This window comes from Litoreibacter roseus, assembly GCF_009811795.1.
Taxonomy (GTDB): domain Bacteria; phylum Pseudomonadota; class Alphaproteobacteria; order Rhodobacterales; family Rhodobacteraceae; genus Litoreibacter; species Litoreibacter roseus.
The window spans coordinates 169,051-225,869 of sequence record NZ_BLJE01000002.1; the positions used below are offsets into that span (position 1 = coordinate 169,051).

Below are 56,819 nucleotides of genomic sequence, written 5' to 3' on the forward strand. Positions count from 1 at the left end.
GTGTTCTGACCGCACTCTATCGCAACACGGCCTTCGACAAGGCCATGAACATCTCGACCCTGTCCGCGATTTCCAGCCCCGAGTTCTTTCTGGCCTATATCCTGATCCTGTTTCTTGCTGTGCTGAACCCGATCTTCCCGTCGCTCAGCAATATCTTTCCGGGGATGGAGTTCAGCGAACGCCTGAACAAGACCATGCTGCCAGCGCTGACGCTGACCCTCGCCGTAACCGCTCAGATGATGCGCATGACGCGCGCCGCGCTGATCAACCTTCTGGCCGCGCCTTACATCGAAATGGCCCGCCTGAAAGGTCTCAGCCCCATGCGGGTGATCGTGAAACACGCGCTTCCCAACGCCATGGCCCCCATCATCACCGTCGTCGCCCTGAACCTCGCCTATCTTGTGACAGGCGTTGTGGTTGTCGAGGTGGTGTTCGTCTATCCCGGCATCGGACAACTGTTCGTGGACAGCGTGAAGACCCGTGACATTCCCGTTGTCCAAGCCTGCTGCCTGATCTTTGCGGCGGTCTATATTCTTTTGAACCTCACCGCTGATATTCTGTCTATCCTGTCCAACCCCCGGTTGAGGCATCCGAAATGAGCACGGTGTTCGGGGCGATAAACGCAGCACTTGATGCGGTGGTCACGGCGATTTTTTCGGGTCTTGGCCTTCTGGTGCCCGCCGTCTATGCAGCGCAGCCGTTCTGGATCCGCGCCTTGATCGCTTTGGCCGCCATCGGCGTCGCCGGGTGGATGTTCCGGAAGATTGGACAGGTTTTGAGCAAGAATAGACCCTATTTTCGCGACATGACCTTCGGTGTCGCCTATGGGTTCGCCTTCGCCGTGTGGGCCTTGGGCGCAACGGCACACCTCTTCTTCATTGTGGAAAACCCGTTCTTCCGCTGGGCCATACAATTGCTGATCGTCTTCGCTATCGCGGCCTTTCTATTCCGGCTTCTGGGCCGGGGCGTAGGCACCACCGGCAGCCGCAAGCTGTTCCGCGGGATGCCCCTGACTGCAGCCTTCGGCATCCTGATCATCCTGATCTATGCCTTTGTTGCAATCTTCGCCGCAGCCATCGCGCCCTACGGACAAGAACAGGTGCTGGCCAATGCAAACATTGTCCCCGGCGGCAATCCCGCAACGGGGGGCGACCCAGCCTATCCTCTTGGAACCGATCAGATCGGGCGGGATATCCTCAGCCGATTGATCTTCGGCGCGCAAAACACCGTGGGCATCGCGTTTGTGACGACCTGTCTGGCGTTCTTCCTCGGCGGCTCGCTCGGGTTTCTGGCCGCGACCTTGGGCGGATGGCTTGACCAATTGCTCAGCCGCATTGTCGATGCGCTCATGGCCATTCCCGCGCTGATCTTCGCGCTGTTGCTGATGACCATCGCGACGGCCTACGCCCAAGGCGAACGGACGCAAGTCACACTCTATATGATCCTGATCATCGCCGTGATCGACTCCACCCGTGTGTTCCGCCTGTCTCGCGCGGTTGGGCAAAGCATCGTCGTCATGGACTACATCGAGGCCGCCCGCCTGCGCGGCGAAGGTCTGGGATACCTCGTGTTTCGCGAGATGTTGCCCAACGCCTACGCGCCACTGTTGGCCGAGTTCGGCCTGCGCTTCTGCTTTGTCTTCCTGACCATCGCGTCGCTCAGCTTTCTGGGCGTGGGCATTCAACCCCCTTTCGCCGACTGGGGCACCATGGTGCGGGACCTGTCGCAATTCATCAACTTTGCCGCCTTCGCCCCAAACGTCGCCGTCACACCACTTTTGGCGGCGGGCGCAATCGCTCTTCTGACCGTGGCCGTCAATTTTGTGGTCGACTGGATGCTGCACAGATCATCGGGCCTGAAGGAATGAGCCAGCTGCTCAGGATACGCGATCTCAAGATCGAAGGCCGATCCGACGAGACATGGGTGCCCATCATCAACGGCGTCGATCTGGATCTCGACCGGGGGCAGGTGCTGGGCCTCATCGGGGAATCCGGCGCAGGCAAGTCAACGATTGGACTGGCCGCAATGGGCTTTGTGCGCGACGGCATCCGCATCTCGAACGGTACCGTGGAATTTGACGGCACCGATCTGGTCAAAGCGTCCGCCAGTCAAAAGCGCGCGCTTCTGGGAAAGCGAATTGCCTATGTCGCCCAGTCTGCCGCTGCCAGCTTTAACCCGGCCCACAAGCTGATCGATCAACATATCGAAGCACCCACCCAGCACAACGTCCAAAACCGTAAGGACAGCATAGAGGACGGGATCGACCTGTACCGCCGTCTGCGTCTACCCGATCCGGACCAAATCGGCTTTCGCTACCCCCATCAGGTCTCGGGCGGGCAGCTTCAGCGCGCCATGACGGCGATGGCTATGTCCTGCCGCCCCGATCTCATTATCTTCGACGAGCCGACAACTGCCCTTGATGTGACCACCCAGATCGAGGTTCTCGCCGCCATCCGCAAGATCGTGGACGATTTCGGCACGGCGGCAATCTACATCACCCATGACCTGGCCGTCGTCGCCCAGATGGCCGACAAGATTAAAGTGCTGCTCAAGGGCAACGAGGTGGAAGAGGCCGAGACCCACCAAATGCTGTCCCACCCGAAGGAAGAGTATACGAAATCCCTCTGGGCCGTGCGCGGGTTTGAACGCCCCGCAAAGCCAGCCGTTCAGACAAGCGCCACGCCAGTCATTCGCGTCGATCACGTCACCGCGGCCTATGGCGACGTCAAAGTCTTGCACGATGTCAGCTTCGATATGCACGAAGGGCGTACCGTCGCAGTGGTGGGCGAGTCCGGCTCCGGCAAATCTACGGCGGCCCGCTGCATCACGGGGCTATTGCCACCACTGTCCGGTCAAATCCTTCTGGACGGTGCGCGTTTGGCCCCCAGCTACAAGACCCGCGACAAGATGCAATTGCGCCAGGTTCAGATGATCTACCAGATGGCCGACACCGCTCTGAACCCGCGCAAGACCATCGGCGAAATCATCGGACGCCCGGTGCAATTCTACATGGGGCTGTCCGGCACGGAATTACGCCGCCGGATCGAGGATCTTCTGGCCGAGATCGAACTGGAGCCCTCACAATTCATCGACCGCCTGCCATCTGAACTGTCCGGTGGTCAGAAGCAGCGCATCGGCATCGCCCGCGCCTTGGCCGCAGAGCCAAAATTCATCATCTGTGACGAGGTCACATCGGCCCTCGACCAGCTGGTGGCCGAGGGTATTTTGAAACTTCTGGCGAAGCTGCAGGATGAGTTGAAACTGACCTACATGTTCATCACCCACGATCTGGCGACGGTGAAGGCCATCGCCGACGAGGTGGTCGTGATGAAGGACGGCGAGGTGGTCGAACACGGTCCCAAAGCCGATATGTTCACGCCACCACACCACCCCTACACGGATTTACTGCTCAGTTCGGTGCCGGAAATGGACCCGGACTGGCTGACCAACCTCTTGGCCGAACGGGGAGTTGATAACATCGGGGATGCCGCAGTTGATAAGATGTAAAGCGAATCGCCCCGCCTACCGCGTAACACGAATTCAGAAATAATCAGGGAGACTATCCAAATGTCGCAATTTTCCAGACGTAATCTGCTGAAAACCGGTGTCGCCGCCGGTGTTCTGGCAGCCACCGGCCTGCCCGTTCGGGCACAAGCAAAACGGGGCGGTCGGCTCAGATTGGGTCTGGCAGGGGCCAACACGTCTGACAGTTGGGATGGACGCACCCACTCCGATACGTTCATGATCGCTGGCGCCCATGGCTGCGTTTTCGACTGCCTAACCGAGGTCGCCGCCGATGGCACCCTGAAAGGCGAATTGGCCGAAAGCTGGGAAGCCACCGCAGACGCCAAGACCTGGACCTTCAAGCTGCGTCAGGGCGTGACCTTCCACAACGGCAAGGCCTTCGGCGCTGATGACGTCATGGAATCGCTCAACATGCACACCGAAGAGGGCGCGAAATCCGCAGCCCAGCCCATTGTGTCCGCGATCACCGAGATGAAGAAGTTGGGCGAGCACGAGGTTCAGTTTACACTGGCCGCAGGTAATGCGGACTTCCCGTTCCTGCTGTCGGACTACCATATTCTGATGTATCCCGCTGGTCAGATAGAAGAGGCCATCGCCAAGGGCATCGGCACGGGTCTCTACAGCGTCGAGTCCTTTGACCCGGGCGTCCGATTCGTCGGAAAGCGCGTCGACAGCCACTACAAGGATGGCAGCGCCGGTTGGTTTGACGAGGTCGAATTCATCGCGATCAACGATGCATCCGCCCGGATGAATGCCCTGATGACCAACCAGGTCGATGTCGTGAATCGCGTTGATTTCAAGACGGAAGCGCTGATGAAGGCCAACCCGATGGTCAACATCTTCGAGGTCACCGGCAACCAACACTACACCTTCCCGATGCAGGTAGCGGTAGAGCCCTTCAACGACATGAATGTCCGCCGCGCCCTGAAACACGCGATCAACCGCGACGAGCTGGTTCAGAAGATCCTGCAAGGTCACGGCCGCGTCGCCAATGACCATCCGATCGGCCCGGCCAACCAGTACTTTGCTGGCGATCTGGAGCAGAACAGCTACGATCTCGACAAGGTAAAATTCTATTTGAAAGAAGCCGGTCTCACGAGCCTTGATGTGAACCTCTCGGCCGCCAACGCAGCCTTTGCGGGCGCCATCGATGCGGCACAGCTCTATCAGGCCTCCGCCGCCGGAGCCGGCATCAACATCAATGTGGTGCAGGAACCCGACGACGGCTACTGGTCCAATGTCTGGCTGAAAAAGCCATGGTGCGCCTGCTACTGGTCGGGTCGCGCGACCGAAGACTGGATGTTCTCAACCGCCTATGAAACCGGCGTACCATGGAACGACACCGGTTGGGAGCAGGCCCGCTTCCAGGAGTTGCTGCTGTCCGCCCGCGCGGAACTCGACAGCGCGAAACGGCGCGAGATGTACACCGAAATGCAGATGATCATGTCGACCGAGGGCGGCACGGTGATCCCGATGTACGCCAACTATGTCGACGCGCATTCGACGAAGCTGACCAACACAGGCGAGATCGGAAATGTCTTCCAGTTGGACAGCTCCCGCCTCGCCGAACGCTGGTGGTTCGCGTAAACGCCACCGCCATAAAACGAAAAGCCCCGCGTTATGCGGGGGTTTTTTTTGATCAAGTCTGTCTGCGGTGAAAACGCACAGAGGTCGCCAACCTCAATCGAAGTCGATCAGGAGATGTTTGCTCGGTGTTCGTGCAACGAATTCTTCTTCAATCCATCGAAGTAAACGTCTCTGTCCGCCAAATGCGACAAGGTCAGCAGCTTCTTTGAAGCTCACCCACCGAAACGCGCTGTGCTCATGATTGAGTGTGACTTCGGCGGCGTTTTCGATGAACGCGACGAAGACGGGTGCAACGGTCACCGCATCGCGTTCCGCTTCGTAGAATTGCTCACAAATATCAGCCGAATAAAACACATCCGGCTTCAGTCCGGTCTCTTCATACAGTTCACGCAACGCTGTTTGCCAGGCGGTCTCACCTTCTTCAATAGATCCAACGACCTGACACCATTCGCCGATTAAAGTCTGCGTTCGCTTGAGAAGCAGAACTTCGTGCTGGGTCTCAGTTTTTCGAACAGCGACCAGCGATGCAAGGAAAGACCTGATCGGAATTTCAGCCACGGACATATCCAAAATGATTTTTCGGCTCTGTCTACGGGCTCAGGATTGATAGGGAAAGTGCCGCTTCTGGCGGTAATCAATCTGTCAGTTACCGGTTGCGGAACACCGCTGAGCCTATTCCGCTGGTGAAACCGAGGGCTGTTCAGCCTTGGAGGCTTGAACAACCTCCTTCGGGTTCGCCGGTCGACCTCTCAAGGCACCAACAAGCTTCGACCCATCCTCACGGATCAGTCGCGCCCATTCCTGGAACGGGTAGATGTAGATCAGGAAGGGGTTTTTGTCGGGAACACCGGTCTTCAACGCGCCCATGGGCACATCCTTGCAGGGACCGGGATGGTAGTAAGTCCCGAAAATTACATCGTAGATCGGCAGAACGTTCGCCAGGTTCTTACCGTAAGCCTCCGGTACATCCGCATGGTGCCAGCGGTGAAATACGGGCGAGGCCAGCACGTATCTGAACGGCCCATGGTCGAAATCCAGATCCATATGAGTGTAAAAGCCCATAAACGTATAGAATATGATGACGACCGGCAGCGTCCCCGGCATCTGCAGCCACGTCAGAAGAATGATGTAGGACAGCGCCATGACGATTATTTCAAGGAAGTGGATCCGGTAAACGCTGAAAGCATTCACATGGGTGTCGGAATGGTGTGCCGCGTGGGTCGGCCAACCCCAGCGCGTGTGCATGATCCTATGGCTCCAGTAGTCCGCAAAGTCCTTCGCCGCGATCCCGATCAGGCAAGTCAGCAAAAATGGAACCCCCTCCCACGTATCGCTTGGAAGTGTCGGGATGCCCAGCGCAGCATAGATCTCTTGCATGAATGCGTTGATGTCGCGGACAAAATACAACGCGGCAAGCATGTTTCCGAAAGCGACGGTCAGCGTGGCCGCCGTGTTCTGGGCGGAATGCTTGCCCAGCTCGTCCCGCTTCTTGAAGAACAGATAGAGGGCCCAGGTCGCGATCAGCGCCATGAGAAATTCGACCTGCCAGGTGAGCCCTTGAATCCAGTTCATGTCACGCCGACCGATCAAAAAAACTAGGGCGGTCGGCCCATGCCTGTCGCCAATGTTCACACTTTGTTAACTAAATCCGGCGGTTCTGCGTCTGCTTTCTGTCAGGAATGTGCCGACATGGCGGCATCAATGGCTGCCAGCTGTGCCCTTGTCTTTGCGAAACATGCCCCAGACCGGCAGGATCACCTTTCCAACAAACGGGATCAAAGCCAACCCAAGCAAGAGCCCGAAGATACCGTCAAGCGTGGCTGTCACGGCCCATTTAAAGAACCCTTCCGCTTGACCGATCCCGTGGGCCACTGCGTAAGCCGCGTCGTGGATCGTGTCATAGAGCCAGGTCGCGCCCAAAACCTCCATCCCGTGGATCACGATAGATCCGCCAACCCACAGCATTGCCGCCGTTCCGACGGTCATGAGCACCTTCAGGAAACCGGGCATGGCCTTGACGATACCGCGCCCGAACGCGCGGGTTGCTTCCAGCCGGCCTTTTGCGGACAAAAACAGCCCGAAGTCGTCCGCCTTCACGATCAGCGCGACAGAGCCATAGACCATCACAGTGATCCCGATGGCGACGGCAGCAAGGGTGGCCGCTTCCATCCAGATGTTGCTTTCTGGAATTTCCGAAAGGGCAATGGTCATGATCTCGGCGGACAGGATGAAATCGGTCTTGATCGCGCCCGCGACCTTCTGCTCCTCCAGATGGGCCGGGTCCCTCTCCAGCCCTTCCGGCTCGTCCGCATCGTGATGGTGCGGCGCGAAAAGGTGATAGACCTTCTCGGCCCCCTCGAAACACAAATACGCCCCGCCCAGCATCAAAAGCGGCGTGATCACCCACGGCGCAAAATTCGCCAGCAGCAGTCCGATGGGCAACAGAAAGAGCAGTTTGTTCTTGAGCGAGCCACGCGCGATCCGCCAGACAATCGGAAGCTCACGGGCGGGTTTGAAGCCCGTGACGTATTTTGGCGTGACCGCTGCATCATCAATAACGGCCCCGGCGGCCTTGGCCCCGGCCTTCGCGGCCTGACCGACCACATCATCAACCGACGCAGCTGCGATTTTCGCGATGCCTGCGACATCGTCCAGAAGGGCCAGTAATCCGCTCATGGGTGCTCCGATACAAAAAGCCGCGCGTCACATGTGAACACATGGTCCCTATCATGGTTCCTCTGCGACGGTTAAGCCCGAGTTTGCGAGGCAAGGCAAATCCCGGCGGATCACGGGGGTGCCGTGTGGCACACCGCTTCGATATTGTGCCCGTCCGGATCAAGCACGAAGGCCGCGTAGTACCCGGGATGATAATGTGGACGAAGCCCTGGCGCGCCATTGTCCGTCCCGCCCGCACGAAGGGCTGCTGCATGAAATGCATCCACCGCCGCGTTGGTTTTTGCCTGCAGCGCAATGTGCATCAGTCCAGTGGTGGCGTTCTCTTCCGCCAGCCAGAACCAGGGACGATCATCGCCGTAACCGGTCACCTTCACGCCGTCAGACTGCTCTTCGGGGACATCAAATAGGCGCCGCACACCCAGAGGCGCAAAGGCCTGATCGTAGAAGGCCGTGGACCGGGCAAAATCTGTAACGCCAAAGCTGATGTGATCAATCATTCTGGACCCCTCCCTCCGGAAGACTGCTTTCTGGGATAACGCAATGCAAGCAGCGGCGCCTTATCCCCGTCGACTTTCAATGTTTTACTGAGCCAAACGTCGATCTTTGATCGAGCGTCGAACCTATTCAAAGTATCACACCACTTTGACGAGGTTCAGGGATACGCTGGGCTGCAACTTCACGGGACGAGACCGCCATTCATTCGTCGCCTCTGTGTGCTTGCTCTCCCCGATGGGCGTCGCCTGTCAAAAAGGTTCGGCTGAATGCCGTGATGTATTCAGCGATCGAACTCCCGCGCAATTGACGACATCTTGTTTGCGGATCGCTTGGACAAGTTGTTTACCCTTCGCCGTAAGGGACAGCGCGACAGCACGGCCAAAGTCAGCATGTTTGCCGCATTTGACCAAGTCGCGCCGAACCAGGCGATCAAGCAATGACTGGACGGTCGTGGGGGTGAGACCGAAAAACGCCGCGATATCGCGGCTCATCAAGCCGGGATGATCAAGACGGTGGCCGAGCCTGGCCAGTTCAGTTCCCGAGAAGGCGATGCGGCCATCGCCTTGCGTATCTTGGGAGCGTATCGTCAACGCATGGAGCAGAATACGGATCGCCGCCGCAAGGCACTCAGCATCCGACCGTTGGTCGACCGTGTTATCACGCGCTTCGCCTGCGTCTGTCCCATGTGTCACGCTCCATTCCTTCGCGCAAGGTACAGGCCGGCCACCATCGCCAACGCACCCGCGACCGCAACATTTTTGAAGAACAGTGACAGTTCAAGCCGCGCCTGCGCGCCCTCCATCGTCCAGAAATCGTGGAACAGTACGTTCACTGCAGCGGTGTGTGCGATGAGCGCGAGTGCTGCGATGGCGACGAACCGCCCCCCTGCGAGCCAACCACCTGCGGCGACAAGGAGCCCCAGACCCAGTTCGACCGCGATGGTGGGCCAAATGAGAATTTCTGCCATAGGCAGGCCAACGTCCCGCATCTGGGCCAGGGCCGGATTTGGATCAAGCAGCTTGTCCACACCGCCGAGGACAAAGAGCGACACAAGCACGATGCGCCCGATTTGAAACATCAGATTGACTTGAGACGGGGCGTTCTGTGGCGCGAAACCTGAGACGAGTGGCATAAAGGCTCCTTTATTAATACGATGCTCGGTCTAATTAGAACGAAGATCGTATAAAGAAACCTCGAATGGAAACCTTTCCGCACTGTTCTGATCACCGGGATTACGTCCTGCTTGCGGCTTGAAGCCGCCAGAGATTTGACGAGGACTGGGATAGCCGTCATTGCTTCAACGGTCGCGGCATTCGTGAGTTGGACCATCCTGCTTCGTGTTTAGCGTCGTCGGGTTCTTGAAATAGTCAGGCCTCCAAGAGAGCCGCCCGAAACAGATCCAGAACCTGTCCTGCCAAGTCCGGCAGCGGGTCATGTCGCAAGCGATATTACGATATTCATTGAAGTTGATTGTGACCGGATTGTTGCTTTCGATATTCTCTGTCAGACCGTAGATGACCGCGTTTTCTTCGCGCTGAAACGTACCAAACAGCTTGTCCCAAAGCATAAGGACACCGCCAAAGTTCTTGTCGAGGTATTTGCCGTTCGATCCGTGATGGACGCGATGCACCGAGGGTGTGTTGAACACTTCATCGAGCCAACCCAGCTTGGAGACGTGTTCCGTGTGGATCCAGTGCTGGTACTGCGCGATAAGCACGATGCTGATGATGGCCTGAAAAGGGTTGAACCCGATCAGTATCATCGGGATGAGGAACATCCATTCGAAAAATCCTTCAACCCAACTCAGCCTGAAACCGACGGTAAGGTTATAGTCCTGAGATGAGTGGTGGACACTGTGGCTGGCCCAAAGGACGCGCCGCTCGTGCTCGATCCGGTGCATCCAATAATATGTGAAGTCAGCGGCCAAGAAGGCGAGCGCCCAAGACCACCATGTCATGGGCATTTCCCATGGCGTAAGCCAGTAGAACGGAAGCAATCCAAAAAACCCGATTGTGGCGATTGCGGTCGCTTCCAGAATCTGCGCCACCACGAAGATGGCGCAGTTGGCCGCCGTATCTTTCCAGCGGCGTTCTTTGCGGGTCGTCAGGTCGAGGATCACCTCAGCCAGTGTCAGCCCCATATTGATGACAAATATCAGGCCGACGACGGTCATGAACTGAGACATCTCGAACAACCCACTCAAGGTTTCAATGGTCATACAGGCTTTCCTCTCCTATCGGGCTATGTTACGAATCAATGAACGAACGTTCGTTCATTATTTGTTGATTTGATGGGAGGTCAACATGGATGACGCCGATGCGAAGAAAGGCAGGCGGGAGCTGGCATCGGAAGCTCGCCAGAAATTGCTGATGGATGCCGCTATCAAATGCTTCGCCGAAAAAGGGATCGCGCGGACCAGCATGCGTGACATCGCGGCCCAGGCCGGGGTCAGCATCGGCAATCTCTACAATCACTTTCCCGGTCGCGACGATCTTATCGCGGAAATCGCGAAGATGGAAAAGGAAGGAGTGACCGAAATAATCGAGGCGGTCGCCGCCTGCACGCACCGCCGGCGCGCGGTCGAAACCTTCGTGACGGCGTATTTCACCTATTGCGCGGAGCCTATCTCGGCCGTCCTGACCATCGAAATCACATCAGAGGCGCTGCGCAATCCTGCCATCGGCGGGCTGTTCAGCGGCACCCGCGACATGCTCGTAAGTTGTCTGACGGATGCGATAGCTTTGGGCGAGCCCAAACCGAGCCATGCGGACGCAAAACGGCATCATGAGATGGCCGGAATGGTCATCGATACCATTGAGGCATTCGCCGTAAGACTGGGCCTTGGTGGCAAACGGCCCGGCAAGCGGGAAAGGGACATGCTGCTCTCCTTCATCAATCGTGCCCTCTCCGATGATCTTGCGCGATGATGCGGCGTATTTTCCGGATGCTTGGCGCAGTCGCTTTGGTCTTCGTGTTCGTTGTCGGCGCGACGCTCATTATATCGGGTGTTGGCGACTTTGACGTGCCATCTGCCCCGAAGCGCGACATCTCTTTCAAGAACGGCGACACCGATCTGCACGGGACGTTTGTTGCTGGCTCCGAAAGCGGTCCCATTGTGCTGATCGTGCATGGTGACGGCGCGCAGGACCGTTGGTCGGACGGGTACGCCCTGCCGTTGGTCAACGCGCTCGTTGAGGCAGGACTTTCGGTGTTTAGCTGGGACAAACCCGGTACCGGCACCTCTACAGGAAACTGGCTGCACCAGACGATGCAGGACCGTGCAGCAGAAGTCAGCGCAGCACTTGCCGCGATCCGCAATCTACCCGGTGCACAGGATAGATCAGTTGGGCTTCTTGGTTTTTCGCAGGCCGGTTGGGTACTGCGACGCGTGCCGTCCATGACCGACGGCGCGGACTTCATGATCCTTATTGGGGCAGCTATAAACTGGCAGGATCAGGAGCGCTATTTCACATCCGTGCGACTATCATTGGAAGGGAAGCCCGCTGAGAGCATCGCGGCAGAGCTGGATCGACAGGCCGTCGACAACCAGCACTGGTTCGGTGGCGGCGGATCATATCAGGATTTTGTACGCGCAGAGCGGGCTGCAGGACGCCGTGCGGCGGATATCCCTTCGAAAGACCGGTTCCATTTCATCCGCCAAAACCGCGCCGAAGACGCGCGCGCGGACATTGACCTGCTGACGCTGCCGCTCCTTGTTCTTATGGGTGCAGAGGACCTGAACGTGGATCCGCAAGAGACGGTTTCTGTATATCGTGACCTTATTGGTGGGGACCATCCGCGCAATGCAATTCAATTGATCCCCCAGGCAACCCATTCGCTGCTGGATGCCCAACACTACAACTACCAACTTCCGGACCAATGGTCTTTGATGGCACAGATCAGGTTCGCCTTGGCCGGGCGTAAAGCATACCAAGACGGAGTGATCCAAACGATTGCCGAGTGGATCAACACTGCAACGAGCAAAACGCCATGATTTCAGGCGCGCGCGTCCATTTGACAAATGGGTGTCGCGATATGGATCGCCTTGCAACCGCATCGCGAAGAGACCCTAAAATGTGCCATCTGCAACCCGTTAGGCTTGGTTCGTTGAGCCTTGGAAACCTAAGGATGCGCTAAGTCCCATGTCCCGGTTATCCCAAGTTAGAGTGTATATTTTTGGAGCATCAGGCACCGGGACAACGACCCTCGGTGCGAGCGTTGCGTCTGAATTGTCATTGCCGCATATCGACAGCGATGACCATTATTGGGCACCGGTGGAGCCGCCTTTTTCTGCAAAAAGGGCGCTTCAGGATCGGATCGCCTCAATGTCAAAGGCCCTAGGGGATGAAGGTTGGGTCCTTTCCGGTGCTTGCCATGGATGGGGCAAAAACCTGATCGACCAAGCTTCCTTGATTGTGTTTATGACTCAGCCGACCCCCATACGGATAGAGCGCCTGCGCGCGCGTGAAAAAGCCCGTTTCGGCAATCGGATCGATGAAGGGGGGGACATGTTTGAAATCCACAAAGACTTCATCGCATGGGCAAAGGGATACAATGCCCCCGGTTTTCACGGACGCAATCTCGCCGCACATGAGAAATGGCTGGATGACCAGTCAACACCTGTTTGTCGCATCGCGGGCCCTCAGGGTCTTGAGGAGGCCAGAGACATCGTCTTGGCAGCACTTGACGGAGTCTGAGGAACGGCGGCTTGGCTTGGGCTGATCGATTACGCGACGTCTTGCGCTCTGTGCAGACTTCAGCTGCATCTTGCGCAAGGCGAAATTTTTCAGTCAGGCTTCAGCGCGTCTTTAACCTGTTGCTTCAACCAATCCAGTCCCATGTCTCCTTTTCGGCGTGGATGATGGCTCATCATAACAGCGAAGCCGGGTTGATCGAAGGGTGGCGCAGTTCTGTCCAGCAGATGGTCAAACAGCATTGCGACAGTCTCGGGGATGACGGCAATGTGGTTCGAGCGCGCGATAACCTCGGGTGCCATCAAAAAGCCAGCCGCTGAAACCACAACCTGCCGAGATCGACCCATTTTCGCAAGTTGCTCATCTACAGGTCCGCGAAAGGCCGCCTCATTCAGCGCGATCAAAACATGCGTTAGACTGCAAAACGTATCGAGGTCGAGCGGCCCTGTCCCTCTCGGATGATCCTTACGCTGAACGGCAACAAAGCGTTCATCGAACAGCTTCTGGGCGATTGCCTCAGGTGGGGTCGTTCCCACCGAAGTGATCAGCAGATCAATCCGGTCGTTTTCCATTCCTGTCCACACGTCCGCGCCGGGGATCATCGCGATGCGCACGTTAGGTGCGGTCGTCGCGACCCGGTCCATGATTTTGGTTGTAATCGCAGCGTGCAGGAAGTCCGGGGCCGCAATCCGAAAGTCACGATCAGACGTTGCAGCGTCAAAGCCAATTCCATCACGGATCAAAGCGCCAAGGTCAGACAGCAGCTGATGTAAAGGGTTTTGCAGCGCCTCCGCGCGCGGTGTCGGGACCATACGCCGCCCCGATTGCACGAGCAGCGGATCATCAAACAGATCGCGCAACCGCGCGAGCTGAGTTGAAAGCGCAGGCTGGCTGATGCCGAGTTTTTCCGCTGCGCGGCTCACATTACGTGTTGCGAGCAACGTATCCAAAGACACCAGCAAGGGAAGGTCAGAGCGAGATATATTCATTTAGACTATAGTTATTATACAAATCATCAATTTCAAATACACATTGGGAGATATCATCTTTGTCTCAATCGAGACGCAGACCACATCAAAACAGGAGGCCAACAAATGAAAACGCGTCTTGCCTCCACAGCATCCGGGATGGCGCGATCATGGAAAGCGGGCACGCCGAAAAATTCTAAACGCTATCTACAAAAGGAACATCACATGTTGCGCAATCTCCTTCTCGCGACCTCATTCGCCGCACTCACATCCACAACAGCAGCACAGGCAGAGGATATCATGCAGACACAGATCCAGATCGAGGACAGCGTCGAGCCTGCGACCGTTCACGGTTGGGTTTCGACCTATTTTGAAGGCACCCGTAGCATGGATGCTGGTCAATGGGCCTCAGCCTTTGCACCCGATGCGGTGCTGGACGATCCGGTCGGCTTTCCGGTCAAGGACACATCCGAAGCCATTCTTGCCACGGGCGAAGGCTTTGTCGGCGCGTTCGAGAGCATCGGGCTTTACGAGAGTTTCGTGCATGTCGTTGGTCTCGAGGCTGTCGCGAAATGGCAAGGCAGGGGCGTGACACCTGATGGCACGGAAGTCACGTTTGATGGGATCAACCATTTCACCTTTAACGAAGATGGCCAGATCGTCCTCCTCCGTGGTTTTTTTCAGCCTCCCGGTCAGTAATTTGACCATGAACGAAAAGAACAAGGCCCCTACAAGAAGGCTACTTTGTTTTCAGCTGGGACAACGATTTCGTCCAGGTTACAGATCCTTTCTCTTTGTTGCAGGCCCGCACTAAGCGCGCCTGCCCTTCTTTTTCTTGTTTAGCCAGAACGGCGGCACATCGCCTGCCATCATGCAACCGTAGGGATCGATGTAGTCAACCACCTCGGCCAGGCCAAAGCTGTCGATCTGACGCACAACCGATCCGGCATTCTTGTAAGACGACGGCAATTCGGAGGCATCAATCCCGCCAGCCGGAAACCGGATATCAAGCCCTTCTGTCTCTGCCGCCAAAGCCTGCTCTGCTGTCATTTTACCCATCCGACGCTTATGCTCAGAGCGCGAGAAGTTCCGCCCGGCCCCGTGAGGTGAGAATCCCAATGCGTGATCAGCATCCTTGCCGCGCACAACCAAAACAGGCTCTGACATGTTCAGTGGGATCAACGTCAACCCGGTGGCGTCAGCAGCATAGTCGCTCCATGCGGGTGTCGCCCCTTTGCCGTGATAGTAAAGGTCGCCCCTTTTGAAGACGAAGTTATGTTCGTTCCAGAACCGATCACCCGGCTCCGCCTTGGACCCTTCGACCGTCGCTTGATGGATGGCGTTGTGGTTAGCCTTGGTCCATTTGCGGATAAGTTGCAAAGCCGCCCAGTAGTCCTGACCGTCTTCGGTATCCGCCGGGATCCATGCATTTTGCTTGAGCGTCTTAGGTGACAACTTGCGGCGATATCTCTCCGCCACTTCCATCCCAAGCTTGTAAAGAATCGCCCCTGGTCCGCGGGAACCATGATGGGTGACAATGGCCGTCCGTCCGGTATTTCGGGATTTACCCACAAACAGGAAATGGTTGCCGTCGCCTTGGGTACCCAGATGTTCGACCGCCATACGCAATATCTTGGGATTGTTCAGGAAACGGTTTTCCCGAAACGCGTCCATCAGGTTTTGCGACAAGGTAAAGCGCCTGCCGTTCTGTCGCCCACCGGGGCCGAAATGCGTAACCTTTTCGGCAGCATCCAACACCGTCTTTGGGTCAGCCTCGCCCAAGTCCGTCATCATGACAGAGCAACAGATATCAGCCGAGTGCATACCCGGATGGATCGCATTTTTAGCCGCGACAACACCGCCCACAGGGATCGTGCCAAGGGGGCCAGCAGGGCATGCATCTGGCATCACAGCAGCCGAAACAACCGTTGGCGTCCGGATGACGGCAGTCATCGTCTCGCGCACTTTGGCAAGGTTTTTGACTTCATCTTCGTCTTCAGAGGCTTCGATATTGAAGTGAAACGGGACATCGCCTGCGTTTTGCAGTGGTACGTGGGGCGGTGGTTTCATACCCTCCAGCTTGGCGCGGATCTGATCCTCGCCATAGCCAGCGGCCTGACCCGCCTGAGCGATTTCCAGGAGGCGGCCGAACTCCTTGCCAGGGATATGTCCCCAAGCCTTGAGCGTTTCGCCAGTGATCTCTGTCTGCGCCATTGTTTTTTCTCCAGCAGCTTTCTCTTCAATTTTCAAATATTCAGTCGGCACACGGTCAGTCAGCCAAACGCCGTTGTCCGACTGATAAAATGCATGCCCTGCTTTGTGCATCTTGCCCGCATCAATCATCAGAATGACCGGTGCGCCATGATCGCTGGCAAGGTCGCCTCTGCCGTACCGTGATAGAGTTCGACAGGAGGTGTTACCGCATCGCCCCCCAGATCAACGGCTATCGAATGACCCTGGGCTGTGAACAAACCACCTTCCAATATTGGCTCGACTGGCTGGGGTCGAACCAGCGACATCCTGATTAACAGTCAGGCGCTCTACCACTGAGCTACAGCCGAATGGGGGAGGACAAGATGATGTGAGACGTTTCCCCCAGATGAGTTAGCATCTGGTTCGGCGTGGCTCGAACACGCTTTCAACCGATGTAGTCCCACAGGCATTCCTCCTGTTTCGTTGGTCAGGGATGGAGGATTTGAACCTCCGACCTCCGCAGTCCAAGTGCGGCGCTCTGCCGGTCTGAGCTAATCCCTGTACATTTGGTCCCCGGCGACAAGGGAAGGGTGAAACGTTACGCGCTCTGCCAACTGAGCTATCCTGCCACATGGTTGCAGGAGTGGGACTCGAACCCACGACCTCGACATTATGAATGTAGTTCCAACCAGCATTCGCCGGGTTTCATTCCCTTCTAATTGAATCGGCGTCCTACGATCATTTGGACGACAAGGCGTGACGTGACCCACGCATCTCCGAGAGTTTCTATTCCTTTGGTTGGGTCAGGCGATCACCGCCTGACCCACATGTTTAGACCTCGACTGCCGCGATCTGGCCGACCCAGTGATCTGGTCCCATCTCACCGCTTGCAAAGGCGGCGATCTGGTCGAAAACCATGTCCGAGAACCCGCCGATGTTCAGAACATCATCGCGTTCCTTGGCTTGCGTCGTCCCATATGGGGCGATGTCGATGCAGACCAGTTTGGCCTTTGGGTTCCGCTTTTTCAGCTTCTCCCACACTTGCATCATCGCCGTCCCGGCGTTGCCGTATCGGTTATGCGCCCAGGACTCGTTGTCCGAAACGATGATTACCAGATCAGCGGCACGCCCCTTCTTAAGCAGCCATTCCAGCGGTGCCGCACAGTTGGTCCCGCCGCCCCACTGATCCGCCAAACGCGCTGCGTTCGTCAGGATCGTGTCACGCGGTTCCAGTCGCATATCGCGGACCTTCACCTCGAACGGCAGCACCGTTGCAGACGGGTTTCGCCGCAGCACAGCCGCCGAGACAAGGCCCGCGACATCCACAAACCGCGTCGCCGTTGTGGCCCCTTTTCGGTAGCCGGTCACAGCGCCGGACATGGACCCGGACACATCAGGGGCGACAACAACCTGCCCGCGGAGCTTTGGTACGTTTTGTACCGCAAGCTCCATAGCGTCATGCAGCGCATCCCGGATGTCGGATGGCATATCCGCTGACATCGCTTGGTAAGCCGTCATCAGCTGATACGGGAAGACCCGTGCCTTTGCGATCAAATCTGGGTTCCGCAAACGATCCGCAATCAATTTGCGCATCGTCGGCAGAGCCAGAACCCCGTGCCGCAGGAATGTGTTCAGATTCATGCGGGTCATCTGCCATGATGCGTTTTCAGCGATCCCTGCCCATTGTTTCGTGGACAGCTCAAGCTGTGTCAGCATCTGGAACGGTACGTCAGGCACATGGCCATGTCCCGTCTTTCTGAACCGCAGGTAATCCTGCACATTTTCCGGCAACAGCGCCAACTCACATGGTTTCCCGATGATCCAAGCAAACAAAGCTTCGCGGGCTTTGTTTCCCGGTTTTGGGTGCGCCATCTTGATCACGTCCGCCAACGACGGATCGTTCCCAACGTTCGCAAGCAACAGCGCCCGGTCGGACGCATCCGTCAGCCAGTTGGCGACCATCCGCTTTGGCGCGGAGCCCAGCGATTTCCGCCCCGTTTGTCCAGACCGCATGATCTGCACGAAGGTCCGCAGCATTTTTCCGTTGTCGATGACACGCGGGAATGCGGCTTGGAATAGGATCGGGTCACGCCCGGCGAGCACCGCCAAAAGCAGGGCTGGCATATCCTTCATATGTCCAGACCGGCGTGTGTAGATTGCGGCCTTCGCAAGGAAGGACGGATCGACTTTGCCAGCCAACTCCAACGTGCGCGCCAGTTCCCGCATCGGGTCCTGGTAATATGTTTGCCCGAATGTCCCGGTCATGGCGACCTGGGCCAAGGCATGTGCATCAGAGTATGCGTAGGCCGGTGCCCCTGCAGCGTTTTTTGCAGTGGCTGCCGGAAGCAACCGGCCTTTCATCGATGCAAACACGGATTTGTTTGCCATTGTTTTCGTCCTTCTTGCGTTTCAGTGAGGCTATTTTCAGTGAATTCATCCGATGTAAGAAGGAAAAATATTTTTGGGATAAAATATTGTTTTTATTATATAATTTTCGAAAGGATGAAATTTTATGGTAAAATACAGAGATTTACATATCGTAATTTATCCATATAGATAGCCAGATGAAAAAGAATGTTGTGATTGGCTTTTTGGGTACGAATCTCGATGCGGGCAAGCGCCGACGTTGGCGTCCTTCTGTCCAAATAAATGATCATCCCGATTTTCCCATTGCCCGACTGGAGCTGATCCATGACCCCCGCTGGGCCGGGCTCGGTACCAAAATCAAGGCCGCGGTAACTGGCCGGCACCCCGAAACCGAAGTGCTGTTGCATCAGATCGCCATCCGAAATCCTTGGGATTTTGAAGAAATGTACGGCGCGATGTTCGATTTCGCCCGCGACTATGGGTTTGATGACGAACGGGAGGATTATCATGTTCATCTGACCACAGGCACACATGTTGCCCAGATTTGCTGGTTCCTGCTGACCGAGGCCCGTCATCTCCCGGCCAAGCTGGTTCAGACTGGGCCGCCCCGCGGTGAGGACACCGGCCCGGGCACCTTGCAGATCGTCGATCTGGACCTGTCGAAGTACAATGCCCTGCAACAACGCTTTGATCTGATCACCAAGGAATACAACACTCTGCTGAAAGGCGGGATTGATACGCGAAACGCGGCCTTCAACACCATGATCGACAGAATGGAGGTCGTGACGTCAAATTCTGACGCGCCTTTGTTGTTGGTAGGCCCAACAGGTGCGGGCAAGTCGGATCTTGCCACGCGTCTTTATGAACTCAAACTCCAACGCCGCCGGATCAAAGGGCGACTGGTCCATGTAAATTGTTCTACCCTTAAGGGCGAAAGGGCAATGTCCACACTGTTTGGGCATCGCAGGCAGGCCATACCGGGGGCCGCTGCGGACCGGCAGGGCTTGCTGCGGGAGGCGGATGGCGGTGTTTTATTCCTCGATGAGATCGACGAGCTGGGCCTTGATGAGCAGGCAATGATCCTACACGCGATTGAGACGGGAAAGTATTTCCCGCTCGGGTCCGACTTTGAAGTCACGAGCCGGTTTCATCTGATCGCTGGAGCGGGCCGTAACCTGGCAGAGCTGGTTGCCGCAGGAAAATTCCGCGCTGACCTTTTTGCACGTCTGAACCTTTGGACTTTCAATCTGCCTGCTCTGCGTGACCGCCCAGAGGACATCACCCCCAATATCGCGTTTGAACTCTCGCGCGTCGAAAAACTGCTGGGCACCCGTGTCACCTTCAATGCAGATGCACAAGCGACCTATCACAAGTTTGCGACCGACCCCGGCACATTGTGGCCTGGAAACTTTCGCGATCTGAGTGCATCCGTTCAACGAATGTGCACCCTTGCGCCGCGGGGGCGGATCACGCTCGCTATGGTTGAGGCAGAAATAGCAACCATCAAAAGCACTTGGGCCGAGGCGAGCCAAGACACTGACATGCAGTTGCTGACCACGCATCTTGGATCCGATGCTACACATATTGATGAATTCGACCGCGTCCAATTGGCAGCCGTCATCCGTGTTTGCCAGCAAAGCGCAAGCGTCAGTGCCGCTGGACGACGGCTTTTTGCAGCGTCGCGGGCGAACAAAACCAGCCGCAATGATGCTGATCGACTGCGCAAATACCTTGATAGGTTTGGGTTAGATTGGGCCACATGCAAAGGGTAATTGCTGCGCGCACGTCGATACAAGTGGGCAGCAACTAACCTTACGAGCAATCCAATGCATGGTCGCTTCCGCAAGAGCGATCTGTCGCCGTCAACATTCAATACTTTCTCAAAGCCAACATTGATCTCGGGCCGTATAGTGAACTTACGCGAGTTATCAGAATGCTTTGGCCGAACTCAGAGATGCGCCAGACTGCAGCTATGCGGGACCGGGGCCCTCTTTCGGTACGACTGCGCCAATGGCGGCTTTCGGTAGTCTAGCCAGTTTTTCCGGGCCGACCGACTGCGCGCAAGAAAACCGGAGCAGTGTTTCCATCCAAAACAGCGGCGGTCAGCAGCCCGTTCGAAGTTGCACCTGTGTCGATGCAGATCCGATTGGCCTTTATCACAGGTTCGTCGCCGGGCGTATGACCGTGTACGACTACGTATCCGTGGTTCTCTTCGCTATCTAGGAAGCGCGATCTGATCCAAAGCATATCTTTGGGTTGCTGTTCATCAATTGGCACGCCCGGAGCGATCCCGGCATGAACAAAGAAGTAAGGTTCGATGGTTCTGTAGAGCGGTCGCGATTTCAGCCAAGCAACTCTTTCTTCACCCAAGCATGCGCGAAGCTCGTCGGGATCATAACCGCCAAAACGAAGAGACATGCCAAAAGACGCAAGTGTTTCCTCACCTCCGTTGGAAAGCCAAGTGTACCAAGCTTGTCGATTGTCCGTCGCAAGACATTCTAGCAACATCGCTTCATGATTTCCTAGAAGGCATGTCAACTGAAAGTCGCCTACGCCCGACATAAGCCGATCAATGACTTCGCGACTATGTGCGCCACCATCTACGTAGTCACCTACGTGGATCAATTCGGCATCCCGGCCCGCGTGCATTAGTTGGTGGTAGTCGCAGATGTGCTCGTGCAAGTCGCGAAGCAAGTCGTCCCGACCGTGAACGTCGCCAACAGCGTAGATTATCTTGTCCATGATTTCAGATTAGAAGCTCTACAGAGGCAATACCATCATCTTGAACAGACGTTCGTACACAGGGCAGCGTCCGGTAAAAATAGCTCGAAGAGGGCATCTAACGCTTTCTTTTGAGGCGCGACCCACGCCGCTATACCGGCCTTACGGATCAGGCTGGCTTTCATTGATATCTGGTGGACGCCCGCTTTCTGGCCAAATTTTGCTAAAGTTCAGTCTGTAATTTCTCTGACAGACATTAGGCCAATGCCAAAGTCGACGACTTCAACTCTGTTCAGATGTTGGACGTCTTCCGGTAAAAACCAAGCAGCGTCCACGGTAGTATCATCGTCACTGAAATCTCGCTTGAGGTCTCCGGAGCAATTGCGCGCCTCAAAAATCAAACGTAGTGCGAGACCGGGTTGTCCGAATTCGGACGCACCCGCTTCAAACCACTCGGACTGTGCACCCAACAAGGGCCCGATATCCGCGTCGAGACCAGTTTCTTCCTTTAGTTCACGCATCGCAGTTTCATGTGCCTGCTCACCCCATTTCATGCCACCGCCCGGCAATGTCCAGTCACCCGATTTTGGATGACCGAACTTCTGAAATCGCGTGAGTAAAACCCGGCGTTGCAAATCGAAAGCGACGACGTATGCAGCGGCCCTTTGCCACTCATGGTGCATCAGCGCCTCCTTCCAACGCAGCCCATCGGCGCGCTCATTCGAACGTCAAAACAGACATTGGCGGCAGTGCAGCTTTCTTGCAAGTAGGGCTCGCTCCAGACGTCAGCTGCAAGGTATTCATGGACGCCAAAGCGGGACAAAGGAGGCATTCACTGCGTTCGCCCCAATGGCGGATTTGGAGCTTGGTACCGCAGAAGGCGGATTTCAAAACTTCGTAGCTGAATCTGTGCGACATTTATGGGAAGCTTCCAGTAGTAAATGCTGTCGAGCGTTGTTCAACCGAAGTGACATCAGCAAGGAGCTGCAATGGTTCGCTTTCTATCTTCAGCTGTGTTGCTTTTTGGTCTTGCCTCATGTGCAGACCAGCAAGTGGCGGACAAAGAAACCATGGCCGTAATGCCTCCCACGGGGAGCGTCGAGGCGGCGCGTCTTGTTTCAGTCTTTAATGAGGCGTGCCTGTCGCACTTTCCAAACGATGAAGCAATTGTTGCCGCTTTCCAGAGTTCAGGCTTCTCAATCGTAGAAGAACCACTAGACGATTTTGAGCATGATTTTTGGCGGCTCTCAAATGGTGAAGGAGACTTATCAGCTATTTCCGGTCGGTCGATACTTTGGTGGCATGGCCCTGATGGCGAGGGCGGTGCCGATCAAATTCATATCTGCCATGTTGATGCAGAATTGTCTGATCCGGAACTCGTGGAAAGCGCATTGGAAGACCTCATGAATTCTACTGGAGAAAGAGTTGAGCTATTTCAGAGTGAAAAAGTATCAAGCTTGCGCCAAGGTACTATGCGGAATTCCTTTGGGGTCTTCCAAGTTTCGTTTAGCCAATCGAAAGTGGTTAGAAAAACCTATCAGGGAAAACGACCCGAAGAGTGCGATGGACTGGAGAAATGTCTCATATGGGGGCGGTCAGAATTGAAAATTGAACGCGTGAACTCCTGATGAGCAGAAATCCGATTCAATTAATAACGATACGCATCCTTGGAGGCACGGCTAAAGACTTCCGGATAAAGACGTTTGCAGGCAACGCGACCCGGATAACTCTGGGCTCCCGACAGACACGCGCCGGCCCAACGATCAATCCCAGCTGAGGCCAATTCCCGGACGGCAGTCCGATAAAAGTCCGACGGAAGTCCGATACTTTTCCGATGATGGATTTTTGGCCCCTTGCAGACTCAGGGGTGGGTGCGTATATCCGTCTTAACAGCGGCGCGCTGGGGTCCACACTCAGCGCCCACCGGGAAACATCAACGGGCCGCGCGCCCGTTTTTTTGTTGTTGGAACACATGTCCGATCTGATCGCCAAAGCTGCCATCGACCGCCGTCTCGCCGAGATCGTCCAGCCCGCCATCGAAGGTCTGGGATACGAGTTGGTGCGGATCCGGCTGATGACCGGCAAAGAGGCGATCCTGCAAATCATGGCCGAAAAGCCTGAAGGCGGGATCGAGGTAGACGATTGCGCCAAGATCTCGACCGAGGTCAGCGCGGTGCTGGATGTGGAAGATCCGATCGCGGACAACTATACGCTGGAGGTGTCATCCCCCGGCATCGACCGCCCTTTGACGCGGCTCAAGGATTTCGACGTCTGGGAAGGCTACGAGGTGAAGCTGGAAACCGACGAGATGATCGACGGACGTCGCCGCTTCAAAGGCGAGCTTGCCGGAACGGACGGCGATGAGGTTCTGATCAATATCGAAGAAGGCACGGTCGGATTGAAGTTCGAGTGGTTGTCAGAGGCCAAGCTGGTTCTGACGGATGAGTTGATCCGAGATGTTTTGAAGTCCCGCAAGGACGCGGGCGCTATAGATGAAACCCAGTTCGACGAAGTACAGGAAATCGTCGACGGTGAGGAGGAAAAGTAAGACATGGCAATCACATCCGCCAACCAGCTGGAACTGTTGCAAACCGCAGAGGCCGTCGCCCGCGAGAAGATGATCGACCCAGAACTGGTCGTTGAAGCAATGGAAGAAAGCCTCGCCCGCGCCGCGAAATCCCGTTATGGGGCCGAGCTGGACATCCGCGTGTCCATCGACCGCAAGACTGGCAAGGCGACCTTCACCCGCGTGCGGACTGTGGTGGAAGACGACATGGTCGAGAATGACCGCGCGGAGCTGACGGTCGAGCAAGCCAAGGATTACAAGGACGATCCCGCGGTCGGCGACGAGTTGATTGACGAAGTCCCCCCCGTAGAAATGGGTCGGATCGCCGCGCAATCGGCCAAGCAGGTCATCCTGCAGAAGGTGCGCGAAGCCGAACGGGATCGCCAGTACGAGGAATTCAAGGACCGTGCAGGCACGATCATTAATGGTCTGGTCAAGCGCGAAGAGTACGGCAATGTCATTGTCGATATCGGTCGGGGTGAAGCCATCCTACGCCGTAACGAAAAGATCGGTCGCGAAGCGTACCGCCCGAACGACCGCATCCGCGTTTACATCAAGGACGTGCGCCGCGAACCCCGCGGTCCTCAGATCTTCCTGAGCCGAACCGCGCCGGAGTTCATGGCCGAACTGTTCAAGATGGAAGTGCCCGAAATTTATGACGGCATCATTGACATCAAGGCAGTGGCTCGCGACCCCGGATCCCGCGCGAAGATCGCCGTGATTTCATATGACAACTCCATCGACCCCGTTGGTGCCTGCGTTGGTATGCGTGGCTCCCGCGTTCAGGCGGTTGTGAATGAGCTTCAAGGGGAAAAAATCGACATCATCCCGTGGAACGAGGATCAACCGACCTTCCTCGTGAACGCGCTTCAGCCTGCGGAAGTCAGCAAAGTTGTTCTGGACGAAGAAGCCGAGCGAATTGAAGTTGTCGTTCCCGAAGAACAGCTGTCGCTGGCCATCGGGCGGCGTGGCCAGAACGTACGGCTCGCCTCGCAACTGACCGGCCTCGACATCGACATCATGACCGAGGAAGAAGAAAGCGCGCGTCGTCAGGCCGAGTTTGAAGAGCGTACGAAACTCTTCATGGACACGCTCGATCTGGACGAGTTCTTTGCACAGCTTCTGGTCTCCGAAGGCTTCACTTCTCTGGAGGAAGTCGCCTATGTGGAAGTTGACGAACTTCTTGTCATCGACGGCGTGGACGAGGACACAGCCAGCGAGTTGCAGGCCCGGGCCCGCGATTTCCTTGAAGCGCAAAACAAGAAGGCCCTCGAGCATGCGCGCGAGCTTGGTGCAGAGAACAGCCTTATTGATTTCGAAGGGCTAACACCCCAGATGGTAGAAGCGCTGGCAGAAGACGATGTGAAAACACTCGAAGATTTCGCCACGTGTGCAGATTGGGAATTGGCAGGCGGCTGGACCACGGTCGATGGCGAGCGAGTCAAAGACGACGGTGTTCTGGAAAAGTTCGACGTCAGCCTCGAAGAAGCTCAAACACTTGTGATGACGGCGCGTATTCAATTGGGCTGGGTTGATCCGGCTGATCTGGTATCTGAAGAGGAAGAGACAGAAGAAGACGCAACCGAGGAGGTCGAGGCCTGATCCAGGCCTCGAAGGTTCCGGGCTATGAGCCGCGGCGGTCGAGACAAAGAACAAGACGGACCCGAACGCCGCTGCATCGCGACGGGTGAGGTCGGTGACCCGGACATGATGATCCGGTTTGTCGTGGGGCCAGAGGGTCAGGCCGTGCCAGACATCACTGGCAAACTGCCCGGCCGCGGCATGTGGGTGACAGCTGACAGCGACGCGCTTCGGACAGCGATGAATAAGAAGGCCTTTTCGAGATCTGCCAAGACGCAGGTCAGTGTGCCGGATGACTTGTTCGAGATGACCGAAACGCTGTTGGCCAAGCGCCTCGTTGATCTGATCTCTCTTGCCCGGAAAGCCGGGCAGGCCGTGACGGGATACGAGAAGGTTAAAGGGCTTTTGGAAACGGATCGCGCGCGCGTTCTGATACAGGCCAGCGACGGGTCCGAGCGGGGCAAATCACGCCTCCGCTCACCGCCCGGAAAAGACGTATTTATCGGCAGTTTGACGGCTCAGGAATTGGGTTTGGCATTCGGCAGAGAAAGTGTGATACATGGCGCCTTAACGGCGGGGGGACTCAGCAAACAAGTGATTGCTGAAGCCAAACGTCTAAAGGGTGTCCGCGGGAAAAGTGGTGGGACATCCACCCGAAAGGAAAAGACGACGCATGAGCGATACTGACGGCAAAAAACCTCTTGGTCTTCGCGGCGGGGGCCGCCCGGGCAATGTAAAGCAAAGCTTTAGCCACGGACGCACCAAGAATGTGGTGGTGGAAACGAAGCGCAAGCGCGTTGTCGTTCCAAAGCCAGGTGCCGCGAAATCCGGCGCCGCCGGGGCTGCGCCACGCGTAAGCGACCCATCCAAGCGGCCTGCCGGCATCTCCGATGCGGAAATGGATCGCCGGATGAAGGCGCTTCAGGCCGCGAAAGAACAGGAAGTCGCGGATGAAGCCCGCCGCAAGGCAGAGGAAGAAGAGCGCGCGAAAGATCGCGAGCGGCGTCGCGCCGAGGCGGAAGCCAAGGAACGCGAAGAAAAAGAGCGCGAAGAACGCGCACGGCAGAAAGCCGAAGACGACGAACGCAAAAAACGCGAAGCAGCGGAAGCCAAGGCACGCGCAGCAGCGCCGGCAGCAGCAGAAGCGCAGCCGTCCGCCCCGGTTGATGCCGGTGGTCCACGCGGCGGTGCCCCGAAGCCATCTTCGACACCTGCACGCAAAGACCGCGATGACCGAGACCGCAACAAAGGCAAGGCTCGCGGCGATGATGGTCGGCGCTCCGGCAAGCTGACTCTGAATCAGGCCCTACGTGGTGGCGAAGGTGGACGTCAAAAGTCCTTGGCCGCCATGAAGCGGAAGCAAGAGCGTGCGCGCCAGAAGGCGATGGGCGGAAACGTCGAGCGCGAAAAGGTCGTGCGCGAGGTCCAACTGCCCGAAGCGATCATGGTCAGCGAACTTGCGAACCGGATGGCCGAACGTGTGGCTGACGTCGTGAAGTCCCTGATGACAAACGGCATCATGGCAACGCAGACGCAGACCATTGATGCGGACACCGCCGAGTTGATCATCGAAGAATTCGGCCACAAGGTTGTGCGCGTCTCGGACTCGGACGTGGAAGACGTGATCGCACACGTCGAAGATGATGAAAAAGATCTGAAGTCACGCCCGCCTGTCATCACGGTTATGGGCCATGTGGACCACGGTAAAACATCGCTTCTGGATGCGATCCGAAACGCACGTGTGACGGCTGGCGAGGCTGGCGGTATTACGCAGCACATCGGCGCTTATCAGGTTGAGCAAAACGGCAATCCTCTGACATTCCTCGATACGCCAGGCCACGCGGCGTTTACGTCAATGCGGGCGCGGGGCGCACAGGTCACAGATATCGTTATTCTTGTCGTTGCAGCAGATGATGCCGTGATGCCTCAGACCATTGAGGCCATCAATCACGCCAAGGCTGCGGAAGTGCCGATGATCGTCGCGATCAACAAGATCGACCGACCAGAGGCAAACCCAGACAAGGTGCGGACCGATTTGCTTCAGCATGAGGTTATCGTCGAAAAGATGTCTGGCGAAGTTCAGGATGTCGAGGTTTCCGCGGTGAACGGAACCGGTCTGGAGGAGCTGCTTGAAGCGATTTCGTTGCAGTCCGAACTCCTTGAATTGAAATCAAACCCGGATCGTGCGGCCTCTGGCGCCGTGATCGAAGCTCAACTTGATGTCGGCCGCGGTCCCGTCGCTACAGTTCTGGTTCAGAACGGTACGTTGCGCCAAGGCGATATTTTCGTTGTTGGCGAGCAGTGGGGTAAAGTCCGGGCAATGGAAAACGACCAGGGCGAGCGCGTCAAAGAAGCTGGCCCCTCGGTTCCGGTCGAAGTTCTTGGTCTGAACGGCACGCCCGAAGCAGGTGACGTGCTGAACGTGGTCGACACCGAAGCGCAAGCCCGTGAAATCGCCGAATACCGCGAAAAGGCCGCGAAAGATAAACGTGCGGCAGCCGGCGCGGCGACCACGCTGGAACAGTTGATGGCGAACGCGAAAGCGGACGAAAGCGTCAACGAGATGCCGATCGTTGTCAAAGCGGACGTTCAAGGCTCTGCCGAAGCGATCGTGCAAGCGATGGAAAAGATCGGCAACGACGAGGTGCGTGTTCGTGTCCTGCACTCCGGTGTTGGCGCAATCACGGAAAGCGACATTGGTCTGGCCGAAGCATCTGGTGCACCTGTGTTCGGGTTCAACGTGCGGGCCAACGCGCCTGCTCGGAACAGTGCGAACCAGAAGGGCATCGAGATCCGGTATTACTCGGTCATCTATGATCTGGTCGATGATGTGAAACAGGCGGCCTCCGGCCTGCTCAGCGCAGAGATCAAAGAGAACTTCATCGGTTATGCCGAGATCCGGGAGGTCTTCAAGGTCACCGGTGTCGGCAAAGTTGCCGGGTGTCTGGTCACCGAAGGTGTGGCACGGCGGTCAGCCGGTGTTCGGCTTCTGCGCGACAACGTCGTGATCCACGAGGGCACGCTGAAAACGCTTAAGCGCTTCAAGGATGAGGTCCCCGAAGTTCAATCCGGTCAGGAATGTGGTATGGCGTTTGAAGCTTATGACGACATTCGCCCCGGCGATGTGATCGAAATCTTCGAGCGCGAAGAAGTCGAACGCAACCTCGACTGATCACAATGACAGACACTGATTTTCCCAGCTGGCACGGCACCACGATCATTGGCGTTCGCAAGAACGGCAAGGTGGTGATTGCCGGGGATGGTCAGGTCAGCTTGGGCCAGACTGTGATCAAGGGCACGGCGCGCAAGGTGCGCCGGCTCACACCCGGAGGCATGGACGTCATCGCCGGGTTTGCAGGATCAACTGCGGACGCCTTCACCCTGCTTGAAAGGCTTGAAACCAAACTGGAAGCAACGCCGGGACAACTGGCCCGTGCGGCTGTCGAGTTGGCAAAGGACTGGCGGACGGACAAATACCTCAAGAACCTCGAGGCAATGCTGATCGTCTCGGATGGCGCGGACCTATTCGTGATAACCGGCGTGGGCGATGTGCTTGAACCGGAAAATGACGTCGCGGCCATCGGATCGGGCGGGAACTATGCTTTGGCCGCAGCGCGCGCCCTAATGCTCACGGACAAAGACGCGGAAGATGTAGCGCGTGAAGCTATGGCGATTGCCGCTGATATATGTGTTTACACCAACGGCAATCTGACTGTGGAAACGCTTACAAAATCCTAGAGCCTACCCAAGCTTGGCAACGCCGAGCGGCACATTAAAACGCTCACACCAGATCCAGACCTCATTGTAGTCATCAGGATTGATGCCAGCGGGAATCTGATAGCTGGACGCACCGTTGTTCGATGTGAGCGGCCCCATCAGCGTTGACGGATCATAGCCGTCCTTCCCCAGAGCAACTTTCGGATCAGGCGCACCATCGAATGTGAAGTCATCAAGAAGCTCGACCGATCCGCCATTCCCTGACTTAACAAGCTCAGCCGTACCAGTTGTGACGTGATTGCTGGCGCCGGTGAATGTCCCAAGCCGACCATGACCACCTGCTAACGCGTAAGGGGCGATAACGGAAGCCGCAGCAGACAGAGTGGCGGTTTTCAAAAAAGAACGACGGTTGAGCATCTTCTCAATCCTTTTAGTTGGTTGACTTCGGGAACGTGTCAGAAAAATTTCAATCCGCATATGGGGCTCACGCGAACGTGGCCGACCGTTACAGGGAGGCTTGCGTTTCAGGGTGCAGGGCATATGTCTAGGCGACGCCAATTCGAAGGACCATTTGATTGACCGATCTGACCCCCCGCGAAATCGTTTCAGAGCTTGACCGTTTCATCATTGCTCAGAAAGACGCAAAACGTGCCGTTGCAGTTGCTTTACGCAACCGGTGGCGTCGGAAGCAACTGGGCGATGATCTGCGGGACGAGGTTTATCCAAAGAACATTTTGATGATTGGGCCCACAGGTGTTGGCAAAACCGAGATCTCACGCAGGCTGGCCAAGTTGGCGAAAGCACCTTTTCTGAAAATCGAGGCAACGAAGTTCACCGAGGTTGGCTACGTTGGACGTGACGTTGAACAAATCGTGCGAGATCTGGTGGATGCGGCCATTCTGATGACACGCGAGCACATGCGCGAGGACGTAAAAACGAAAGCTCACGAAGCAGCCGAAGAACGGGTGATTGAAGCGCTGGCGGGCAGTGACGCACGCGAAGGCACGCGTGAAATGTTTCGCAAAAAGCTGCGCAGCGGCGAGCTGGATGACAAAGAAATCGAGTTGGACGTTCCGGATACCTCCAACCCCTTTCAGGCCTTCGAGATCCCCGGTCAGCCTGGCCAAGGCGGACCCGGGATGATGAACCTTGGTGACATCTTCGGCAAAGCCATGGGTGGTCGAACCGTCCGTCGAAAAATGACGGTATCTCAAAGCTACGATATTCTGATCTCGGACGAAGCGGACAAACTCTTGGATCAGGAAACTGTAACAAATGCCGCCATTGAGGCGGTCGAGCAAAACGGAATCGTTTTTCTAGATGAGATCGACAAGGTCTGCGCGCGCGCGGACGCGCGAGGCGCAGATGTCAGCCGCGAAGGTGTGCAGCGGGATCTGCTGCCGCTGATCGAGGGAACAACAGTTTCCACAAAGCATGGACCTGTGAAAACGGACCATATTCTTTTCATTGCATCGGGCGCGTTTCACATCGCAAAGCCGTCCGACCTTTTGCCGGAACTTCAGGGACGGCTGCCGATCCGGGTGGAGCTTCGTGCGCTCACTGAAGAAGATTTCATTCGCATACTGACCGAAACAGACAACGCGCTGACCCGCCAGTATACTGCTTTGATGAAAACAGAAGCGGTTGAAGTTGAGTTTGCAGAAGACGGGATCGCAGCGCTTGCCAAGATTGCCGCAGACGTGAACCAGGCGATCGAAAACATCGGCGCAAGGCGTTTATATACGGTGCTGGAACGGGTGTTTGAAGATCTCAGCTTCAACGCACCTGATCGCGGCGGTGAGAAAATCTTGGTGGACGCCGCATTCGTCGATCAGCATCTGGGCGAGCTTACAAAGTCCGCAGATGTCAGCCGTTATGTTCTCTAGCATGCGACTAGCGACAGCACTCCTGGTGCTGGTCGCACTCGCAAGTTGCACGCCGCGTGGTAAAATTGATTTCGCTCAGACACCGCCATCTAGAAGTACGACCACACAGGATATCTACTACGCCACGACGCGGGATGCAGCGGCGAACTTCTACGGCGACGAACGATCAGAAACCACTCAGTTTGGACTGATCAGCGTCTCTATACCGGAGGCCCATAGAAGCGGACGGATTGAATGGCCCCGCCGGGAACGTCCTGATCCTGACAAGCATTTCCTGACCGTTGCAACTGACAGATATCCGCGGGGGACCGACTTGGTCGCCCAACTGAACAGCCAGCTGAGACAGCGACCTGCAGATGATCGCGAGATCACTCTCTTCATTCATGGGTTCAACACCACCTTTGCAGAGAGCGTCTACCGTATGGCGCAACTGTCCCATGACCTCGGAACATCTTCTGTTCCGGTTATCTATTCATGGCCGTCAGGTGAAAATCCTCTGGGATATGCCTACAGCCGCGACAGTGCGTTGATCGCACGCGACGGTCTGGAAGACGTGATCGAAGTACTCACCCAAACCGAAGCAAGCGGGATCGTCCTTGTCACACATTCCATGGGCAGCCTTGTCGCGATGGAAACGCTGCGGCAGATGAGGGGTCGCAAGCGGGACCGTGCCATCGACCAGATGTCTGTTGTGATGATTTCACCTGATATCGACGTGGACGTGTTCCGGTCGCAGGCCCGCGCCATTGGCGATCTTCCCGACCCGTTCGTTGTCTTAGGATCCCAGCGGGATAGGGTGCTGCGCCTTGCAGGTCGATTGACTGGACAGGGCGGTCGGGTCGGCACGCTCGACAACATAGACAGGCTGTCAGAATTCAAGATTACCTTCATTGACGTCACAGCCTTTGATGACGCGGACACTCAGCATTTTTCACCGGCCACATCGCCTGCGCTGCTGGAAATCCTGAACCAAGCGCAGGAATATGATCGCGCCCTGACCAGAGATCCGGCAGCACGACCTGGGTTGTTACCCGGGACCGCACTGACCGTCCAAAACGCGACGCGGCTCGTCCTGACGCCCAACGTGCGCTAAGATTTTGAGCTTCGTTTCATTCCTTCGTCAAAATCTGAGATGGCTGGCAGCAGGATTCCTGCTGACCTTCGCATCATCGTTCGGCCAGACATTCTTTATCTCAATCTTCGCGGGACAGATCCGCGCCGATCTCGGCCTAAGCCACGGGGCTTGGGGCGGCATCTACATGATGGGGACGTTGGCATCCGCCGTAGTGATGATCTGGGCAGGCGGGCTGACCGACCGCATCCGGGTCAGATACCTCGGTTTCGCAACTGTGGTCTGTCTCGCGATGTCATGCGGAATGATGACCGTAACCTCCGAGATCTGGATGTTGCCCTTTGTCGTCTTCGCGCTCCGATTGTTTGGCCAAGGCATGTCAGGGCATACCGCATCGGTCGCAATGGCCCGATGGTTTACGAAAACCCGGGGCCGCGCCTTGGCAGTTGCATCGTTCGGATTTGCTGTGGGGGAGGCGATCCTGCCTATCGTATTCGTTGCGCTGATGGCATGGATTGGCTGGCGTGCGTCCTGGGGCGTGTCCGCCGCAATCCTTATTGTATTGGCCCCGCTTCTGTTGGTTCTCTTAAAGGAAGAGCGCAATCCACGAACCGACAATACAGTTGTTCACAGCCTCGGACTTGACGGTATTCATTGGTCACGCCTTCAGGTTTTAAGGTTTCCATTATTCTGGTTTATCCTTCCAGCACTGCTTGGCCCACCGGCATTTGGGACAGCATTCTTCTTTCTTCAGGTGCATCTCGCAGAGATAAAAGGCTGGTCGCACCTCGAACTGGTTTCGCTTTTTCCCGCCTATACCGCATTTGCGGTCATCTCTATGATGCTTTCGGGTTTAGCCATTGATCGCTTTGGAACGGCAGGCCTCATGGTGGTCTATACAGCGCCGTCCGCAATTGGCTTTATTCTGTTCGCGTACGCCGAGACATTATTCGCTGGCTTGATTGGAATTCTATTTTTCGCAATCACGACGGGGATCCAAGCAACACTGCCTGCAGCGTTTTGGGCCCAGTTTTTCGGGACACGGCATCTGGGATCTATCAAAGCGATGGCCACCGCAATCATGGTATTTGGTTCGGCAATCGGACCCGGTCTGACGGGATGGGGACTGAACCACGGGTTCGGGTTCGAAACACAGATGCTTTGGATTTCAGGATATCTAGTGTTTGGCGTGATCATGGCGGGGATCGGTGTGTCTCGCGTAAAGGCGCGGCTACCGGTTTCGGCGCAGATAGACGTAATACGCCCCTAGTCCGCCGTGTTTTTGACTTGCCTGGCTGACTTGCAGGATAAGGGGCGACAACGGGGCTTGAGATAGCCACATCGGCACTTGCTGGCGCAAAACGCCCGTTCGAACCGGGATCGGACCACCTTCATCGCGGCGCTTCCCCTTTCCGGTGATCACCAAAACAAGCCGCTGTCCCTCAGCGTTGGCCCGCATAATGAATCCTGTCAGCGCGGAATGTGCACGATCCAGAGTCATACCATGCAAATCAATGCGCGCTTCGGGCGACAATCGGCCCGCAGACATTTTCTTGAAAACCTTCTTGTCCATCTGCACCGATGGTGGATCGGATCGAACGAAGGGTCTTGTCTGGTTTGACTTTGATCTTTCGCCAACAGAAAACCTAGGGGGATCAAACGTCTGCTCAGGCACTTTTCGCTCAACGAGCTTGGTACCAGAATTCTTGTCACGCTGCTTGGGGCTAAGCGGAATGGCTGTCTCCGCGACACGGGACCATAAATGTTTTTCTTCAGCATTCAACCCACGCGGCTTTTTCGGCACCATCGTTTAGTTTTCCGGAACGACGTCATAGGCCAACTGTAACGGCAAAAGAACCACCATTCGACCCGGATCCTTGATCCTGCCCGCGGCGCGCCCAGCCTCTTCACCCGTTCCGTAGAAAATATCGGCCCGCTGCTTGCCTTTGATCGCAGAACCTGTGTCTTGCGCGACCATGAGCCGATTTATTGGATCTGCACCCTGCTTTTCAATCCAGACCGGGGCGCCAAGGGGGGTGTAGTCGGGATCCACAGCAATGGTCCGCATATCGGTGATGGACCTGTTCATCGCGCCCAATGGACCTTTTTCCGCCGGAACCTCTGAGACCTCACGGAAAAATACATAAGACGGGTTGTGCTGAAGCAAAACGCGTCCGTCGATGGGGTTCTTCCGAACCCAAGATCGAATGCTTTGCGCTGACGCATTGGTCTCATTCAAGATACCGCGGCGGATCAATTCTTTGCCGATTGACTTATATTCATGGCCGTTCCGACCGCCATATCCGACACGGATGACTTCGCCATCCGGCAACCTCACCCGCCCGGACCCTTGGATCTGCAGGAAAAACACATCCACCGGATCTGTGACGTAGGCAATTGCAAGGCCGCGGTTTGTAAGAAGGTTCTTGTCCTCAATTTCCTGGCGCGAGAACCAGATCGTATCTTCTTCAACTTCAGGCGGCTTACGATACAACGGGTAGCGATACGGGCCTGCTCTGGTCAGCGAGCCTTGAAGCTCTGGCTCATAGTATCCAGTGAAAAGAGCGGGCGAACCGTCGGAGATTAAAACCGGCTTAAAGAACAGTTCAAAGAACGCTTTGGGGTCGGGTAGAGATGTTGCGAGCGCGCAGAGCTTAGCCCACTCCGGATCCTTCAGGTCGACGCAAGTATTTTGGAAAACGTCCAAAGCGGCGCTGTGATCGTCGGCTTCCCAACTGCGGAGGTCTGAAAACTCCAACAGTCGCGATTTTGCGGAAACGGACGTCATACTCAATACCAGCGCACAGAGAACTGTACCAAAGGCAGACGGCGTCATTCGCCGGTGGCAACCAACTGCCAGTTAGGATCTTCGGAATCCATGATCCGAGCAAAGGTCCAGATATCTTTCGATTTCTTGATCTCTTTAAGACTTCCTTCGACGATATCGCCCGCCTCATCCCGGACGACAGAGGTCATTTCGCCCACGAATTTAACCTTCAGCTCACCTTCGCTGTTGCTCTCATCAAAGCGCGCATCCATTAGCTGGACTTCGCGTACGCCAATAAAGTTTGCTTCAACGGAAAGACCTTTTTCTTTTCGGTCGTTGATGACACCCATAAATGCTTCGGCCACATCATCAGACAGAAACGGACGGATTTCATCGATTTCGCCGTTTTCAAAAGCCATCAGGATCATTTCATAGGCACCGCGCGCGCCACCGAGGAACTCACCAACGTTGAATTCGGGATCGGACTTCTTCATAGCGGCCAGCGCGTCGGCCTCGTCAGAGTTCTCATCGAAATGATCGGTGATGTCTTGGTCTGCGCCACCTTCAATCACTTCGAAATTCTGCCGATTGCGCGCTGCACGGTCTGTTTTTTCCGGTAGGGGCAATGTTGGCCGCTCGAATCCTTCCCGCGTTCCCAAAACACTTTTGAGACGCAGGATAAGAAAAACGGCAATGCCTGCCAGAACAAGAAGCTGGATCATATCGTTGCTCATCGAACCCTCTAGAAACCTACGCTCATAGAAACTCAGCGTTTGAACTCTTATGTAGGGGCTTGGGTATCACAAGTCCACCTGACCCAAAGGCAAAGACAGGGATTGAGAGATGTGGCTTTTCTTGCTGTTCGTGACAATTCCGATTGTCGAGATCGCATTGTTCATCCGAGTAGGCGGATTTATCGGTTTGTGGCCGACACTTGCAATCGTTGTAATGACGGCTTTTCTCGGAACCGTCCTTGTGCGGGCACAGGGCCTGGCTGCAATTGGACAAATCAAATCGAACCTGAATGAATTTCGTGATCCAACAGAATCACTCGCGCATGGCGCATTCATCCTCGCATCAGGTCTGTTGTTGCTCACGCCAGGGTTTTTTACCGACGCCGTAGGCTTCGCGCTACTCGTGCCGCCGGTCAGACTGGCCCTATTTCACTGGCTGAAAGCCCGGGTAAAGGTGGCTACATTCGAACAGGCCCACGCAAGACAACAATCCCGCCGCCCAGCAAATCGAGACATTATCGACGGCGAATTTGAAGAAGTTGCTGATGATGGAAGGTCTGACAAAGCGGATACGCCATCGGGCTGGACTCGCCATTGAGGCGCGACCTGCGACCTGATAAGCGTAGCGCGCATATTTTGACCATTTGCCAAGGAGTCCACTGAATGGCTGAAGAAAACGGCGCCGATCAACAGGCAGCCGCCCCGGTTCAACCGCGCATGCAGGTGCTGGCGCAGTTTATCAAAGACATGTCTTTCGAGAATATCGCGGCGCAAAAAGGCGTGGGCGAAGGGGACTCGACACCGGATATTCAAGTTCAGGTGAACCTTGATGCCAAGAAACGCAGCACTGACAATCAGTATGACGTTTCCACGAAGCTTGAAGTTGCTGCAAAAACAAAAGAAGCAGGAAACCCGATCTTCTTGCTTGAGCTGGAATACACAGGCGTCTTTCTGGTCGAAAATGTCCCGGAAGAGCAGCTTCATCCTTATCTGATGATTGAATGCCCACGGATGTTGTTTCCATTCGTTCGGCGTATTGTCAGTGACGTGACACGAGATGGTGGCTTCCCACCGCTGAACTTGGAAAACATCGATTTCCTTGCTCTTTACCGCAACGAACTCGCGCGGCGTGCAAAATCCGAAAAACCGGCTGACGCCTGAAGATCAGCCCCACAAATTCGCGCTGCCCAGCTTGCCGATGAACTCAGCATGGGCCGCGCGTTCTTCATCTGTAAGACGAGGCTTCAGCGGAGAGGGCCGCGCAGTAGGTCGCCACTCAGTGGTTGTTTCTATTTTCTGCTGAGACTGATTGCTGGACAAAACCAGATCGGGCTGCCTTCCGCCTGCAAGCTCTAGATAGACCTCTGCCAATATTTCGCTGTCGAGCAACGCCCCATGCTTCTCGCGGGCGGAGTTGTCGATATTGAAGCGACGACATAAGGCATCCAAAGACGCGGGCGATCCCGGAAACCGTTTGCGGGCGATTGCGAGAGTATCCAGCGCTTGCGACATCGGAAGTTGTGGCAGATCGCACCAACCCAGCTCAGCATTCAAAAATTTCATGTCAAAGGACGCATTGTGAATCACAAGCTTTGCATCCTGAACAAAATCGAGAAATGCACGCGCTATGTCCTTGAACAAAGGTTTATCCCGGAGAAAGTCATCTCCAAGGCCGTGCACTTCAAATGCCTCCTTCGGCATGGCGCGCTGAGGATTGATGTATTGATGATAGGTTCGGCCCGTGGGCATGTGATTGTGCAGTTCGACTGCACCGATCTCGACAATCCGGTCACCTTCAAATGGTTCAAACCCGGTGGTTTCGGTATCCAGAACGATCTCACGCATTTTTGGCCTCAAGCTTCTTGATCAGTGCGACGACATCGGCGCGGGTTTGATCAATCGAGTTTGTCTCCAAAACATAATCTGCCCGTGCGCGTTTTTCGAGATCTGGAAGCTGTCGTGACAAGATTATTTCAAACTCCGCTTCCGTCATTTGGCCTCGGTCCAAAACTCGGCGCCGTTGCTCATCAGGGGACGTCGTGACAACAAGAACACCGTCCATCTCCGCATCGCCGTTGGTTTCAAACAACAGTGGAATATCAAAAATCAAAATTGGGGCAGTTGAATTCACCTTGGCGAACGCTTTTCGATCCGCCTGCACGAGAGGATGGACAATTTTTTCCAGTGTTCTGAGAACTTCAGGATCGACGGCAATTTTATTTTTCAAAGCCGCACGATCTACAGCGCCATCTCTTATAGCATCCGGCAAAACAGCAGATATAAGAGGAACGGCGGCACCCTCTTTTTCATAAAGTGCGGCAACTGCAGCATCGGCATCCCAGACAGGTATGCCAAGCTCGCGAAAGAGATTGGCTGTCGTGGACTTTCCCATTCCGATAGAGCCGGTCAGCCCCAACTTGTAGGGACGATTAATCATACAAGAAGCGCGTTCCGCAAAGCTTCATCCACGTCTGGTCGCTTTCCAAACCATCGTTCAAAACCGGGAACAGCCTGATGCAAGAGCATGCCAAGACCATCTACCGTCTGACATCCCCGCTCTTCGGCGGCGGCCAACAATTTCGTGCGTAAAGGAGTATAGACTATATCCGTAACCAGTGTTTCCCGACCAAGATTGTCTAAGGATAACTTCAGATCTTCTTTACCTGTCATGCCAAGCGAGGTCGTGTTTACCAAAGTCGCAACCTCACCCAAATGTTGCGCAGCCTGGGTCCATTCTATGACTTTGATCTTCGCTCCAAAATGCGCTTTCAAAGCATCGGCACGGGCGCGGGTCCTGTTGGCAATCATCACCTCAGGTGCTCTGTCTGACAAAAGCGCGGACACTACTGCCCGCGCTGCGCCACCGCCCCCTAAAACCAATGCCGGCCCGGATGCCGCTGACCAATTTGCGGCGGTTTGTTTCAGGTTCGAGATAAAACCGAACCCATCAGTATTATCAGCATGCAGCTTGCCATCGGCCTGAAAGGTCAACGTGTTCGCAGATCCGATGAGGGCAGCTCGATCAGAAATTACATCCGCGATTTCCAAGACAGCTTCTTTATGGGGGATTGTCACATTCACCCCGACAAAGCCCATTCTTGGTAGTGTACTCAGAACGTGGGACAGATCACCGCTGCTGACTGGCATCGGAATGTAGTGACCCAAAAGACCGTACTTTCGCAGCCAGTACCCATGAAGCCTTGGCGATTTACTTTGAGCGACCGGCTGGCCGATGACGCCGGCCAGAGGAATAAGGTGGGTGCTCATGGTTCAAACCATCCGATTGTTCTGAGATATCCCAAGATTTGAAGCAAAGGCAGGCCGAGAACACTGAAGTAGTCACCTTTGATTTCCGAAAACAGACGCACACCGGCCGCTTCAACTTGATAGGCACCGACGCAGCTTTTGATGTCCGTCCAGTTCTCCGAGACGTAGCGCTGGATCTGAGTTTTACTCATATCATGCATCGTCAGATCAGCTTCACCAATGCTTCGCCAAACCGGCATGCCATTGCGATAGACAACCGCGGCGGACAAAAGTCTGTGGGTCAGGCCCTGCAGTTCCATAAGTTGCTCGACTGCCATGTCTTCGGTCTCAGGCTTTAAAAATAACCGATTTTGAAATGCCAGAACCTGATCGCAACCAAGCACCAAGTCTTCAGGATGGGAGGTCGAGATCTTTCGGGCTTTGTGTTCGGCCAGAACATCCGCAACGTCACGAGGCGACGAACCCTCGGCAAGAAGGCTCTGCATGACACTGTCTTCATCGATACGCGCAGGAATGACCCGGACAGGAACACCCGCATTTTGCAACAGGGTCGCCCTGATTTCCGAACCAGATGCGAGGACTATGTCAGCGGACATGTTAAGAACCCTGTGGAGTGATGAGGCGCAGCAACGTTGATAAGTCGAATTTATCCCGTCCTATCGGAGTTTTGAAAGAACTGTCCATGTCTATGCGAAAACGAGCAAAAACTTATCCCGTGTGACCAACTAAACTCACACCTGTGGAGGGAAGTAGATGTTCGACATCAAAACGTAAGTTATCCCGTTGAGCATTAAACCTCTAGTGCTTTGATAATAATAAGTATTTTTATCTTCTCAACAGGTGTATAAACTCTAACTTAGAACGCTGGACGCTGTGTATTTAAATTTGATCCCCGTTATCCACTGTACAACAAACATCATCATCTTTTTTTCTTATCTTATTTATTTATTAAGGAATAAAAGGAACGCGCATGCAGGACACGCTCTGGCTTCTCTACCCATGGATCAAATCGCTGCATGTGATCTCCGTCATTGCATGGATGGCAGGGCTTTTCTATTTGCCGAGATTGTTTGTGTACCATGTAGAACAAGCAAACCTTGGACCTGATACATTGAAATTGTTTGAAACGATGGAATATCGATTGCTGAAAGCGATCATGAATCCAGCAATGATTTCCAGTTGGATCTTCGGACTTATTCTTGTTGGACTTCCTGGTCTCATCGACTGGTCCGAGGTCTGGCCTTGGACGAAGGTTGCGGCGGTGGTCGGAATGACGTGGTTCCACATGTGGCTGGGTGCGCGTCGAAAAGCGCTGGCGGCTGGTACGGATACGATGTCAGGGCGGGGCTACCGGATCATGAACGAGGTTCCGACGGTCCTTTTGATTGTGATCGTTGTGTCCGTAATCGCCAGACCATTCTAGAATCATTGACCCGAAGAGGATCAACGCCTAGATGAAGCTCTCATCGCTTTGTCCTGAAGCGAGTTGACTTCTGATCATACACTATAGACCGGCCTTTAATGTGGCCCGTTTTTCATTTGGAATTGTTATGTCTGATGAAAGCCTGAATCTAGCGGATCTGAAAAAGCAAAGCCCTGCTGACCTCGTCGCAATGGCCGAAGAGCTTGAGATCGAAAACGCATCAACTATGCGTAAGGGCGAGATGATGTTCTCGATCCTAAAAGAGCGCGCGGAAGAGGGATGGGAAATCTCGGGCGACGGTGTTCTTGAGGTCCTGCAGGACGGGTTCGGGTTTTTGCGCTCGCCAGAGGCGAATTACTTGCCGGGTCCCGACGACATCTACGTATCACCGGATATGATCCGGCAATTCTCCCTCAGGACTGGAGATACTGTAGAAGGTGTGATGCAGGCGCCACGTGAAAGCGAGCGCTACTTTGCAATCACACGCGTTACGCGCATCAATTTCGAAGACCCGGAGAAGGCGCGTCATAAGGTTAGTTTCGACAACCTTACGCCGCTATATCCCGACGAGCGTCTAACGATGGAGATGGATGATCCTACGTTGAAGGACAGATCTGCCCGGATCATTGATCTGGTGGCTCCAATTGGTAAGGGACAACGATCGCTGATCGTAGCGCCGCCGCGGACCGGTAAAACAGTATTGCTGCAGAACATTGCGACCTCCATCGAGCAGAACCACCCTGAGTGCTATCTGATTGTCCTCTTGATCGACGAACGTCCGGAAGAGGTGACCGATATGCAGCGGTCCGTGAAGGGCGAAGTGATCAGTTCGACTTTCGACGAACCTGCCACCCGCCACGTTGGTGTATCTGAGATGGTCATTGAAAAAGCGAAGCGTCTTGTTGAACATAAACGTGATGTTGTCATTTTGCTGGACTCGATCACCCGCCTTGGCAGAGCGTTCAACACGGTGGTCCCATCCTCCGGTAAAGTTTTGACGGGTGGTGTGGACGCGAATGCGCTTCAACGACCCAAACGCTTTTTCGGTGCAGCTCGAAACATCGAAGAAGGCGGGTCGCTTACAATTATTGCAACTGCGTTGATCGATACAGGCTCTCGGATGGACGAGGTCATCTTTGAGGAGTTCAAGGGTACGGGCAACTCCGAGATTGTTCTCGACCGGAAGGTTGCAGATAAGCGAGTATTCCCCGCCATGGATATTCTCAAATCCGGTACGCGGAAAGAAGAACTTCTGGTCGATAAAAACGATCTTCAGAAGACATTTGTTCTGCGGCGTATTCTTAATCCCATGGGAACGACCGACGCGATTGAATTCCTGATCGGTAAGCTGAAACAGACGAAAACAAATTCTGATTTCTTCGATTCTATGAACACATAGTCATATTTATCCATAATAAACAATGGGTTAAGGTATGGATACGATATATGGCCTTGCTACAGCACGCGGCAAGGCTGGTGTTGCGGTTATTCGTGTGTCAGGTCCGGCGGTCGGTCGAATTTGCAGTGATCTGTTAGGCAGATCTCCTGAAGCTCGGGTTCCAGTTCTTGCATCGCTTCGAGATCGTGATGGCGTACCAGTGGATAGATGTCTGGTTCTCAGATTTCCTGAGGGGCACAGCTTTACTGGTGAAGAGGTCGTGGAATTCCAGCTTCATGGCGGAACCGCAATTGTTGAGCGTGTTCTCGGTCTCTTGTCTGAAATTGACGGCGTGCGATTTGCTGAGCCTGGCGAATTCACCCGACGGGCGTTAGAGAACGACCGTCTCTCTCTGACGGAAGTGGAAGGTCTTGCGGATCTGATCGACGCTGAAACAGAGGCGCAGAGGCGACAGGCCATGCGTGTCTTCGATGGTCGCCTTCAGGACTTGGTCGCAGGTTGGCGGGATTATCTCGTTCGGGCAGCTGCGTTGCTCCAAGTTACAATTGATTTTGCCGACGAGGACGTCCCCGATGACACCTCGGCAGAGGTCGGTCTTTTGATTACTAAGGTTTTGGAAGAGATCGATGAGCAACTAGCTGGTATCGGAATTTCAGAGCGGATCCGAAGCGGGTTTGAAGTTGCCATTCTGGGACCCCCAAATATTGGTAAGTCAACCTTGCTTAACAGTCTTGCTGGCAGGGATGCAGCAATCACGTCGCCCCATGCTGGAACGACACGCGACATCATTGAAGTCCGCATGGATCTCGGCGGTTTGCCGGTGACACTTTTGGATACAGCGGGACTTCGCAACGCCAGCGATGACGTTGAGAAAATCGGAATCGAAAGGGCGAGGTCGCGGGCTGCGAAGGCTGATTTGCGGGTTTTCCTGACTGAGGACACTCAAAAGTTTTCGTCTGAGTTGCTGCAGGAGGATGACATCGTCTTGACAGGAAAGATGGATCTTGGGTCGAAGCATGAAAATGGTGTGTCTGGCTTAACCGGGGACGGTGTTGGTAATTTAGTTCGACGTATTGAAAACATTCTTCAAAACCGCAGCACCGGAGCTTCCCTTGCAACACGGCGTCGTCATAGGGAAGCGTTGACGGACGCTGCGGTTTCGCTAAGACAGTGTATCATACTTCTAAATAGCGAATCTCAAATCGTAGAGCTTGTCTTTGAAGAGCTCAGATCAGCCTTACATGCACTGGAATGTATGATTGGGCGCGTTGACGTTGAGGCAGTGCTTGATGAAGTATTCGCAGGATTTTGTCTGGGCAAATAGAAAGCGTTTCACGTGAAACATTCTGATTTCGATGTCATCGTTGTTGGTGGTGGTCATGCAGGTACAGAGGCCGCTGCCGCTTCTGCACGACTTGGCGCGAGAACGCTACTGATTACTCATGATGCATCGAAAATCGGGATGATGTCCTGCAATCCAGCGATTGGTGGTCTTGGAAAAGGGCATCTGGTGCGGGAAATCGATGCACTTGATGGCGTTATGGGACGGGCGGCGGATAAGGCTGGAATTCAATTTCGTCTCTTGAACCGCAGGAAGGGCCCCGCCGTTCAAGGGCCAAGAGCGCAAACTGACCGGACACATTACAAGAACGCAGTCCAAACCCTGCTTGGCTCCACATCGAATTTGGAGGTCCTAAGCGCGGAGGTCAGCGATCTTATCGTCGAAAGCAACTCAGTTTGTGGCGTGGTTTTATCTGACGGCAGCCAAATAGCTGCTTCGGGTGTTGTCCTGACCACGGGCACGTTCCTTCGTGGCGTGATTCATATTGGGACGGATAAATCTGAGGGTGGTCGAATTGGTGATCCACCGTCGATCGCTTTGGCGCGACGGATAGACGAGTTTGGGCTTACGCTTGGCCGGTTGAAGACTGGAACTCCACCACGGTTGGATGGCCGGACGATAAATTGGGATGGATTGGATGCACAGGACGGGGACGAAGATCCTGTTTTGTTTTCATTTCTCTCAAAATCCGTGAGTTTAAGACAGATAAGTTGTGGCGTGACCCATACCAATGAGCAAACGCATGACATCATTCGTAAAAACCTTGAGAAGTCAGCGATGTATGGTGGCCACATCGATGGGGTAGGGCCACGGTATTGCCCGTCGATCGAAGATAAAGTGGTTCGGTTTGAAGATAAACCATCCCATCAAGTCTTTCTTGAACCGGAAGGGTTGGACACACATACAATTTATCCCAACGGAATTTCGACCTCCCTTCCTGTCGAGATTCAGGAAAGCTATGTCCGCTCGATCGCCGGTCTTGAAAATGTGGTTATTGAGCAGCCTGGCTACGCGATAGAGTACGACTATGTCGATCCGCGCTGTTTGTCTCACACACTTGAGCTCCAAGATGTGCGCGGACTTTATCTTGCAGGGCAGATCAATGGGACAACGGGGTACGAAGAAGCTGGGGCGCAAGGGCTTGTTGCTGGATTGAATGCTGGTCTTGCGGCGAAGGGTCGGGAAGCTGTCCACTTCAGCAGAACGACATCCTACATTGGGGTTATGATCGATGATTTGACGACGAATGGCGTTATCGAACCTTATCGAATGTTCACCTCCCGCGCAGAATTCCGGTTGAGCCTTCGCGCGGACAATGCGGACCAACGCCTGACGCCTCTTGCGATTGACCTTGGATGTATTTCTGAGCACCGAAAGCTCGCTTATACAACGAAAGCTGAGCGCTTGGATGAAACGCGGTCTGCCCTTGAGTCCAAGACTCTGAGCCCACAAGACGCCTCAGCGATCGGAATTGAGGTGAAAAAGGATGGACAGCGTCGGAACGGATATCAGCTGCTTTCTCTTCCAACAGTGACATTTGCGGATGTTGTGCCATTTTGGCCTGAATTATCAGATGTTGATCCAGAAATTCAGCAGCAGCTAGAGCGAGACGCGCTTTATGCGACGTATCTCGAACGCCAAGCTGACGATATTGAAAAGCTGAAGGCGCAAGAAGAAGCGGTTATTCCAGCGGAACTATCATTTGACAGCATAAATAGTCTGTCGTTTGAACTTCGTGAGAAACTAAAGCGCGCCAGGCCAGCAACACTGGCGCAGGCCTCCCGGATCGATGGAATGTCACCTGCGGGGCTTTTGCTGATCTTGAACGCTATCAAAAACGCAAAGAACAAGTCGGTACGACAAGCGTCATGACATCCACGGACATTATGGGCGATTTAAATGTTTCACGTGAAACACTGGAAGACCTGAAAGAGTTCGAACAGCTCGCCATCAAATGGACGAAGCACATCAATCTCGTATCGTCCAAGTCTGTTGATGAGATATGGTCGCGTCATATTCTCGACAGTGCGCAAATTGTGAAACTTATACCGGACGGCACCACCAGGATGGTTGATCTTGGGTCAGGTGGCGGCTTTCCGGCGATCGTCGTTGCCGTCATCTCTAAATATTTGAATCCTGACTTCCAGATTACGATGGTGGAATCTGACAGCCGTAAATGTGCGTTTCTTCGCACCTGTGTTTCGACCTTTGATCTCAAAGCCACAGTTCAAAATAGACGGATTGAGGAGGGCGATGAGGCCCAATATCCGATCGTGACTGCAAGAGCTTTGGCGTCCCTCGATAAGCTTTTGCACTATAGCAGTCCTTTGCTTGAAAAAGACGGAAAAGCTCTGTTCATGAAGGGTAATCAGTACCATGATGAGCTAGACAAAGCACGCCGGACTTGGCAATTTGAAGCTCGCCCGGTCGAAAGCTTGTCGGTTTCCGGCAGTGCAATTCTTGAGATCACAAACATCAAAGCAAAATGAGATATGGATGCAAAAGCGACCTAAGATCATATCCATATCAAATCAGAAAGGCGGCGTCGGTAAGACGACGACTGCTATAAATCTTGGTGCTGCACTGGCTTTTAAGGGAAAGACCGTCGCGCTGATTGATCTGGATCCGCAGGGTAATGCGTCCACCGGCCTTGGGCTTGAAAAGAGCGAGCGGAAGGCGACGACGTATGATCTGTTGCTCAGTGATCAAGGCTTGGGCGATATCTTATGGCAGACAGATGTTCCGCGTCTCTGGCTAGCGCCGTCCAACACCGATCTAAGTTCGGCCGATCTTCAGCTTATGGCAACAGAGCGGCGTACCTTTATGCTCGCCGACGCATTCCGCCAGCAATCGATCGAAAATCTGGATCTGGATTATATTCTCGTTGATTGCCCGCCGTCGCTTAACCTTCTTACACTAAATGCAATGGTCGCGTCAGATTCAGTGCTTGTCCCGCTTCAGGCTGAGTTTTTTGCCTTGGAGGGGCTGTCTCAACTCATGCTGTCCGTCCGCGAAATTCGGCAAACCGCAAATACAAGATTGCGGTTGGAAGGGATCGTTCTGACCATGTTCGACAAGCGCAATAACCTTTGTCGTCAGGTTGAGCTAGATGCGCGGGAGAACCTTCAGGATTTGGTGTTTGATACGGTCATTCCACGCAATGTTCGGGTCAGCGAGGCGCCGTCATTTGGGCGACCTGTCCTGACATACGATCCATTTTCGCGCGGTGCCGTGGCATATAAATCGCTCGCTGTAGAGCTTATTGGCTGATCCGGGGGCAACTTAAATGGCAGGAAAATCTTTTGAAAAGAAAGGCTTAGGTCGAGGACTCTCTGCCCTTATGGCAGATGTTTCGGTCGAGGATACCAATAGCAATACGCCAAAAGCAGGTGAGCGGATGGTTCCGATTGAGCAGGTTCAGCCCAACCCGGATCAACCGAGGAAGGACTTTGGGCCTGAAGAATTAGCCGAGCTCTCCCGCTCTATCGAGAAAAATGGTATAATCCAACCGCTTATTGTTCGAGAAAGTAAAGCAAATTCAATAGGTTACGAGATTATCGCTGGGGAGCGGCGTTGGCGTGCAGCGCAGATGGCAAAGCTTCATGAGGTGCCGGTCGTTGTCCGAGATCTAAACGATCAAGAGGTTCTTGAGGTTGCCATTATCGAGAACATCCAGCGTGCTGATCTAAATCCCGTTGAAGAAGCTCTCGCGTTTCAGCAGTTGCAGGATAAGTTTGGCCACACTCAGGAACAACTGTCAGAGGCGCTCGGCAAAAGCCGAAGTCATATTGCGAACTTGTTGCGACTGCTGAAGTTGCCTGGCGACGTTCTGCAGTGGCTTCGAGAAGGAAAGCTGAGTGCAGGTCACGCACGTGCTGTCTTGATGGCGGAGGATCCGTCTGCCGTTGCGGCCTCTGTCATATCTCAACAGTTGAGCGTGCGAGACACGGAGAAGCTGATCAAAACTCTGGCGTCACCCGCTCAACGTAAGCCAAGTTCACGGAACGCCGCACCTGAAAAAGATGCAGATACCCGCGCACTGGAAGGTGATTTGTCAGCTACGTTGGGCATCAAAGTCGAGATCGAAAATAAACCAGGGACGGAGCGAGGCATCGTAAAGGTGCATTATAGTGATTTTGCCCAGCTTGATGATCTTTGCCGTCGATTGACGCAAACAGATCAGGATTAGGCAAGCAGCCGTACAAGGATTGCATTCAGGACAATTTGCTTTTCCGGCACGACGTTGATGATGTCCCCAGACCGCAGCAACAGTCCTTCCTCATTTAGTTCCTCGATTTTCGCTTCAAGACCCATCCGTGCGGTGTCGGACAGTCTCGACAGGTCTGCGCCTTCGCGCAATCGAAGTGCCATGAGAAGGTATTCGGTCTCACGATCAGTTTGCGAGATATCCTCTATAGTCATATCGCCGGTCTTTTGCTTCTCGACCGCTTCTAGCCACATTCCGGGGTTTCGCCACGCAACCGTCCCGGTTCTTTTCCCCGCAAAGGTAGTTCGACCATGGGCCCCCGGCCCGATCGCAAGGTAGTCACCTCCGCGCCAATAGATTAGATTGTGGCGGCTCTCGGATCCAGAATTCGCGTAGTTCGACGTCTCATATGCCGGAAGCGTATCTGCGGTCATGTCGGTCGTCAGTTCATACATATCAGCCGCAAGATTGTCATCTGGCACGCCTTTAAGGGTTCCCATATCCCAGAGACGGCCAAATGCGGTGTCTGGCTCAATTGTCAGCTGATAGAGCGACAGGTGGTCAGGTGCGAAAGCGAGAGCCCGATCCAATTCGGCTTCCCAATCCGACAATGACTGGTGCTGCCGGGCGTAAATCAAATCAAGGCTTGTCCGTTGAAATATTGAGCGCGCCGTTTCGTATACCCGAAGGGCTTCTGTCGTCGTGTGTAGACGACCCAAAGCCTTCAAATCCTTATCGTTCAAAGCTTGAACGCCAACCGACACCCGATTTACGCCGGCTGTCCTGAAATCTCGAAACCTGCTTGCCTCTGTGGAGGTTGGGTTTGCTTCCAGCGTGACTTCAAAATCGTTTGAAGTTGTCCAGAGATCTGAGACTTTTGTCAAAATGGCGTCGACCGTCTTGGCTGGCATAAGGCTGGGCGTTCCGCCGCCAAAAAACACAGTCGAGAGAACCCGATCTGATGTATCACCAGCGACGCGCTCTAGCTCATTTAGATATGCGTCGGCCCAGCGATCTTGATTGATTGATGCTGTGACATGGCTGTTGAAATCACAGTAGGGGCATTTCGCCTGACAAAATGGCCAATGAATATAAAGACCAAATCCGCCGAGTTGCCAGTTTTCAAGTGCCAAAGATCTTCACAAGTTTTTTGAAAGCGTCAGCGCGATGGCTGATTTCATTTTTCTTCCACCGGTTCATCTCTCCCAAGGTGATGTCATACCCATCTGGCTGGAAAATGGGATCGTAGCCATGGCCTTCCGCGCCCCGCATGGGCCAGACCACCTGACCTTCGATCCTGCCCTCGAACACTTCGTCCGTTCCGTCAGGCCAGGCCATCACCAATGTGCAGCGGAACCTTGCTGTTCTTGGGTGAGGCGCGTTCATGTCCTCTAACTTCTCATGGGTTTTCGTCATCGCCATCGCGAAGTCCCGGCCATTTCCGGTTTCCGCCCAGTCGGCTGTGTAAACACCGGGCGCGCCGTCCAACGCATCGATTTCGATGCCGCTGTCGTCCGACAAACTTGGTAAGCCCGTCGCCTTGGCAGCGGCATGGGCCTTTATCCGGGCGTTCCCGACAAATGTATCTTCGGTTTCTTCTGGTTCCGGCAGACCAAATTCTGCCGCGCCCTTTGCTGTGATGCCGTAGGGGGCAAGAAGACGTGCCATTTCTTCAAGCTTACCAGTGTTGTGTGTCGCGACCAGAAGCGTATCCCCGTCGAACCGACGCATGTCTAAGCGCCCACCGCCACGTTTTGAGCCGTCACCAACTCTGCAACACCCTTTTCAGCCAGATCCATCAGTTCATTGAACTGTGCTCGAGAAAACGTCGCACCTTCAGCTGATCCCTGAAGCTCCACCAACGCGCCGGATGATGTCATGATGAAGTTCGCATCTGTGCCCGCATCGCTGTCTTCCACGTAATCAAGGTCCAGCACGGACTGTCCCGCATATATTCCGCAACTAACCGCCGCGACGTTCTCGGTGATCGGGTTCACGACAAGATCGCCAGATTTCATCAATGCGTTCACCGCCAGCTTCAGTGCCACCCAGCCGCCTGTAATGGAAGCGCACCGTGTTCCGCCATCCGCCTGAATGACATCGCAATCAACCACGATCTGCCGTTCACCCAACGCATTTCGATCTACACCGGCCCGGAGGGCTCTGCCAATCAGCCGTTGAATCTCCTGCGTTCGACCACTTTGGCCGTTCTTCGCCTCTCGCCGCATACGCGTGTGTGTGGCGCGGGGAAGCATCCCGTACTCCGCTGTCACCCAACCAAGCCCAGTGTTGCGCAGGAATGGCGGCACTTTTTCATCAATCGACGCTGTGCACAGCACATGAGTGTCCCCGCATTTGATAAGACAAGACCCTTCCGCATGTTTGGTGATCCCGGTTTCTATTGTAACCGGCCGCATCGTGTCTAAGTCTCGTCCTGAAGGGCGCATCGCATTTCCTTTCAATGCTGATCTGATGTCAGTTACCGTCGTGCAGGGCGGACTTGCAAGCGACATCGGCGTCCGTCAATGAGATAGAGTGTCGACAGCTGAAAGGGCGCGTAATGTTGCCGGAACCCGACCTGCTTCATGACTTGGACGACCGCAGCCGCGAGGTGTTTCGGAGTGTGGTAGAGGCCTATCTGAAGGATGGCGCGCCCGTAGGATCCAGAACTTTGACACGCAGCCTCAGCGAAAAAGTCAGCGCTGCGACCATCCGAAATGTAATGCAGGATCTGGAATTTCTGGGCTTGCTCGATAGCCCGCATGTCTCCGCCGGGCGTCTCCCGACGGAACGTGGTCTGAGGATGTTCGTGGATGGCCTGCTTGAGATCGGTGATCTGAAGGCGGAAGACCGGGAAAAGATCGAAGCAACATTAGGGTCAAATGAGCGTGACGTCTCGAAGATGCTGGATCGGGTAGGATCTGCCTTGTCCGGCATGACGCAAGGGGCAAGCCTTGTCCTGACGCCGAAAAGCGAAGCCCCGATCAAGCATATCGAATTTGTGAGCCTCGCTGCCGAGCGGGCGCTGGTGGTTCTCGTTTTTGCAGATGGTCATGTGGAAAACCGCGTCTTCACACCACCTGTGGGTCAAACGCCTTCTTCGATGCGGGAAGCAGCGAACTATCTGAATGCGTTGGCGGAGGGTTGCACGATCAGTGAGCTGCGGCGGAAGATGACGGTCGATATCGATGAGCGTCGTCGTCAAATAGACGACCTTGCCGCTGACTTGGTGGAAACGGGTCTCGCGATCTGGGAAAATGAAGGCGAGTTGACGGAACGGCTGATTGTTCGTGGCAGGTCGAATCTGATCGACGAAGGACGCGGCACGGAAGACCTCGACCGGGTCAAAACCCTCTTTGACGACCTCGAGCGCAAGCGCGACATTGCCGAATTTCTGGAACTTACCGATGAGGGTGAAGGGGTCCGCATTTTTATTGGCTCAGAGAACAAACTATTTTCACTTTCGGGTTCCTCTCTGGTGGTGAGTCCTTATATGAACGCTGATCGAAAGATCATCGGTGCCGTCGGTGTGATTGGTCCAACGCGGCTTAACTACGGTCGCATTGTTCCGATTGTTGACTACACGGCGCAGTTGGTCGGCAAAATTATTTCTGACGGTGGATAAGGGTTACCATGACAGCAGATAAAGAGGATGACTTCCAAACGGATCACCTTGACGCACTAGCAGACGAACAGATCGATCTGTCCGAGACGCACGACGATCTCGTTGCATTGCAAGAAGAGCGGGACCAACTGAAGGACCGCCTTCTGCGGGCGCTGGCGGATGCAGAAAATGCACGAAAACGGGGTGATCGCGATCGTCGTGAGGCAGAGAACTACGGTGGCTCCCGTCTGGCGAAAGACATGCTGCCCGTTTTTGACAACCTTCAGCGTGCCATCGAGTCTGCAGACGATGCACAACGTGAAGCAGCGAAAGCCGTATTCGACGGTGTGGAGCTGACCTTGCGGGAACTGGTCAATGTTTTCTCCAAGCATGGGATTAAACCCATTTCGCCGGAAATCGGCGACAAGTTTGATCCACAGCTGCACCAGGCGATGTTTGAGGCACCCATTCCCGATACCAAGGCAGGCGACATCATTCAGGTGATGACCCAAGGATTTACGATCCATGACAGGTTGTTGCGTCCTGCCCAGGTGGGCGTGTCTTCAACGCCGGGCTAACGCCTTCAGTTCATAGACCAATTGCAGCGCTTCCCGTGGGGACAGGTCATCTGGAATGACATCTTCCAGGCGATCCTCAACTTGCGACGATGCCGCAGCGGTTACCTGTGGCGCCGGCGCGGTTGAAAAGAGTGGCAGATCATCTAGCAGTTCTTTTGATCTCCCGCCGCCTTCGCGTTCGCCCGCTTCCAATTGATCAAGAACAACACGCGCGCGGTCCACGACGCTTGCCGGAAGCCCGGCGAGCTTTGCGACTTGTACGCCGTAGGATCTGTCCGATGCACCTTTGCGAACCTCGTGCAGGAAGATGATCTCATTTTCCCAGTCCTTGACGGTAACTGTCGCGTTTTCAACGCCGGGCAGGCTTTCTGACAGTGCGGTGAGCTCATGATAGTGGGTGGCGAACAACGCGCGGCAGCTGTTGGCAGAATGTAGGTGTTCTAAAGTGGCCCACGCAATGGACAAGCCATCATAGGTTGCAGTGCCGCGACCAATCTCGTCCAAGATCACCATGGCTCGTTCATCCGCTTGGTTTAGGATCGCGGCGGTTTCTACCATCTCGACCATGAAGGTCGACCGCCCGCGGGCGAGATCGTCTGATGCACCGACACGGCTGAACAATTGGGACACAAGCCCGATATGAGCTGACGTTGCGGGGACGTATGATCCAATTTGTGCCAGCAATGCGATGAGGGCGTTTTGGCGGAGAAACGTTGATTTACCCGCCATGTTCGGCCCGGTTAAAAGCCAGATTGCGGCGGAATTTTCACGCGCGGTGAGATCACACGAGTTCGCAACAAACGGACCGCTGTTCTCTGCCTGGAGCGCGGCCTCTACTACCGGATGACGGCCATCGACAACATCGAAGATTCGCGAAGTATCGACCGAAGGTTTACACCAATTCTTTTCAATCGCGAGGTCCGCAAACGCTGCGTACAGATCGATCTCAGCCAACGCATCTGCGACGGCACCGATCTGGTTTGCGGCCTCAACCACACGTTGTTGCAACTCAGCGAATACCCGAGCCTCAATACTCAGGGCGCGCTCACCGGCGTTTAGTATTTTGGTTTCCAGCTCAGATAGGTCGTTTGTTGTGAAACGAACGGCATTCGCTGTCGTCTGCCTGTGAATGAACTGTGTGGAAAGGGGCTCAGACATCATCTTTGACGCGTGCCCCGCCGGCGTTTCGATGAAATAGCCTAAGACATTGTTATGTTTGATCTTCAAGGCACTGATGCCGGTGTCACCAGAATAGGTTGCCTGCAATTCCGCGATCACCTTGCGGCCGTCATCTCGTAGTTTACGTGCCTCGTCCAAATCGGGATCATAGCCGGCTGAAACAAATCCTCCATCCCGCGCCAACAGAGGTGGCTCGGCAACAAGGGCCTCTGAAAGATGGCTCACAATATCATCATGACCAACGGTAGACGCGAGCGCATTGGTCAAGATCTCCGGTGTTTCAGTCGATGGGAACAGATCCGACATCCTACTTGCATGGTCTAGTCCATCGCGAATGGCCGCCAGATCTCTAGGTCCCCCACGCTCCACAGAAAGACGGGACAAGGCTCGATCGATATCCGGAATTTTCCGAAGCGTGTCCCGGACCGGTTCTATGGCATAGGGCTGATCCACGAAATACGTCACACAAGCGAGGCGCTGATGAAGAGGATCGACCGTGACCAACGGTGCAGACAGCCGCTTGAACAACAGACGCGCACCGCCCGCAGTCATTGTCCGATCAATCACAGACAGAAGTGATCCCTTGCGCTCGCCCTGTATCGTTTGGGTGATCTCGAGATTGCGCCGCGTTGCAGGGTCGATCTGCATGATGCTTCGATGATCTTCGCGCACGGGCGGTCGGATCGATGGCAACTGACCTTTTTGGGTCAACTCCAGATAATCCAAGAGGGCGCCGAGCGCCGAAATCTCGGGCCGCGAAAACTGGCCGAACGCATCTGTCGACTTCACACTGAAGAACTTGGTAAGCCGGGCGCTGGCTGACGCACTGTCAAAGCTGCCGGGTGCGAGTGCGGTCACGCTTGCGCCGACCTCTGCCGCGATGCCTTCTAGGGCATTGAGATTATTATCAGAGACTAAAACTTCGCGGGGTGCCAAGCGCGCAAGTTCTGGCGATATCTTGACCTGTGGACAGGGCGTGACATGCAGCTCGCCAGTTGAAATATCAACCCAAGCTAAAGCGCCGTCGTCGCGGATGTTTGAATAGGCGACTAGGTAGTTATGTTTCCGCGCCTCCAGCAGCGTTTCTTCTGTCAAGGTTCCCGGCGTCACCAGTCGCACAACGTCTCGCTTTACGACGGACTTGTATCCCCGCTTCTTTGCTTCAGCCGGGCTTTCCAGTTGCTCGCAAACGGCAACGCGGAACCCTTTGCGGATCAAAGTCAGAAGATAGTTTTCGGCTGCATGGACTGGAACGCCACACATCGGGATGTCTTCACCCTGATGCTTGCCACGTTTGGTCAGCGCGATATCAAGCGCCTCCGCCGCGGCGACAGCATCCTCGAAGAACATCTCATAGAAGTCGCCCATTCGATAGAACAACAGCGCGTCCTTGTACTGCGCTTTGATCTCAAGAAACTGGGCCATCATTGGTGTCACGGCGATCCCCCTTTGCCAGCCCAAACGTATGGCCCCTGTTTCGGGAGTTAAAGGCATGATGGCGCTGTGGTGCGACGGACATATAACTTTTACATTCCCGTTGTGCGCGCTAGAATCTCAGGATGCCAAAAGACCTCACAAACGGGCCTGATTTGAGGGTGGAACAGCTGCCGCGTCTGGCTCGTGGTTCCGTGCGAGAGGTCTACGAACGCCCCGGATTTCCCGATCAGATCATCAAGGTTTTGCGGAAAGAAACGTTGTCGTCGTTCCATCGAAAAACAGGCCTTCACGGTTGGCTGCGCCGCGCGCGTCTTGAAGGGCCTTACGGATATCTAAAACGGGAATACAAGGCTTATCTCACCGCCGTTTTGAGGGCTGAACGCTTGGGTCGCACACTTCCCATCGCGCATATGGGCCCATTGATTCATACGGATCGTGGGATTGCGCAGTGTCTTGAAAAGATCGTTGGGCCGGACGGCCAGTTGGGTCCTACACTACTGAACGTGGTGACGTCTGGTGATTTTGACAAAGCGAAGCTTGCCGCGCTGAACGAGTTCAAAGACGACATTTATACACTTCAGGTCGTCGCGCGGGACCTTAATGCAAAGAATGTCGTTTGGGGCGTGAACAGAGGGGATCCGCGGTTTCTTCTGATTGACGGATTTGGCGACACGACGCTCATTCCGATGCGGTACTGGCTGCCTAAGCTCAACGCGAAAAAGCTGGACAGCGGCTTTCAGCGGATCGCTGATGAAACCGGTCTGCGGTGGGATGGCGAGACCCGGCAGTTTTCCATGTAGCCTGACAGACCGGATTTTGGCAGGTTAAGTGCTCAGACACATCATCCGGAGTTGATCGCCTTGTCGAAGAATAACCGCGTTACGCGTGAAGAAGCCCTTGCTTATCATTTAGAGCCGAAACCCGGAAAACTCGAAATCTCGGCCTCAACGCCCATGACGACGCAGCGGGATTTGAGCCTCGCGTACTCTCCGGGCGTCGCCGTTCCAGTCGAAGCGATCGCTGAAGATCCCGCAACTGCCTATGATTACACAACCAAGGGTAACATGGTCGCTGTCATATCCAATGGAACGGCGATTCTTGGGCTGGGAAATTTGGGCGCTTTGGCTTCCAAACCGGTGATGGAGGGGAAATCGGTCCTGTTCAAACGGTTCGCGGACGTAAACTCAATCGATCTCGAGCTGGATACGGAAGACCCGGAAGAGTTCATTAATGCGGTGCGTTTGATGGGCCCCAGCTTTGGGGGGATCAATCTCGAAGATATCAAGGCCCCGGAATGTTTTGTCATTGAACAGCGCCTGCGTGAGGAAATGGACATTCCCGTGTTCCATGATGACCAACATGGCACTGCAGTGATCTGCGCGGCGGGATTGTTGAACGCATTGCATTTGACAGGGAAAAAGATCGAAGACTGCAAGATCGTGCTGAACGGGGCGGGCGCCGCTGGGATTGCTTGTATCGAGCTGATCAAAACCATGGGGGCTGCGCACGACAACTGCATCGTGTGCGACACAAAAGGGGTGATTTTCCAAGGGCGCACCGAGGGCATGAACCAATGGAAGTCAGCCCACGCCGCTAAGACGAATGACCGCACGCTGGAAGATGCGATGAAAGGCGCTGACGTTTTTCTCGGTGTTTCGGCTAAGGGTGCAGTGACGCAGGACATGGTTCAGTCGATGGCAGACAATCCCGTGATCTTCGCCATGGCAAACCCGGACCCGGAAATCACGCCGGAAGATGCACATGACGTCCGGCAGGATGCTATTGTAGCGACGGGGCGGTCGGACTATCCCAACCAGATCAACAATGTCTTGTGCTTTCCCTACCTCTTCCGGGGTGCGCTGGACATTCGTGCAATGACCATCAACGACGAGATGAAGATTGCTTGCGCCCGGGCTCTTGCTGAACTTGCGCGCGAGGATGTTCCCGATGAGGTTGCTATCGCCTATGGTCGCAAGCTGTCTTTCGGACGCGATTACATTATTCCGGCGCCGTTCGATCCTCGACTGATCCACAAGATCCCGCCTGCTGTTGCGCGAGCGGGGATCGATACTGGCGTTTCCCGCAAGCCAATTGTTGATTTTGATACCTATGAGGCGGACCTGCGTGCGCGGATGGATCCGACGGCCTCAATGCTCGATGGTCTGCACAACCGGGCGCGCACGGCGCAGGCCCGCATGATTTTTGCAGAGGGTGATGATGTTCGTGTCCTGAAAGCTGCAATCGGATATCAGCGGGCTGGATTGGGTCAGGCGATCGTCGTCGGTCGAGAAGAGGATGTGCGTGAAAAGCTGGACGGGGTCGGTCTGGGTGAAGCGGTGCGCGAGCTCACAATTTCTAATGCGGCGAATTCCGAACATTTGGCGACGTATAAAGAGTTTCTTTACAACCGCCTTCAACGCAAAGGCTATGACGCTCAGGACGTGCACAGACTTGCCGCGCGCGACCGCCATGTCTTTGCAGCGCTGATGCTTGCTCACCGGCATGGTGACGCGATGATAACGGGTGCGACACGGAAATCGGCCCATGTGCTGGATCTGCTTAACCACGTTCTCGATGTGTCAGAAGAGGATGGCGCCGTGGGTGTGACAGCTGTTCTTCGCAACGGACGGATCGTCCTGATTGCGGATACGTTGGTTCATGAATGGCCGGACGAGGAACAGTTGGCCACAATTGCTGAACGTGCCGCTGGCACCGCGAGATCCCTTGGTCTTGAGCCGCGCGTTGCCTTCGTAAGTTTTTCGACTTTCGGTTACCCGGTCAGTGAGCGGGCCCAGAAGATGTCGATGGCTCCCAAGGTCTTGGACGCGCGCGGC

Annotated in this window: 56 protein-coding genes and 2 tRNA genes (2 of these 58 only partly in view); 31 read left to right on the top strand and 27 right to left on the bottom strand. The window is 55.0% G+C overall.

Annotation, left to right across the window (positions count from 1 at the left end):
• The 4 genes from KIN_RS07830 to KIN_RS07845 all read left to right on the top strand — a co-directional run.
• Positions 1-599, top strand: partial view of an ABC transporter permease gene (locus tag KIN_RS07830; RefSeq protein WP_159805749.1) — the 3' portion only. Its footprint begins 400 nt before the window's first position; the window shows 599 of its 999 coding nt (coding positions 401-999); its start codon lies off the left edge, out of view; its stop codon occupies positions 597-599.
• Positions 600-751: 152 nt separating this feature from the next.
• Complete coding sequence (locus KIN_RS07835; RefSeq protein ID WP_159807897.1) at positions 752-1,867, top strand: ABC transporter permease; 1,116 nt, start codon at positions 752-754, stop codon at positions 1,865-1,867.
• Complete coding sequence (locus tag KIN_RS07840; RefSeq protein WP_159805751.1) at positions 1,864-3,507, top strand: ABC transporter ATP-binding protein; 1,644 nt, start codon at positions 1,864-1,866, stop codon at positions 3,505-3,507. Before KIN_RS07835 ends, KIN_RS07840 begins: the two co-directional genes overlap by 4 nt.
• A 60-nt stretch (positions 3,508-3,567) precedes the next feature.
• Positions 3,568-5,112 (top strand): ABC transporter substrate-binding protein, encoded by a 1,545-nt coding sequence (locus KIN_RS07845; RefSeq protein WP_159805753.1) that lies wholly within the window; start codon positions 3,568-3,570, stop codon positions 5,110-5,112.
• Positions 5,113-5,205: 93 nt separating this feature from the next.
• Here KIN_RS07845 and KIN_RS07850 read toward each other — a convergent pair whose 3' ends face one another.
• The 7 genes from KIN_RS07850 to KIN_RS07880 form a co-directional block, all read right to left on the bottom strand.
• On the bottom strand, positions 5,206-5,670 hold the full coding sequence (locus KIN_RS07850; RefSeq protein ID WP_159805754.1) for an NUDIX hydrolase: 465 nt from the start codon (positions 5,668-5,670) through the stop codon (positions 5,206-5,208).
• A 114-nt stretch (positions 5,671-5,784) separates the two neighbouring features.
• Positions 5,785-6,684: a sterol desaturase family protein gene (locus KIN_RS07855; RefSeq protein WP_159805756.1), complete on the bottom strand. Its 900-nt coding sequence runs from the start codon at positions 6,682-6,684 to the stop codon at positions 5,785-5,787.
• Positions 6,685-6,810: 126 nt separating this feature from the next.
• Positions 6,811-7,788: a DUF808 domain-containing protein gene (locus KIN_RS07860; protein ID WP_159805758.1), complete on the bottom strand. Its 978-nt coding sequence runs from the start codon at positions 7,786-7,788 to the stop codon at positions 6,811-6,813.
• A gap of 110 nt (positions 7,789-7,898) precedes the next feature.
• Positions 7,899-8,285, bottom strand: a complete 387-nt coding sequence (locus tag KIN_RS07865; RefSeq protein WP_159805760.1) for a VOC family protein — start codon at positions 8,283-8,285, stop codon at positions 7,899-7,901.
• A gap of 246 nt (positions 8,286-8,531) precedes the next feature.
• Positions 8,532-8,975 (bottom strand): MarR family winged helix-turn-helix transcriptional regulator, encoded by a 444-nt coding sequence (locus KIN_RS07870; protein ID WP_159805761.1) that lies wholly within the window; start codon positions 8,973-8,975, stop codon positions 8,532-8,534.
• The gene (locus KIN_RS07875) at positions 8,972-9,415 is read right to left on the bottom strand and encodes a DoxX family protein (protein ID WP_159805763.1); all 444 of its coding nucleotides are present in this window, start codon (positions 9,413-9,415) and stop codon (positions 8,972-8,974) included. The genes KIN_RS07870 and KIN_RS07875 overlap by 4 nt, the downstream gene beginning before the upstream one ends.
• 165 nt (positions 9,416-9,580) lie before the next feature.
• Entirely contained in the window at positions 9,581-10,501 is a 921-nt protein-coding gene (locus KIN_RS07880; protein WP_159805765.1) for a sterol desaturase family protein, read from the bottom strand.
• A gap of 85 nt (positions 10,502-10,586) precedes the next feature.
• Here KIN_RS07880 and KIN_RS07885 point away from each other — a divergent pair, with 85 nt between their 5' ends.
• From KIN_RS07885 to KIN_RS07895, 3 genes are all read left to right on the top strand, one after another.
• Positions 10,587-11,210: a TetR/AcrR family transcriptional regulator gene (locus KIN_RS07885; protein ID WP_159805767.1), complete on the top strand. Its 624-nt coding sequence runs from the start codon at positions 10,587-10,589 to the stop codon at positions 11,208-11,210.
• Positions 11,207-12,277, top strand: a complete 1,071-nt coding sequence (locus tag KIN_RS07890) for an alpha/beta hydrolase family protein (RefSeq protein ID WP_159805769.1) — start codon at positions 11,207-11,209, stop codon at positions 12,275-12,277. Before KIN_RS07885 ends, KIN_RS07890 begins: the two co-directional genes overlap by 4 nt.
• A gap of 148 nt (positions 12,278-12,425) precedes the next feature.
• On the top strand, positions 12,426-12,980 hold the full coding sequence (locus KIN_RS07895; RefSeq protein WP_159805771.1) for a P-loop NTPase family protein: 555 nt from the start codon (positions 12,426-12,428) through the stop codon (positions 12,978-12,980).
• 89 nt (positions 12,981-13,069) lie between these two features.
• Here the strand turns inward: KIN_RS07895 and KIN_RS07900 are convergent, their stop codons facing one another.
• Entirely contained in the window at positions 13,070-13,966 is an 897-nt protein-coding gene (locus KIN_RS07900) for a LysR family transcriptional regulator (RefSeq protein WP_159805773.1), read from the bottom strand.
• A 105-nt stretch (positions 13,967-14,071) separates the two neighbouring features.
• Between KIN_RS07900 and KIN_RS07905 the strand changes: the two genes are divergently transcribed.
• Positions 14,072-14,644 carry a nuclear transport factor 2 family protein gene (locus KIN_RS07905; RefSeq protein ID WP_159805775.1) on the top strand — a complete coding sequence of 191 codons (573 nt, stop codon included), beginning with the start codon at positions 14,072-14,074 and terminating at the stop codon, positions 14,642-14,644.
• Between the two features lie 111 nt (positions 14,645-14,755).
• Here KIN_RS07905 and KIN_RS07910 read toward each other — a convergent pair whose 3' ends face one another.
• The 5 genes from KIN_RS07910 to KIN_RS07925 form a co-directional block, all read right to left on the bottom strand.
• Positions 14,756-16,159, bottom strand: a complete 1,404-nt coding sequence (locus KIN_RS07910) for an RtcB family protein (RefSeq protein WP_159805777.1) — start codon at positions 16,157-16,159, stop codon at positions 14,756-14,758.
• Between the two features lie 128 nt (positions 16,160-16,287).
• Positions 16,288-16,416 (bottom strand): hypothetical protein, encoded by a 129-nt coding sequence (locus tag KIN_RS22555; RefSeq protein WP_279285226.1) that lies wholly within the window; start codon positions 16,414-16,416, stop codon positions 16,288-16,290.
• A gap of 15 nt (positions 16,417-16,431) precedes the next feature.
• Positions 16,432-16,506 (bottom strand) — tRNA-Asn (locus KIN_RS07915).
• Between the two features lie 116 nt (positions 16,507-16,622).
• A tRNA-Pro gene (locus KIN_RS07920) sits at positions 16,623-16,699 on the bottom strand.
• 270 nt (positions 16,700-16,969) lie between these two features.
• Positions 16,970-18,526 (bottom strand): TROVE domain-containing protein, encoded by a 1,557-nt coding sequence (locus KIN_RS07925; protein WP_159805779.1) that lies wholly within the window; start codon positions 18,524-18,526, stop codon positions 16,970-16,972.
• 176 nt (positions 18,527-18,702) lie between these two features.
• Between KIN_RS07925 and rtcR the strand changes: the two genes are divergently transcribed.
• A complete protein-coding gene (rtcR, locus tag KIN_RS07930; protein WP_159805781.1) occupies positions 18,703-20,277 on the top strand; it encodes an RNA repair transcriptional activator RtcR in 1,575 nt (524 codons plus the stop codon).
• Positions 20,278-20,533: 256 nt separating this feature from the next.
• On the opposite strand, the gene KIN_RS07935 is transcribed toward rtcR, so the two are convergent.
• Both KIN_RS07935 and KIN_RS07940 read right to left on the bottom strand, forming a co-directional pair.
• Positions 20,534-21,247, bottom strand: a complete 714-nt coding sequence (locus KIN_RS07935) for a metallophosphoesterase family protein (protein WP_159805783.1) — start codon at positions 21,245-21,247, stop codon at positions 20,534-20,536.
• A gap of 209 nt (positions 21,248-21,456) precedes the next feature.
• Positions 21,457-21,909: an NUDIX hydrolase gene (locus KIN_RS07940; RefSeq protein WP_159805785.1), complete on the bottom strand. Its 453-nt coding sequence runs from the start codon at positions 21,907-21,909 to the stop codon at positions 21,457-21,459.
• Between the two features lie 306 nt (positions 21,910-22,215).
• Between KIN_RS07940 and KIN_RS07945 the strand changes: the two genes are divergently transcribed.
• The 6 genes from KIN_RS07945 to hslV all read left to right on the top strand — a co-directional run bounded on the left by KIN_RS07945 (position 22,216) and on the right by hslV (position 29,111).
• On the top strand, positions 22,216-22,854 hold the full coding sequence (locus KIN_RS07945; RefSeq protein ID WP_159805787.1) for a hypothetical protein: 639 nt from the start codon (positions 22,216-22,218) through the stop codon (positions 22,852-22,854).
• Positions 22,855-23,198: 344 nt separating this feature from the next.
• A complete protein-coding gene (gene rimP / locus KIN_RS07950; RefSeq protein ID WP_159807899.1) occupies positions 23,199-23,774 on the top strand; it encodes a ribosome maturation factor RimP in 576 nt (191 codons plus the stop codon).
• Between the two features lie 3 nt (positions 23,775-23,777).
• Positions 23,778-25,394 (top strand): transcription termination factor NusA, encoded by a 1,617-nt coding sequence (gene nusA, locus KIN_RS07955; RefSeq protein ID WP_159805789.1) that lies wholly within the window; start codon positions 23,778-23,780, stop codon positions 25,392-25,394.
• A gap of 24 nt (positions 25,395-25,418) precedes the next feature.
• A complete protein-coding gene (locus KIN_RS07960) occupies positions 25,419-26,060 on the top strand; it encodes an RNA-binding protein (protein WP_159805791.1) in 642 nt (213 codons plus the stop codon).
• Positions 26,047-28,545: a translation initiation factor IF-2 gene (gene infB / locus KIN_RS07965; protein WP_159805793.1), complete on the top strand. Its 2,499-nt coding sequence runs from the start codon at positions 26,047-26,049 to the stop codon at positions 28,543-28,545. The genes KIN_RS07960 and infB overlap by 14 nt, the downstream gene beginning before the upstream one ends.
• Before the next feature lie 5 nt (positions 28,546-28,550).
• Entirely contained in the window at positions 28,551-29,111 is a 561-nt protein-coding gene (gene hslV / locus KIN_RS07970; protein WP_159805795.1) for an ATP-dependent protease subunit HslV, read from the top strand.
• Between the two features lie 3 nt (positions 29,112-29,114).
• On the opposite strand, the gene KIN_RS07975 is transcribed toward hslV, so the two are convergent.
• Positions 29,115-29,507, bottom strand: coding sequence for a DM13 domain-containing protein (locus tag KIN_RS07975; protein ID WP_159805797.1), 393 nt, complete (start codon positions 29,505-29,507; stop codon positions 29,115-29,117).
• 158 nt (positions 29,508-29,665) lie between these two features.
• On the opposite strand from KIN_RS07975, the gene hslU reads away from it, so the two are divergent.
• From hslU to KIN_RS07990, 3 genes are read left to right on the top strand one after another with little or no spacing between them, the layout of a single operon-like run.
• Positions 29,666-30,976, top strand: coding sequence for an ATP-dependent protease ATPase subunit HslU (gene hslU / locus KIN_RS07980; RefSeq protein WP_159805799.1), 1,311 nt, complete (start codon positions 29,666-29,668; stop codon positions 30,974-30,976).
• 1 nt (position 30,977) lies between these two features.
• Positions 30,978-32,069, top strand: a complete 1,092-nt coding sequence (locus KIN_RS07985; RefSeq protein ID WP_159805801.1) for an alpha/beta hydrolase — start codon at positions 30,978-30,980, stop codon at positions 32,067-32,069.
• Between the two features lie 4 nt (positions 32,070-32,073).
• The gene (locus KIN_RS07990; protein WP_159805803.1) at positions 32,074-33,318 is read left to right on the top strand and encodes an MFS transporter; all 1,245 of its coding nucleotides are present in this window, start codon (positions 32,074-32,076) and stop codon (positions 33,316-33,318) included.
• On the opposite strand, the gene KIN_RS22600 is transcribed toward KIN_RS07990, so the two are convergent.
• The 3 genes from KIN_RS22600 to KIN_RS08005 form a co-directional block, all read right to left on the bottom strand.
• Complete coding sequence (locus KIN_RS22600; protein ID WP_306438998.1) at positions 33,280-33,621, bottom strand: Smr/MutS family protein; 342 nt, start codon at positions 33,619-33,621, stop codon at positions 33,280-33,282. The two genes, KIN_RS07990 and KIN_RS22600, sit on opposite strands and share 39 nt — an antisense overlap.
• A 237-nt stretch (positions 33,622-33,858) precedes the next feature.
• On the bottom strand, positions 33,859-34,884 hold the full coding sequence (gene mltA, locus KIN_RS08000) for a murein transglycosylase A (RefSeq protein ID WP_159805807.1): 1,026 nt from the start codon (positions 34,882-34,884) through the stop codon (positions 33,859-33,861).
• A complete protein-coding gene (locus KIN_RS08005; protein ID WP_159805809.1) occupies positions 34,881-35,549 on the bottom strand; it encodes a Tim44/TimA family putative adaptor protein in 669 nt (222 codons plus the stop codon). The genes mltA and KIN_RS08005 overlap by 4 nt, the downstream gene beginning before the upstream one ends.
• Before the next feature lie 109 nt (positions 35,550-35,658).
• On the opposite strand from KIN_RS08005, the gene KIN_RS08010 reads away from it, so the two are divergent.
• Together KIN_RS08010 and secB are read left to right on the top strand one after the other, a co-directional pair.
• Positions 35,659-36,147, top strand: coding sequence for an FxsA family protein (locus tag KIN_RS08010; RefSeq protein WP_159805811.1), 489 nt, complete (start codon positions 35,659-35,661; stop codon positions 36,145-36,147).
• A gap of 65 nt (positions 36,148-36,212) precedes the next feature.
• A complete protein-coding gene (gene secB / locus KIN_RS08015) occupies positions 36,213-36,710 on the top strand; it encodes a protein-export chaperone SecB (RefSeq protein ID WP_159805813.1) in 498 nt (165 codons plus the stop codon).
• A gap of 3 nt (positions 36,711-36,713) precedes the next feature.
• Here the strand turns inward: secB and dnaQ are convergent, their stop codons facing one another.
• The 4 genes from dnaQ to KIN_RS08035 are packed head-to-tail and all read right to left on the bottom strand — an operon-like array spanning position 36,714 to position 39,412.
• The gene (dnaQ, locus tag KIN_RS08020) at positions 36,714-37,394 is read right to left on the bottom strand and encodes a DNA polymerase III subunit epsilon (protein WP_159805816.1); all 681 of its coding nucleotides are present in this window, start codon (positions 37,392-37,394) and stop codon (positions 36,714-36,716) included.
• Entirely contained in the window at positions 37,387-37,986 is a 600-nt protein-coding gene (coaE, locus tag KIN_RS08025; protein ID WP_159805818.1) for a dephospho-CoA kinase, read from the bottom strand. Before coaE ends, dnaQ begins: the two co-directional genes overlap by 8 nt.
• On the bottom strand, positions 37,983-38,816 hold the full coding sequence (locus KIN_RS08030; RefSeq protein ID WP_159805820.1) for a shikimate dehydrogenase: 834 nt from the start codon (positions 38,814-38,816) through the stop codon (positions 37,983-37,985). The genes coaE and KIN_RS08030 overlap by 4 nt, the downstream gene beginning before the upstream one ends.
• Positions 38,813-39,412 (bottom strand): Maf family protein, encoded by a 600-nt coding sequence (locus KIN_RS08035; protein WP_159805822.1) that lies wholly within the window; start codon positions 39,410-39,412, stop codon positions 38,813-38,815. The genes KIN_RS08030 and KIN_RS08035 overlap by 4 nt, the downstream gene beginning before the upstream one ends.
• A gap of 374 nt (positions 39,413-39,786) precedes the next feature.
• Between KIN_RS08035 and hemJ the strand changes: the two genes are divergently transcribed.
• The 7 genes from hemJ (at position 39,787) to KIN_RS08070 (ending at position 47,169) form a co-directional block, all read left to right on the top strand.
• Entirely contained in the window at positions 39,787-40,239 is a 453-nt protein-coding gene (gene hemJ / locus KIN_RS08040) for a protoporphyrinogen oxidase HemJ (RefSeq protein WP_159805824.1), read from the top strand.
• A gap of 127 nt (positions 40,240-40,366) precedes the next feature.
• A complete protein-coding gene (gene rho / locus KIN_RS08045) occupies positions 40,367-41,638 on the top strand; it encodes a transcription termination factor Rho (protein WP_159805826.1) in 1,272 nt (423 codons plus the stop codon).
• Positions 41,639-41,672: 34 nt separating this feature from the next.
• Complete coding sequence (gene mnmE, locus KIN_RS08050) at positions 41,673-42,962, top strand: tRNA uridine-5-carboxymethylaminomethyl(34) synthesis GTPase MnmE (protein WP_159805828.1); 1,290 nt, start codon at positions 41,673-41,675, stop codon at positions 42,960-42,962.
• A gap of 12 nt (positions 42,963-42,974) precedes the next feature.
• Positions 42,975-44,852 carry a tRNA uridine-5-carboxymethylaminomethyl(34) synthesis enzyme MnmG gene (gene mnmG, locus KIN_RS08055; RefSeq protein ID WP_159805830.1) on the top strand — a complete coding sequence of 626 codons (1,878 nt, stop codon included), beginning with the start codon at positions 42,975-42,977 and terminating at the stop codon, positions 44,850-44,852.
• Positions 44,849-45,469: a 16S rRNA (guanine(527)-N(7))-methyltransferase RsmG gene (gene rsmG / locus KIN_RS08060; RefSeq protein WP_159805832.1), complete on the top strand. Its 621-nt coding sequence runs from the start codon at positions 44,849-44,851 to the stop codon at positions 45,467-45,469. Before mnmG ends, rsmG begins: the two co-directional genes overlap by 4 nt.
• A 7-nt stretch (positions 45,470-45,476) precedes the next feature.
• On the top strand, positions 45,477-46,250 hold the full coding sequence (locus KIN_RS08065) for a ParA family protein (RefSeq protein ID WP_159805834.1): 774 nt from the start codon (positions 45,477-45,479) through the stop codon (positions 46,248-46,250).
• A 16-nt stretch (positions 46,251-46,266) separates the two neighbouring features.
• Complete coding sequence (locus tag KIN_RS08070; RefSeq protein WP_159805836.1) at positions 46,267-47,169, top strand: ParB/RepB/Spo0J family partition protein; 903 nt, start codon at positions 46,267-46,269, stop codon at positions 47,167-47,169.
• On the opposite strand, the gene hemW is transcribed toward KIN_RS08070, so the two are convergent.
• From hemW to rph, 3 genes are read right to left on the bottom strand one after another with little or no spacing between them, the layout of a single operon-like run.
• Positions 47,166-48,320 carry a radical SAM family heme chaperone HemW gene (gene hemW, locus KIN_RS08075; RefSeq protein ID WP_159805838.1) on the bottom strand — a complete coding sequence of 385 codons (1,155 nt, stop codon included), beginning with the start codon at positions 48,318-48,320 and terminating at the stop codon, positions 47,166-47,168. The genes KIN_RS08070 and hemW overlap by 4 nt on opposite strands.
• Positions 48,310-48,918, bottom strand: a complete 609-nt coding sequence (rdgB, locus tag KIN_RS08080) for an RdgB/HAM1 family non-canonical purine NTP pyrophosphatase (protein ID WP_159805840.1) — start codon at positions 48,916-48,918, stop codon at positions 48,310-48,312. The genes hemW and rdgB overlap by 11 nt, the downstream gene beginning before the upstream one ends.
• Before the next feature lie 2 nt (positions 48,919-48,920).
• Entirely contained in the window at positions 48,921-49,634 is a 714-nt protein-coding gene (rph, locus tag KIN_RS08085; RefSeq protein WP_159805842.1) for a ribonuclease PH, read from the bottom strand.
• Positions 49,635-49,747: 113 nt separating this feature from the next.
• Here rph and hrcA point away from each other — a divergent pair, with 113 nt between their 5' ends.
• Positions 49,748-50,812 carry a heat-inducible transcriptional repressor HrcA gene (gene hrcA / locus KIN_RS08090; protein ID WP_159805844.1) on the top strand — a complete coding sequence of 355 codons (1,065 nt, stop codon included), beginning with the start codon at positions 49,748-49,750 and terminating at the stop codon, positions 50,810-50,812.
• Positions 50,813-50,820: 8 nt separating this feature from the next.
• Positions 50,821-51,369: a nucleotide exchange factor GrpE gene (locus KIN_RS08095; RefSeq protein ID WP_159805846.1), complete on the top strand. Its 549-nt coding sequence runs from the start codon at positions 50,821-50,823 to the stop codon at positions 51,367-51,369.
• On the opposite strand, the gene mutS is transcribed toward KIN_RS08095, so the two are convergent.
• Complete coding sequence (gene mutS, locus KIN_RS08100; RefSeq protein ID WP_159807901.1) at positions 51,355-53,976, bottom strand: DNA mismatch repair protein MutS; 2,622 nt, start codon at positions 53,974-53,976, stop codon at positions 51,355-51,357. The two genes, KIN_RS08095 and mutS, sit on opposite strands and share 15 nt — an antisense overlap.
• Positions 53,977-54,107: 131 nt before the next feature.
• Between mutS and KIN_RS08105 the strand changes: the two genes are divergently transcribed.
• Together KIN_RS08105 and KIN_RS08110 are read left to right on the top strand one after the other, a co-directional pair.
• Entirely contained in the window at positions 54,108-54,785 is a 678-nt protein-coding gene (locus tag KIN_RS08105; RefSeq protein WP_159805848.1) for a YrbL family protein, read from the top strand.
• 60 nt (positions 54,786-54,845) lie between these two features.
• Positions 54,846-56,819: the 5' portion of an NADP-dependent malic enzyme gene (locus KIN_RS08110; protein ID WP_159805850.1), read on the top strand. 288 nt of this gene lie beyond the right edge of the window; 1,974 of the gene's 2,262 nt are visible here — the first part of the coding sequence; it begins with the start codon at positions 54,846-54,848; its stop codon lies beyond the right edge, outside the window.

What these genes read in the sequence shown, in the direction of transcription:
- KIN_RS08035 (WP_159805822.1), bottom strand. Translation starts at nt 39,412, where the DNA reads ATGTCCGCTGACATAGTCCTCGCATCTGGTTCGGAAATCAGGGCGACC.
- KIN_RS08105 (WP_159805848.1), top strand. Translation starts at nt 54,108, where the DNA reads ATGCCAAAAGACCTCACAAACGGGCCTGATTTGAGGGTGGAACAGCTG.
- hrcA (WP_159805844.1), top strand. Translation starts at nt 49,748, where the DNA reads ATGTTGCCGGAACCCGACCTGCTTCATGACTTGGACGACCGCAGCCGC.
- KIN_RS07890 (WP_159805769.1), top strand. Translation starts at nt 11,207, where the DNA reads ATGATGCGGCGTATTTTCCGGATGCTTGGCGCAGTCGCTTTGGTCTTC.
- mltA (WP_159805807.1), bottom strand. Translation starts at nt 34,884, where the DNA reads ATGACGCCGTCTGCCTTTGGTACAGTTCTCTGTGCGCTGGTATTGAGT.
- KIN_RS07880 (WP_159805765.1), bottom strand. Translation starts at nt 10,501, where the DNA reads ATGACCATTGAAACCTTGAGTGGGTTGTTCGAGATGTCTCAGTTCATG.
- KIN_RS07925 (WP_159805779.1), bottom strand. Translation starts at nt 18,526, where the DNA reads ATGGCAAACAAATCCGTGTTTGCATCGATGAAAGGCCGGTTGCTTCCG.
- rimP (WP_159807899.1), top strand. Translation starts at nt 23,199, where the DNA reads ATGTCCGATCTGATCGCCAAAGCTGCCATCGACCGCCGTCTCGCCGAG.
- rtcR (WP_159805781.1), top strand. Translation starts at nt 18,703, where the DNA reads ATGAAAAAGAATGTTGTGATTGGCTTTTTGGGTACGAATCTCGATGCG.
- mutS (WP_159807901.1), bottom strand. Translation starts at nt 53,976, where the DNA reads ATGATGGCCCAGTTTCTTGAGATCAAAGCGCAGTACAAGGACGCGCTG.
- mnmE (WP_159805828.1), top strand. Translation starts at nt 41,673, where the DNA reads ATGGATACGATATATGGCCTTGCTACAGCACGCGGCAAGGCTGGTGTT.
- KIN_RS22600 (WP_306438998.1), bottom strand. Translation starts at nt 33,621, where the DNA reads ATGGACAAGAAGGTTTTCAAGAAAATGTCTGCGGGCCGATTGTCGCCC.
- KIN_RS07835 (WP_159807897.1), top strand. Translation starts at nt 752, where the DNA reads ATGTTCCGGAAGATTGGACAGGTTTTGAGCAAGAATAGACCCTATTTT.
- dnaQ (WP_159805816.1), bottom strand. Translation starts at nt 37,394, where the DNA reads ATGCGTGAGATCGTTCTGGATACCGAAACCACCGGGTTTGAACCATTT.
- KIN_RS07855 (WP_159805756.1), bottom strand. Translation starts at nt 6,684, where the DNA reads ATGAACTGGATTCAAGGGCTCACCTGGCAGGTCGAATTTCTCATGGCG.
- KIN_RS07860 (WP_159805758.1), bottom strand. Translation starts at nt 7,788, where the DNA reads ATGAGCGGATTACTGGCCCTTCTGGACGATGTCGCAGGCATCGCGAAA.
- coaE (WP_159805818.1), bottom strand. Translation starts at nt 37,986, where the DNA reads ATGATTAATCGTCCCTACAAGTTGGGGCTGACCGGCTCTATCGGAATG.
- KIN_RS07865 (WP_159805760.1), bottom strand. Translation starts at nt 8,285, where the DNA reads ATGATTGATCACATCAGCTTTGGCGTTACAGATTTTGCCCGGTCCACG.
- KIN_RS08095 (WP_159805846.1), top strand. Translation starts at nt 50,821, where the DNA reads ATGACAGCAGATAAAGAGGATGACTTCCAAACGGATCACCTTGACGCA.
- hemJ (WP_159805824.1), top strand. Translation starts at nt 39,787, where the DNA reads ATGCAGGACACGCTCTGGCTTCTCTACCCATGGATCAAATCGCTGCAT.
- KIN_RS07895 (WP_159805771.1), top strand. Translation starts at nt 12,426, where the DNA reads ATGTCCCGGTTATCCCAAGTTAGAGTGTATATTTTTGGAGCATCAGGC.
- KIN_RS07885 (WP_159805767.1), top strand. Translation starts at nt 10,587, where the DNA reads ATGGATGACGCCGATGCGAAGAAAGGCAGGCGGGAGCTGGCATCGGAA.
- rph (WP_159805842.1), bottom strand. Translation starts at nt 49,634, where the DNA reads ATGCGCCCTTCAGGACGAGACTTAGACACGATGCGGCCGGTTACAATA.
- KIN_RS07905 (WP_159805775.1), top strand. Translation starts at nt 14,072, where the DNA reads ATGAAAACGCGTCTTGCCTCCACAGCATCCGGGATGGCGCGATCATGG.
- KIN_RS08070 (WP_159805836.1), top strand. Translation starts at nt 46,267, where the DNA reads ATGGCAGGAAAATCTTTTGAAAAGAAAGGCTTAGGTCGAGGACTCTCT.
- KIN_RS07840 (WP_159805751.1), top strand. Translation starts at nt 1,864, where the DNA reads ATGAGCCAGCTGCTCAGGATACGCGATCTCAAGATCGAAGGCCGATCC.
- hslV (WP_159805795.1), top strand. Translation starts at nt 28,551, where the DNA reads ATGACAGACACTGATTTTCCCAGCTGGCACGGCACCACGATCATTGGC.
- infB (WP_159805793.1), top strand. Translation starts at nt 26,047, where the DNA reads ATGAGCGATACTGACGGCAAAAAACCTCTTGGTCTTCGCGGCGGGGGC.
- KIN_RS08005 (WP_159805809.1), bottom strand. Translation starts at nt 35,549, where the DNA reads ATGAGCAACGATATGATCCAGCTTCTTGTTCTGGCAGGCATTGCCGTT.
- nusA (WP_159805789.1), top strand. Translation starts at nt 23,778, where the DNA reads ATGGCAATCACATCCGCCAACCAGCTGGAACTGTTGCAAACCGCAGAG.
- KIN_RS08010 (WP_159805811.1), top strand. Translation starts at nt 35,659, where the DNA reads ATGTGGCTTTTCTTGCTGTTCGTGACAATTCCGATTGTCGAGATCGCA.
- KIN_RS07935 (WP_159805783.1), bottom strand. Translation starts at nt 21,247, where the DNA reads ATGGACAAGATAATCTACGCTGTTGGCGACGTTCACGGTCGGGACGAC.
- KIN_RS07985 (WP_159805801.1), top strand. Translation starts at nt 30,978, where the DNA reads ATGCGACTAGCGACAGCACTCCTGGTGCTGGTCGCACTCGCAAGTTGC.
- secB (WP_159805813.1), top strand. Translation starts at nt 36,213, where the DNA reads ATGGCTGAAGAAAACGGCGCCGATCAACAGGCAGCCGCCCCGGTTCAA.
- rdgB (WP_159805840.1), bottom strand. Translation starts at nt 48,918, where the DNA reads ATGCGTCGGTTCGACGGGGATACGCTTCTGGTCGCGACACACAACACT.
- KIN_RS07945 (WP_159805787.1), top strand. Translation starts at nt 22,216, where the DNA reads ATGGTTCGCTTTCTATCTTCAGCTGTGTTGCTTTTTGGTCTTGCCTCA.
- KIN_RS07940 (WP_159805785.1), bottom strand. Translation starts at nt 21,909, where the DNA reads ATGCACCATGAGTGGCAAAGGGCCGCTGCATACGTCGTCGCTTTCGAT.
- KIN_RS08065 (WP_159805834.1), top strand. Translation starts at nt 45,477, where the DNA reads ATGCAAAAGCGACCTAAGATCATATCCATATCAAATCAGAAAGGCGGC.
- KIN_RS07975 (WP_159805797.1), bottom strand. Translation starts at nt 29,507, where the DNA reads ATGCTCAACCGTCGTTCTTTTTTGAAAACCGCCACTCTGTCTGCTGCG.
- KIN_RS07960 (WP_159805791.1), top strand. Translation starts at nt 25,419, where the DNA reads ATGAGCCGCGGCGGTCGAGACAAAGAACAAGACGGACCCGAACGCCGC.
- KIN_RS08030 (WP_159805820.1), bottom strand. Translation starts at nt 38,816, where the DNA reads ATGAGCACCCACCTTATTCCTCTGGCCGGCGTCATCGGCCAGCCGGTC.
- KIN_RS07910 (WP_159805777.1), bottom strand. Translation starts at nt 16,159, where the DNA reads ATGGCGCAGACAGAGATCACTGGCGAAACGCTCAAGGCTTGGGGACAT.
- rsmG (WP_159805832.1), top strand. Translation starts at nt 44,849, where the DNA reads ATGACATCCACGGACATTATGGGCGATTTAAATGTTTCACGTGAAACA.
- KIN_RS07875 (WP_159805763.1), bottom strand. Translation starts at nt 9,415, where the DNA reads ATGCCACTCGTCTCAGGTTTCGCGCCACAGAACGCCCCGTCTCAAGTC.
- rho (WP_159805826.1), top strand. Translation starts at nt 40,367, where the DNA reads ATGTCTGATGAAAGCCTGAATCTAGCGGATCTGAAAAAGCAAAGCCCT.
- KIN_RS07845 (WP_159805753.1), top strand. Translation starts at nt 3,568, where the DNA reads ATGTCGCAATTTTCCAGACGTAATCTGCTGAAAACCGGTGTCGCCGCC.
- KIN_RS07900 (WP_159805773.1), bottom strand. Translation starts at nt 13,966, where the DNA reads ATGAATATATCTCGCTCTGACCTTCCCTTGCTGGTGTCTTTGGATACG.